Origin of the sequence: Methylophilus sp. VKM B-3414, from assembly GCF_032248435.1 — a bacterium.
Classification (GTDB): Bacteria; Pseudomonadota; Gammaproteobacteria; order Burkholderiales; family Methylophilaceae; genus Methylophilus; species Methylophilus glucosoxydans.
In genome coordinates, this window is record NZ_JAVTLI010000013.1 from 288,358 (window position 1) to 346,028 (window position 57,671).

41 protein-coding genes, 1 tRNA gene and 1 pseudogene (2 of these 43 only partly in view) are annotated in these 57,671 nt (G+C 50.3%); 12 read left to right on the forward strand and 31 right to left on the reverse strand.

Going from position 1 to position 57,671, the window contains the following annotated elements; all coding sequences use genetic code 11:
• From lapB to Q9292_RS14085, 3 genes are all read left to right on the forward strand, one after another.
• A protein-coding gene (gene lapB / locus Q9292_RS14075) for a lipopolysaccharide assembly protein LapB (protein WP_194746693.1) crosses the window boundary here: on the forward strand, positions 1-359 show its end. The gene continues 874 nt to the left of window position 1, outside the view; 359 of the gene's 1,233 nt are visible here — the last part of the coding sequence; its start codon lies off the left edge, out of view; the stop codon is at positions 357-359.
• A gap of 51 nt (positions 360-410) precedes the next feature.
• A complete protein-coding gene (gene pyrF, locus Q9292_RS14080; protein WP_194746692.1) occupies positions 411-1,106 on the forward strand; it encodes an orotidine-5'-phosphate decarboxylase in 696 nt (231 codons plus the stop codon).
• 110 nt (positions 1,107-1,216) lie between these two features.
• Positions 1,217-1,528 (forward strand): ComEA family DNA-binding protein, encoded by a 312-nt coding sequence (locus Q9292_RS14085; protein ID WP_194746691.1) that lies wholly within the window; start codon positions 1,217-1,219, stop codon positions 1,526-1,528.
• Positions 1,529-1,574: 46 nt separating this feature from the next.
• Here the strand turns inward: Q9292_RS14085 and Q9292_RS14090 are convergent.
• Positions 1,575-1,664 (reverse strand) — tRNA-Ser (locus Q9292_RS14090).
• Positions 1,665-1,987: 323 nt separating this feature from the next.
• Here Q9292_RS14090 and Q9292_RS14095 point away from each other — a divergent pair.
• Both Q9292_RS14095 and Q9292_RS14100 read left to right on the forward strand, forming a co-directional pair.
• Positions 1,988-3,508: an aldehyde dehydrogenase family protein gene (locus Q9292_RS14095; protein WP_313989203.1), complete on the forward strand. Its 1,521-nt coding sequence runs from the start codon at positions 1,988-1,990 to the stop codon at positions 3,506-3,508.
• A 101-nt stretch (positions 3,509-3,609) separates the two neighbouring features.
• Positions 3,610-3,987, forward strand: coding sequence for a DUF779 domain-containing protein (locus Q9292_RS14100; RefSeq protein ID WP_194746686.1), 378 nt, complete (start codon positions 3,610-3,612; stop codon positions 3,985-3,987).
• Between the two features lie 79 nt (positions 3,988-4,066).
• Here the strand turns inward: Q9292_RS14100 and cheZ are convergent, their stop codons facing one another.
• The 23 genes and pseudogenes from cheZ to flhD all read right to left on the reverse strand — a co-directional run bounded on the left by cheZ (position 4,067) and on the right by flhD (position 36,981).
• On the reverse strand, positions 4,067-4,747 hold the full coding sequence (cheZ, locus tag Q9292_RS14105) for a protein phosphatase CheZ (protein WP_194746685.1): 681 nt from the start codon (positions 4,745-4,747) through the stop codon (positions 4,067-4,069).
• A gap of 2 nt (positions 4,748-4,749) precedes the next feature.
• On the reverse strand, positions 4,750-5,148 hold the full coding sequence (gene cheY, locus Q9292_RS14110) for a chemotaxis response regulator CheY (protein ID WP_194746684.1): 399 nt from the start codon (positions 5,146-5,148) through the stop codon (positions 4,750-4,752).
• Between the two features lie 112 nt (positions 5,149-5,260).
• Positions 5,261-6,331 (reverse strand): chemotaxis response regulator protein-glutamate methylesterase, encoded by a 1,071-nt coding sequence (locus Q9292_RS14115; protein WP_275355195.1) that lies wholly within the window; start codon positions 6,329-6,331, stop codon positions 5,261-5,263.
• Positions 6,332-6,357: 26 nt separating this feature from the next.
• Positions 6,358-6,966, reverse strand: coding sequence for a chemoreceptor glutamine deamidase CheD (gene cheD, locus Q9292_RS14120; protein WP_124551641.1), 609 nt, complete (start codon positions 6,964-6,966; stop codon positions 6,358-6,360).
• Entirely contained in the window at positions 6,963-7,862 is a 900-nt protein-coding gene (locus tag Q9292_RS14125) for a CheR family methyltransferase (protein ID WP_194746682.1), read from the reverse strand. Before Q9292_RS14125 ends, cheD begins: the two co-directional genes overlap by 4 nt.
• 41 nt (positions 7,863-7,903) lie before the next feature.
• A complete protein-coding gene (gene fae, locus Q9292_RS14130) occupies positions 7,904-8,611 on the reverse strand; it encodes a formaldehyde-activating enzyme (protein WP_313989212.1) in 708 nt (235 codons plus the stop codon).
• 56 nt (positions 8,612-8,667) lie between these two features.
• Positions 8,668-10,263 (reverse strand): annotated as a pseudogene (locus Q9292_RS14135) (methyl-accepting chemotaxis protein); the annotation flags it as partial.
• 816 nt (positions 10,264-11,079) lie between these two features.
• Positions 11,080-14,259 (reverse strand): methyl-accepting chemotaxis protein, encoded by a 3,180-nt coding sequence (locus Q9292_RS14140; RefSeq protein WP_313989219.1) that lies wholly within the window; start codon positions 14,257-14,259, stop codon positions 11,080-11,082.
• Between the two features lie 319 nt (positions 14,260-14,578).
• Positions 14,579-17,293, reverse strand: a complete 2,715-nt coding sequence (locus tag Q9292_RS14145; RefSeq protein ID WP_313989221.1) for a methyl-accepting chemotaxis protein — start codon at positions 17,291-17,293, stop codon at positions 14,579-14,581.
• Between the two features lie 298 nt (positions 17,294-17,591).
• Complete coding sequence (locus Q9292_RS14150; RefSeq protein WP_313989223.1) at positions 17,592-20,294, reverse strand: methyl-accepting chemotaxis protein; 2,703 nt, start codon at positions 20,292-20,294, stop codon at positions 17,592-17,594.
• Between the two features lie 209 nt (positions 20,295-20,503).
• Positions 20,504-20,728, reverse strand: a complete 225-nt coding sequence (locus tag Q9292_RS14155) for a hypothetical protein (protein ID WP_313989226.1) — start codon at positions 20,726-20,728, stop codon at positions 20,504-20,506.
• Between the two features lie 118 nt (positions 20,729-20,846).
• Complete coding sequence (locus Q9292_RS14160; protein WP_313989229.1) at positions 20,847-23,492, reverse strand: methyl-accepting chemotaxis protein; 2,646 nt, start codon at positions 23,490-23,492, stop codon at positions 20,847-20,849.
• A 216-nt stretch (positions 23,493-23,708) separates the two neighbouring features.
• The gene (locus Q9292_RS14165; RefSeq protein ID WP_313989231.1) at positions 23,709-26,213 is read right to left on the reverse strand and encodes a PAS domain S-box protein; all 2,505 of its coding nucleotides are present in this window, start codon (positions 26,211-26,213) and stop codon (positions 23,709-23,711) included.
• Positions 26,214-26,387: 174 nt separating this feature from the next.
• Entirely contained in the window at positions 26,388-28,997 is a 2,610-nt protein-coding gene (locus Q9292_RS14170) for a methyl-accepting chemotaxis protein (RefSeq protein WP_313989234.1), read from the reverse strand.
• A 90-nt stretch (positions 28,998-29,087) separates the two neighbouring features.
• Positions 29,088-29,603, reverse strand: coding sequence for a chemotaxis protein CheW (locus Q9292_RS14175; RefSeq protein ID WP_194747587.1), 516 nt, complete (start codon positions 29,601-29,603; stop codon positions 29,088-29,090).
• A gap of 12 nt (positions 29,604-29,615) precedes the next feature.
• The gene (gene cheA / locus Q9292_RS14180; RefSeq protein ID WP_313989237.1) at positions 29,616-32,024 is read right to left on the reverse strand and encodes a chemotaxis protein CheA; all 2,409 of its coding nucleotides are present in this window, start codon (positions 32,022-32,024) and stop codon (positions 29,616-29,618) included.
• A gap of 30 nt (positions 32,025-32,054) precedes the next feature.
• Positions 32,055-32,423: a response regulator gene (locus Q9292_RS14185; protein WP_018985223.1), complete on the reverse strand. Its 369-nt coding sequence runs from the start codon at positions 32,421-32,423 to the stop codon at positions 32,055-32,057.
• Positions 32,424-32,467: 44 nt separating this feature from the next.
• Positions 32,468-33,010, reverse strand: a complete 543-nt coding sequence (locus tag Q9292_RS14190; RefSeq protein WP_194747591.1) for a chemotaxis protein — start codon at positions 33,008-33,010, stop codon at positions 32,468-32,470.
• A 95-nt stretch (positions 33,011-33,105) separates the two neighbouring features.
• The gene (gene motB / locus Q9292_RS14195; RefSeq protein ID WP_313989241.1) at positions 33,106-34,050 is read right to left on the reverse strand and encodes a flagellar motor protein MotB; all 945 of its coding nucleotides are present in this window, start codon (positions 34,048-34,050) and stop codon (positions 33,106-33,108) included.
• Positions 34,051-34,109: 59 nt separating this feature from the next.
• A complete protein-coding gene (gene motA / locus Q9292_RS14200; protein WP_194747595.1) occupies positions 34,110-34,967 on the reverse strand; it encodes a flagellar motor stator protein MotA in 858 nt (285 codons plus the stop codon).
• A 182-nt stretch (positions 34,968-35,149) separates the two neighbouring features.
• The gene (locus Q9292_RS14205; RefSeq protein ID WP_275355219.1) at positions 35,150-35,998 is read right to left on the reverse strand and encodes a class I SAM-dependent methyltransferase; all 849 of its coding nucleotides are present in this window, start codon (positions 35,996-35,998) and stop codon (positions 35,150-35,152) included.
• Positions 35,999-36,044: 46 nt separating this feature from the next.
• Complete coding sequence (gene flhC / locus Q9292_RS14210; RefSeq protein WP_194747597.1) at positions 36,045-36,611, reverse strand: flagellar transcriptional regulator FlhC; 567 nt, start codon at positions 36,609-36,611, stop codon at positions 36,045-36,047.
• Positions 36,612-36,660: 49 nt separating this feature from the next.
• Entirely contained in the window at positions 36,661-36,981 is a 321-nt protein-coding gene (gene flhD / locus Q9292_RS14215) for a flagellar transcriptional regulator FlhD (RefSeq protein WP_194747599.1), read from the reverse strand.
• Positions 36,982-37,590: 609 nt separating this feature from the next.
• Here flhD and flhB point away from each other — a divergent pair.
• The 7 genes from flhB to Q9292_RS14250 are packed head-to-tail and all read left to right on the forward strand — an operon-like array spanning position 37,591 to position 45,446.
• Positions 37,591-38,763, forward strand: coding sequence for a flagellar biosynthesis protein FlhB (gene flhB / locus Q9292_RS14220; protein ID WP_313989305.1), 1,173 nt, complete (start codon positions 37,591-37,593; stop codon positions 38,761-38,763).
• A 21-nt stretch (positions 38,764-38,784) separates the two neighbouring features.
• Positions 38,785-40,872 carry a flagellar biosynthesis protein FlhA gene (gene flhA, locus Q9292_RS14225; protein ID WP_313989247.1) on the forward strand — a complete coding sequence of 696 codons (2,088 nt, stop codon included), beginning with the start codon at positions 38,785-38,787 and terminating at the stop codon, positions 40,870-40,872.
• 1 nt (position 40,873) lies between these two features.
• Complete coding sequence (gene flhF / locus Q9292_RS14230; RefSeq protein ID WP_313989249.1) at positions 40,874-42,223, forward strand: flagellar biosynthesis protein FlhF; 1,350 nt, start codon at positions 40,874-40,876, stop codon at positions 42,221-42,223.
• Complete coding sequence (locus tag Q9292_RS14235; RefSeq protein WP_194747603.1) at positions 42,216-43,007, forward strand: MinD/ParA family protein; 792 nt, start codon at positions 42,216-42,218, stop codon at positions 43,005-43,007. The genes flhF and Q9292_RS14235 overlap by 8 nt, the downstream gene beginning before the upstream one ends.
• A gap of 17 nt (positions 43,008-43,024) precedes the next feature.
• Positions 43,025-43,759, forward strand: coding sequence for an RNA polymerase sigma factor FliA (locus Q9292_RS14240; RefSeq protein WP_275355227.1), 735 nt, complete (start codon positions 43,025-43,027; stop codon positions 43,757-43,759).
• Positions 43,759-44,511, forward strand: coding sequence for a flagellar motor protein (locus Q9292_RS14245; RefSeq protein ID WP_194747605.1), 753 nt, complete (start codon positions 43,759-43,761; stop codon positions 44,509-44,511). The genes Q9292_RS14240 and Q9292_RS14245 overlap by 1 nt, the downstream gene beginning before the upstream one ends.
• Positions 44,511-45,446 (forward strand): flagellar motor protein MotB, encoded by a 936-nt coding sequence (locus Q9292_RS14250; protein ID WP_275356374.1) that lies wholly within the window; start codon positions 44,511-44,513, stop codon positions 45,444-45,446. The genes Q9292_RS14245 and Q9292_RS14250 overlap by 1 nt, the downstream gene beginning before the upstream one ends.
• Before the next feature lie 59 nt (positions 45,447-45,505).
• On the opposite strand, the gene Q9292_RS14255 is transcribed toward Q9292_RS14250, so the two are convergent.
• The 7 genes from Q9292_RS14255 to smc all read right to left on the reverse strand — a co-directional run.
• Entirely contained in the window at positions 45,506-47,767 is a 2,262-nt protein-coding gene (locus Q9292_RS14255) for a GGDEF domain-containing protein (RefSeq protein ID WP_313989253.1), read from the reverse strand.
• A gap of 332 nt (positions 47,768-48,099) precedes the next feature.
• On the reverse strand, positions 48,100-48,714 hold the full coding sequence (locus tag Q9292_RS14260; protein ID WP_313989256.1) for a protein-methionine-sulfoxide reductase heme-binding subunit MsrQ: 615 nt from the start codon (positions 48,712-48,714) through the stop codon (positions 48,100-48,102).
• Position 48,715: 1 nt separating this feature from the next.
• Positions 48,716-49,663: a protein-methionine-sulfoxide reductase catalytic subunit MsrP gene (msrP, locus tag Q9292_RS14265; RefSeq protein ID WP_313989259.1), complete on the reverse strand. Its 948-nt coding sequence runs from the start codon at positions 49,661-49,663 to the stop codon at positions 48,716-48,718.
• 176 nt (positions 49,664-49,839) lie between these two features.
• The gene (locus Q9292_RS14270; RefSeq protein ID WP_313989262.1) at positions 49,840-50,661 is read right to left on the reverse strand and encodes a tetratricopeptide repeat protein; all 822 of its coding nucleotides are present in this window, start codon (positions 50,659-50,661) and stop codon (positions 49,840-49,842) included.
• Positions 50,662-50,720: 59 nt separating this feature from the next.
• A complete protein-coding gene (ligA, locus tag Q9292_RS14275) occupies positions 50,721-52,805 on the reverse strand; it encodes an NAD-dependent DNA ligase LigA (protein ID WP_313989309.1) in 2,085 nt (694 codons plus the stop codon).
• Between the two features lie 2 nt (positions 52,806-52,807).
• Entirely contained in the window at positions 52,808-54,241 is a 1,434-nt protein-coding gene (locus Q9292_RS14280) for a cell division protein ZipA C-terminal FtsZ-binding domain-containing protein (RefSeq protein WP_313989264.1), read from the reverse strand.
• Positions 54,242-54,293: 52 nt separating this feature from the next.
• Positions 54,294-57,671 carry the 3' portion of a chromosome segregation protein SMC gene (gene smc, locus Q9292_RS14285; RefSeq protein ID WP_313989267.1) on the reverse strand. The gene runs 132 nt beyond the window's last position, so only the last 3,378 of its 3,510 coding nucleotides appear in the window; its start codon lies off the right edge, out of view; it ends in the stop codon at positions 54,294-54,296.

A 57,671-nucleotide genomic window follows, 5' to 3' on the forward strand; every position in this document is an offset into this window, starting at 1 on the left:
AGTTGTATCAACTCAGTAGCATTATGTCGGTGTTGTATGAGGCCACCCTGCAGGCTGAAGGTGCGGATAAAGCGGCAAAACTTGCCCGTAACGAGTTGATCCGCAAACCCAGCCTCAAATCGCTGGATCAATTGCTCCAAGCGCGCGCCATGCTCCAGGATGAACAACATGATTTACAGTTGATGCAGCAAACCGTTCGCAATGCCATTGGTGACCGTGCCGCCTATTATTGCGACCAATGTGGTTTCCGGGCCAAACAATATCATTGGCAATGCCCAGCCTGTAATGCCTGGGAGTCGCTGCCGCCCGAACCCACTGAAGCGACCATTCGAGATATCAAGTTACTTAAACGAAAATAAAACCGTTTGGCGCCCTTCCCCAACCCGTTTCATTCCTAAGACAATTCCTTTATGACCGACAGTAAAATTGTTGTTGCCCTGGATTATGCAGATGCCAAATCGGCAATCGCGCTAGTAGATCGGCTTGACCCAAGCCTGTGTAAACTCAAGGTGGGTAAGGAACTGTTTACCGCCGCCGGGCCTCAGCTTGTCGAACAACTGGTTGCGCGGCAATACGATGTGTTCCTCGATCTCAAATTTCACGATATCCCGAATACTGTGGCAAAAGCCTGTCAGGCCGCCGCAAATTTAGGCGTATGGATGGTCAATGTTCACGCCAGTGGTGGGCAACCCATGATGCAGGCTGCACGTGAAGGCTTGGATAAAGCCTTTGGTGATCAAGCGCCGCTGCTAATCGCTGTCACGGTATTAACCAGTATGGATGCGCCAACGTTGCATAGTTTGGGGATCCAGCGCGCCCTGCCTGAACAGGTACTCGCATTGGCCACACTGACACAACAATCTGGCTTAGATGGTGTAGTTTGTTCAGCACAAGAGGCCAGCATGCTCAGAAAAGCATTGGGGCCTGACTTTTGTCTGGTCACCCCGGGTATTCGCCCCAAGGACTCTGCAAAGGACGATCAAACCAGAATTGTGACGCCTGCAGATGCCATCGCATTAGGCGCCAGCTACTTGGTGATAGGCAGGCCAATTACACAAGCAGATGACCCGATTGTTGCATTAAATACAATTATTAAAAATATTTAACATTTTTAAATTAATTTAAGGGCGTTAGCCGTCCGATCATGAACGGGCTCAGTAGAATTAAAAACAGGCGCAATGCCTGTTTTTTTATACTTAACGATTCTGGAGGTCATATGATGAAAACGCTTATGGGTTACCTGATGTATTTCCTTTTATTGCCAGCCGCTTATGCGGTGGTTGATATCAATACGGCCAGCCAGGCTGAACTTGAAAGCCTGAATGGTATCGGTCCAGCCAAGGCGCAAGCCATCATTGAATATCGAAAAAAGAGTGGTGGCTTTAAGTCAGTAGAAGAGCTAGATCAAGTGCCAGGCATAGGCCAGGCAACCTTGGCAAACCTGAAGAAAGATGTGAGCGTCGGCGCCAAGAAAGCAACTGCGGCTGAGGCTAATAAAACCGAAAAAGTAGCAGAGAAAAAGAAATAACGGTCTACATTAAACAAAAAGCACCCTATTGGGTGCTTTTTTTATTTGGCGGAGAGAGAGGGATTCGAACCCTCGATAGAGTTGCCCCTATGCCACCTTTCCAGGGTGGTGACTTAAACCGCTCATCCATCTCTCCGAAAGAAGGCGGGATTATACCCATAAAAGTTAAAGACGCCAAATCATTTTATGGTGCAATCACTGGCGACTTTCACACTGCATATGGCCTGTTTTAGGGCTAGCAAGATGTCAGGTCTGCTATCTTATAAAACAGTATAAAGTTGGCTAAAAAGCTTGCTTTTGTTATTTTTAAGGTTTAATGTTTAGCACACAAACACACGGCTAAGCCTTATAAAATAAGGTGTTAACGTATGTTTATCGCGATATCTAGTTGCGATTTGATGTAGGCGGTTTGGAGAGCAGTTCTGCTACGATATTAATAGAAAAAACACAGGAGTTACTATGAGTTTGGATCTTCTCAAGGCGATGGGCGTTAAAGTGCCCTATAAAGCCAAGTATGATAACTTTATCGGTGGAAAATGGGTTACACCGGTCAAAGGTGAATATTTTGATGTCATCTCGCCTATTACTGGCAAGCCCTACACTCAAGCTGCACGTTCTAGCGCCGAGGATGTTGAATTGGCATTGGATGCAGCGCATGCAGCAGCCGATAAATGGGGCAAGACTTCTGTCGTTGATCGCTCCAACTTGTTGCTGAAAATTGCTGATCGCATCGAGCAAAACCTTGAGTTGATCGCGACTGCCGAAACCGTCGATAACGGTAAGCCTATCCGCGAAACCATGAATGCCGATATTCCATTGGCAGCAGACCATTTCCGCTATTTTGCCGGGGCATTGCGTGCGCAAGAAGGCAGCATTAGTGAACTGGATGAACATACCGTTGCCTACCACTTTCACGAGCCACTAGGCGTGGTCGGCCAGATTATTCCGTGGAACTTCCCTATTCTGATGGCCGCCTGGAAACTGGCGCCAGCTGTGGCCGCGGGTAACGTGGTGGTGATGAAGCCTGCAGAGTTCACACCGATTAGCCTGCTGATCCTGATGGAAGTGATTGCTGATTTGATTCCACCTGGCGTCATCAACATCGTCAACGGCTTTGGCCGTGAAGTAGGTGCCCCACTCTCTACCAGCAAGCGTATCGCGAAAATCGCCTTTACTGGTTCGACAGCCACCGGCCGTTATATTGCCCAGGCTGCAGCCAGCAACCTGATTCCAGCAACCCTCGAACTGGGTGGAAAATCGCCTAACATCTTCTTTGAAGATATCATGTCTGCCGATGATGATTTCCTGGATAAAGCCGTAGAAGGCTTGGTGCTGTTTGCATTTAACCAGGGTGAAGTCTGTACCTGCCCTTCCCGTGCGTTAATCCAGGAATCCATTTACGACAAGTTTATGGAGCGTGTATTGCCACGTGTTGCCGCCATCAAACAAGGTAACCCACTTGACCCCAACACCATGATTGGTGCGCAGGCATCCCAAGACCAAGTAAACAAAATCCTCTCCTACATGGATATTGGTCGTCAGGAAGGTGCGCAGTTATTGTGCGGAGGTGAGCGTAATGTACTCAGCGGTGATCTGGCTGAAGGCTATTACATCAAGCCGACCTTGTTCAAAGGTCATAATAAAATGCGCATCTTCCAGGAAGAAATTTTTGGACCTGTGCTGGCAGTGACCACCTTTAAAGATGAAGCTGAAGCACTGAGCATTGCCAACGACACCATTTTCGGCCTGGGTTCAGGCGTCTGGTCGCGTGACGGCAGCCGCGCTTACCGTATGGGCCGTGGCATCAAGGCTGGCCGCGTTTGGACTAACTGCTACCACGCTTATCCTGCGCATGCCGCATTCGGTGGCTACAAAGAGTCCGGCATTGGCCGTGAAACGCATAAAATGATGCTGGACCACTACCAGCAAACCAAAAACCTGCTGGTCAGCTACAGCCCGAAAAAACTGGGATTCTTCTAAATCTTGGCGGGAATGCTAAAACAGACATTTGTTTGATCTAAAGGAGCGAATTTTTCGCTCCTTTTTTTATCTATCTATCACACTATAAACAGGGGAAGAGCATGACTGAACGTGTTTCTGCAACGCCAGCGGCCATCGCGCTCATTGAGCAATTAACCGCCCAGCATGGCCCAATTGTATTTTTTCAATCAGGCGGATGTTGTGAAGGCAGTGGCCCGATGTGCCTACCAGCCGCCGAATACATCGCCAGTCCGATGGATGTCAAACTGGGAACCTTGCCCGGTGGTGCTATTTTTTACATGAGTGACAGTCATTTCAGTTTTATGCACAGTACGCACACCATCCTCGATGCGATGCCGGGCTCGAGTGGCTCATTTTCACTCGATTGTGGCAGTGGCATGGCCTTTATCACGCGAGGCCGCTTATATTCGGATGAGGAACTCGCTGCGCTAAAACCCGAAGAGCGCGTCGGGCTTTAATAAGTAGAAGTCTGCCTGATCAATAAAAAAGGCATCCTAAGATGCCTTTGCTAGGACGACACTGGATAAACGCTGAGAATTAAAAGCCCAGGCTTTCCAGCAGATCATCCACCTGTTCCTGATTGGCGACCACATCCACTGTGTTATGTGGATCAATTTGTGGACCATTCATCAAGGAGTCTTCGTCTTTTTTGGCCGCAGGAGAAAAATCTACCAACACTTGCACCAATTGTCTCTCCAGGTCTTGTGCCAGTGAGGTCACTTTTTTGATCACCTGGCCGGTTAGATCCTGAAAGTCCTGCGCCATCATGATATCCATCAGTAACGATTTGGTAGTCGATGTGTGTTGACTGACCAGTGACATATATTCCAGTGTTTCATGGACAACAGCATCGTATTCCGATTTGAGCGAAGCACGCTGCATGACCTCTTCCCAGCGTTGCTTCAACACTGCAGCCCGATCAGATAACTCTGACTGTAAAGGCGTGGCCAGATCAGTGGCGTTCAGCACACGCTCAGCCGCCTGTTCAGTCATTTTTGCCACATAACTTAACCGGTCTCTGGCATCAGGAATTTCCTGCGCGACTTGTTCCAGCACCTTGTCATAGCCCAGTGCACTCAGATTATCGTGCAAGGAGCGGGTCATGTGTCCAATCCGGCTGATCATTTCCTCTTGCTGATTGGGACTCATCGTGGAAATCAGGTTAGAGGCAAGATCCATCGCCGCATGATCCTGATTCGGATTGATCGCTTCGGTCATGGTTACACCTCGCCTTTTTCCAATTTTTCAAAGATTTTGGATAACTTCTCTTCAAGTGTGGCCGCAGTGAAAGGCTTCACCACATAGCCACTCGCTTTGGCCTGGGCCGCAGCAATAATGTTTTCTTTTTTTGCCTCGGCAGTGACCATCAATACAGGCAATTTGGATAATTTGCTGTCTGCACGGATATTCTGCAACATGGTCAAACCGTCCATGTTGGGCATATTCCAGTCGGAAACCACGAATTCAAAGTCACCATTGCGCAACTTGTTGAGGGCATCTGCACCATCTTCTGCTTCTTCAACATTGTTATAACCAAGTTCTTTGAGCAGGTTGCGCACAATTCTACGCATCGTAGAAAAATCATCCACTACCAGAAATTTAGTATTTGGGTTGCCCATTTGTTACTCCGCTATCATTTAATTACTAATCCCGTAGCCTGTATTATGGAACGAACCATGGTCAATGCTAATCAGGATAAAGCTGGGATTTACCGGTTTATTCCTCACAGTACTATACGCGAATGGCGCGTTCACTGTTAGTTGCAAGATGTTGTAACACCAGACGCGGCAAGTCTTTTAAATGCCCGACTTCGTGAACACCACCATGCGCAACCGCTTCGCGTGGCATACCATACACCACACAGCTTTCTTCGTTTTGGGCAAAATTGAAAGAGCCGGCATTCTTCATGCGCAACATGCCCGCGGCGCCATCTTTGCCCATGCCCGTTAAAATGATCCCGACGGCGTTTTTACCGGCGTTTGTAGCCGCTGAATCAAACAATACATCGACTGATGGCTTATGTCTATTCACCGGCTCGGCGTCAGATAAACGGGTGACATAGTTGGCGCCACTTCTGGCGAGCAGTAAATGCTGATCCCCAGGCGCGATATAGGCATGGCCAGGCAATACGCGCTCACCATCTTCGGCTTCCTTGACGGCAATTTTGCACAGACTATCCAGACGACTAGCAAAGGACTTGGTGAAGCCTGCAGGCATATGTTGGGTAATTAAAATGCCGGGGCAATCAGAAGGCATCTGCATTAAAAAGGACTTGATCGCTTCGGTGCCGCCAGTAGAGGCGCCAATAATCAGCAGTTTTTCACTACTGATGAGCGGATTGCGGATGGGACTTTGTTGCATCTGCGTATTAGACGCTTTGGCAATACTTTGCAAGGTGCTGATTTTTGCCCTGGCAGCAACACGGATCTTGTCAGTAATCTCGGCGGCATACTGCTGCATGCCCTGGGTAATGCCCATTTTGGGTTTGGTAACAAAGTCGGTGGCACCCAGTTCCAGTGCACGCAAAGTGATTTCAGAGCCTTTTTCTGTCAGCGTGGATACCATAAGCACGGGCATCGGACGCAAACGCATCAGTTTTTCTAAAAAATCCAGACCGTCCATGCGTGGCATTTCTACATCCAGCGTGAGTACATCCGGATTCAACTGCTTGATCATCTCGCGCGCGACCAGCGGATCCGGTGCGGTTCCAACCACTTCCAGATCCTTGGTGTCGTTAATGATTTCGCTCAACAAACTGCGTATCAATGCCGAGTCGTCAATCACCAGCACTTTTGTTTTCATGGCATAACCCCTTGTTTTAATTATTATTAGAACAAATCGATATCTCCACCCACATCGTTGGTTTGCAGCTTGCTGGAGTAAGCTTGCTCGCGCTTGACCAAGGTGTAGTTGTTCAATTGTTTCAGCTTTTTAACCAGTACTTTACCGGTTTTGGGAAAGAAATAAACCTTGCGGGGATAAATATCCAGCAAATCTTCGCCGGTGACTTTAATCCCTTCTTCTTTCAGATATTTTTTGACAAACGCAGCATTACGATCACCCACGTTATTGGTGGTAAAGCTGCGCAAGACGTTGCCGCCCCCAAAAATTTTAGCTTCGAGGTTTTCGCGCTTGGCGCCGTTACGCAACAGCTGGTTGATCAAGACTTCCATGGCATAAGTGCCATAGCGCATGGACTCAGAGATCGGGCTGTCCTTGTCTGCACTGCCCCCCTCTGGCAACATGAAATGGTTCATGCCACCAATGCCGGTACGGCTGTCACGGATACAGGCAGAAACACAGGACCCAAGCACGGTGACAATCAACATGTCCTTGTCTGTGTAGTAATACTCCCCTGGTGAAATTTTGGCAGCATTGCAATTAAATGTTCTGTCAAAATACAGGGTGTTAGAAATTTCTTCTTGCATGACACTCATAGCGATTTCCGATGCGTAAAGAGGCTGGAACGTGCCGCGCCACTGGTTTTTAATTTATAGACGGTTTTTCCCAACAGTTGCAGGTGGTCGGACACATACAAAAAGTTTTCTGAATGGCCCGCCAATAACAAACTGTCTTCATGCATGAGGTTGACAAATTTTTCAATGATTTTGCCTTGTGTCGGCTTGTCAAAATAGATCATGACATTGCGGCAGAAAATCACATCAAAGCCATCATGAAATGGCCATTGTGCATCCAGTAAATTCAATTGGTGAAAATGAATCAGGTCACGGGCGGCTTTTTTGACACGGACCAGGCCGTCATGCTTGCCTGTGCCACGTTCAAAAAATTTGCGTACACGACCGTCATCCATTTTCTTGACCCGGTCTAGCGGGTACACGCCTGCACTCGCCGTCGCCAGCACATTGGTATCAATGTCTGTGGCAACAATTTCTACAGGCGGTTTCAAGCTATTAAACGCTTCGCAAGCGGTGATCGCAATCGAATAAGGCTCTTCGCCTGTCGATGCCGCAGAACACCAGATACGTAGCGGTTTTCCTCGCCGGTTGGCTGACAGCTTCACCAGATGTTCGGCCAAAATCGGAAAATGATGTTCTTCCCGAAAAAACGAGGTCAAATTAGTGGTTAGCGCATTGGTAAATGCCTGCCACTCATCCGCATTGTTCTGCTGCTCGAGCGTGTCCAGATAGTGTTTGAAACTATTCATGTCCAGCGCGCGCAAACGCCTACCGATTCGGCTGTAGACCATATCGGTCTTTGCATCGGATAATGAAATGCCTGCATGGCGATAAATCAGACTTTTAATTCTGACGAAATCATCGCGCGTAAACAAAAACTCGCGATCTTCTTGCTCTTGTTTTTTTAATGCACTCACTTCGTTATCCTATGCAAATCCGCGGGCATACACTGCCAGAATTAAGCGCGTGTCGTGTTGATACGCTCTCTCATTTGTGAAATGGCCAAATCAACTTGCTGATTATCTTTAACTTGGGTTTCATAGCTGCTTTTTGCATGCTTGCTGCGCTCTTGCATTTGAGAAATTGCTAAGGCAGCAGCTTTGTCTTCAGCACGACGGTTTTGTGCTTCCGGGGTTTGTGCAGCAAATGGATGCAACGCTTCCTTGTACTGCTTCACAACGTCAGCAGCTTTAGGCTCACGCGCAACGGCGGCTTTAATCGCCATTTTTGTTGCACGGTAGTTCCAGTCCTGGATACGGTCATCCATGTCAGCTTTGCTGTCGATGAATACACCAACACAGATAAATACATCATCTGCCTCTTCCAGCGGGATCGTGCCGTCAGCGACGCAATCCATTACAGCCATCGCTACACCACGTTGTGCCGGGCCAAACATTTGTGTTGCCTGACGTCCATCTTTAATGGTCACCTTGTTAAACATTACGGTGTTTGGTTTTACCATCATGTTTGGCGCTGCAATCGCCAACAAACCGTTTACGCCTTGTTTTTGGTCGGTGAGCGTACGACAAAATGCGTCTTCTGCAGCGCTACCGCGTGGACCCATAATCAAGTCAATGTGGGCCACATTTTTCAAATCCAAACCACCTTCTGGACGCTCTTCGATGACTAAACCTTCGCCAATCAATACTCGATCAATCACTGCCATTTTTAACTCCTGATATAAAAAGTACTACTTTATTAAAGGGCGTTCGCTACCCTGCCCTAACCGTTGCTGACCTGACGATAATCATCGTCCCAGTCTGCATTTCCTGCGCGATGGCTGGACGCTTTTGCCTGTCCATCCACAATAAATACCCCTACTGCGCTAGCCAACTCATTGGCGTGATCCATCAGGGACTCTGCAGCCGCAGCAGCCTCTTCAACCAAAGCTGTGTTTTGCTGCGTCACATCATCCATGCGGATCACCGCATCGTTGACCATGGCGATGCCGGCACTTTGCTCATTCGATGCCGATGCAATTTCACCAATAATCACACTGACCCGTTTCACGGAATCCACGATTTCATGCATTGTGTTTCCAGCTTCCTGCACCTGACGGCTACCTTCTGCTGTTTTGTTCACGGAGTCAGTAATCAATTCTTTAATTTCACGTGCAGCCACGGATGAGCGTTGCGCCAGGCTACCCACTTCGGCCGCCACCACTGCAAAACCCCGACCTTGCTCACCGGCCCGGGCCGCTTCTACCGCTGCATTTAGCGCCAGAATGTTGGTCTGGAAGGCAATGCCATCAATCACGGAAATAATGTCTTCAATCTTGCGGGCACTCTCATTGATATCACTCATGGTGGCCACCACCGCACCGACGACCTCGCCACCTTTGACGGCAACTTGTGAGGCCTGTGCAGCTAAATTATTCGCCTGCTTGGCGTTTTCGGCATTCTGCTTCACTGTCGATGCGAGCTCGTCCATGCTGGAAGCTGTTTTTTCCAGGTTGGCCGCTTGGTCCTCAGTACGGCGACTCAAGTCGGCATTACCCTGGGCAATTTCCTTGGCAGCAATATTGATAGATTCCGCTGCGGTCTTCACCGTCAACACTGGCTCTACAATCATGTCCAGCGTATTGTTCATGCCTTGCACAATCTTGCGATAATCGCCTGGGTGTCTGTCTGCATTGGCGCGGACGGTCACACGCCCCTCTTTTGCCGCTTCAGCAAGCATTTGGGCGTCGGCATTCAAGGCTTTCAGGTTGCTGCGCACTTGCTCTATGGTTTGATTGATTTTTGCCTTGAGGCCTGGAAACTGCTCCAGCGGTGCATCAAAATTACCATCACCAAACGCTTGTACGCAGGCCATGGCTTTTTGATTCAACTCGATATGTCCAGCCACGATATTGTTGATACTTTCAGCCAATAATGAGAACTGGCCTTTGAACATGTCTGCACGCAGGGTCATATCAATATTGCCTTTTTCGTGCTCGGCATTGACCCAGTTTACAGAGTCTACAATCCCTTTCAGGTTGCCGCGGATACGATCTACGCTCTTGTTCATGGCGGCTTTCTTGCCTGGCATGGCTTCCAGTTGCGCCGTCAGGTCACCCCGGCCAATACTGTCCATGACTGCAATAAAGCGCTCGGTTTCGGTCACATAGCCATGAATCATGCGATTCACAACGTCAGCCACCACTTTAAAATCACCCTGTAATTGACCGCTATTCAAACGCGCATCCGTTTCACCTTCGGCATGGTTTTTAGCCATTGCTGTCAGATCCTGAATCAATGCCTGTACGTTAGATTTGAGGCCATCGAAGCCTTGATTGAAGGCATGCAAATGTTCTGGCAAGCGTTCAAGCTGCGTATTCAGCTCACCACGACCCAGCGCCTCAACGGCGCGGCCGGCTTTTTCCATACTGGCCACATGCATGTTTAACAGATGGTTCACGCTTGCGGCAGACTGGCTCAGCTCCCCTGCAAACGCAGTCACATCCAGTTGCGCGTTAAGGTTGCCTTTGGCATGCTCGGCTTCTATCAGCGCCAATTGCTGTTTGAAGTTTGCAAAACCGGCTTTTGACTGATTGATTGCATCTGCCACCGAGGCTGTGGCTGCGCTTGTCTGCACAGCAAAGTCACCCTGCGCCAGAGATTGTGCGGCTTGCAGTGTTTGCAAGGGCTCGCCACCTACCACGTGCTTCACTGAAGCGGTCAGACCGCATGCCATGAATATGGCCAACAGCGTTAATCCCGCATGAAGCATGAAACCCATACCTGAACCGGTATTTAAAACCAGTGGTGCCAACAGACTGCATACCAGCACGCCCAGTATCATCGTCAGTTGTAATGAAAGCTTAGTACGAGAAAGTCTTCCCGCAAGCGCACCCCATTGATCAGCGAACATGCGTTTCACTCCTTTTTTCCAGATCCAGATAATTTATTATTTGGTCTATTTATCGACCTATGTCAGCGATTATTCAGCATGCAAGCCACTTTTGAATTGCATGTAAAAAGGGGAAATTTGGTTCTTTTGCGGTAATTGCCCCCCTAAAGAAATTCTTATCGTCGTAATTACTTACCTGGCAGGGTGGTTTTGATCATGGGGATTATTCGAGCCATTTAGCCTTTGCAGCAGCAAACAGGGGGATTTAAGCCCTATGTGCTGCTACAGAAAGCAATTTGGCGCTTAAAAACTTTCCCAGCTATGATCGTGCGTGCCCGTTTTGAGCAACTTGCCCGGATCACCAGCGCCACGGCTTGGGCTGACTTTATGTTTATGCATGGCAGTCAGGTTGACTGCATGTTTTTTCTCAGACACGCGGTGCGTGTTTGCGTGCGCACTGGAAAACCCGCCAGCGGCCACGCCCTCCAGTTTAAACTGACTAATGGCATCGGCTAATTGATTGGCCTGATCGACCAGCGATTCTGCCGCAGCAGCAGCCTCTTCAACCAGTGCAGCGTTCTGCTGGGTGGTTTCATCCATGCTGGTCACTGCCTGGTTGACCTGGTCAATGCCCGTTGACTGCTCGGTAGATGCGGCTGAAATCTCACTGATGATATCGGCCACACGCTGGACTGAGGAAACCACTTCTTCCATGGTGTTACCAGCATTCTCAACCAGTTTGGTGCCTTCGGTGGTCTTGTTCACAGAGTCAGTGATCAATTCCTTGATCTCTTTTGCTGCACTGGCTGAGCGTTGCGCCAGATTACGTACTTCACCCGCGACCACCGCAAAGCCTCTGCCCTGCTCACCTGCACGCGCTGCTTCTACCGCTGCGTTCAAGGCCAGGATGTTGGTCTGGAAGGCAATGCCGTCGATCACCGAAATAATGTCTTCGATCTTCTTGGCACTTTCGTTGATCGCACTCATGGTGGCAACCACTTCGTTCACCACCTGGCCACCTTTGACGGCAACGCCTGAGGCGGTCAGCGCCAGCTGGTTGGCCTGTTTGGCGTTATCAGCGTTCTGTTTCACGGTCGAAGCCAGTTGTTCCATGCTGGCGGCAGTCTCTTCCAGGCTGGAGGCTTGCTGCTCGGTACGCGCAGACAGGTCTGAGTTACCGCTGGAGATTTCATTGGCGGCCGTGGTGATGGTTTCCACTGCTTCGGTCACTGCAATGATCGGTTCTACGATCATGTCCAGCGTGTTGTTCACGCCTGCAATGATCTTGCGGAAGTCGCCATTGTGTTTGTCGACATCAGCACGCACGGTGATGCGTCCTTCTTTTGCGGCTTCGGCCAGTTGATTGGCGTCGTTGACGAGCAGGTTGACCGCTTCAATACAAGTATTGAGGTTGTTCTTGAGCTCGTTGAAGTCGCCATTGTAATGGTCGGTAATGCGCTCAGGGATGTCGCCTTTGGAAATGCGGTCTACGTAATTCGCAGCCACATTCAATGGTCCAATCACGGAATCCAGGGTGTTGTTGACGCCTTCAACAATCTTGCGGAAGTCGCCATTGTGTTTGCTGGCATCGGCACGGGTGGTGAGTCTGCCATCGACCGCGGCTTGTGACAGCATGTCGGCATCGCTAATCAGCGCATTGACGGCGTCTATACACTGGTTGAGATTGTCTTTAATCGTGTTGAAGTCACCATTGTAGTGGTCGGTAATCTTGGCCGGGATATTGCCCTTGGAGATATCGGACACATATTGGGCGGCCACGTTGAGAGGATCGATCACCGCATCCAGCGTCTCGTTCACGCCCTGGACAATCTTGCGGAAGTCACCTTGGTGCTTGCTGGCATCCGCACGGGTGGATAAACGGCCTTCTACCGCTGCGTGCACCAATTCTTCAGTGTCATACACCATACTATTAATGGTCTCTATACACTGGTTCAGGTTGTTTTTAATGGCGTTAAAATCGCCTTTATAGTCAGCCGTAATCTTTTCTGGAATTTCACCTTTGGCGATCTGTTCCACATAGCTCGCAGCCACACCCAAAGGCGTTACAACTGCATCCAGTGTCTCGTTTATCCCCTCAACCACTTTGCGGAAATCGCCTTGATGCGGCTGAATGTCTGCCCGTGTAGAGAGATTGCCTTGTACCGCAGATTGTGCCAGGCCATGGGTATCATGAATGAGTAACTTAATCGACTTGACCATGCTTTGCATGGCCGTCATTAACTGGCCGGTTTCATCCTGGCTATGCACCTCAATCACGACATCTGTTCTACCCAGTGATAAGTCCTGTGCAACCTGGGCGGCTTCACGTATGGGTTTTGCAATTTTTGCGGCTGAAAACCAGATGACCGCAATCCCGGTTGCCGTCACCATCAAGCCTAACAATAACTGCCATAAAGCGGCTTGATTCGCACCGCTAGACAATCGTTGATCAAGCGCTTGCGCTTCTGCCAGCACGACGGCGGTTGGTACTTTAATCAGGACAGACCAAGGTTTGCCGGTGCGGCCCAACATAATCGGGGCGAGCGCCATCATTTGACCGGCTTGCTCATCAATGGCTGCCATATCCCGACCAGACTGAATTTCTTGGAGATACTTTGCGCTGCTGTCGCCCACAATTTTGCCAAAGGGCTGGCCAATCAAGCCTGGATTACGGCTATCGGCCACGATAAGCCCCATATTACTGACGATAACCACTTCGCCCTTGCCGTCAAACAGATTCTTGCTGGCACCTTCAGCGGTTTTTTGCACAAAGTCCAGATTGTAGTCAGTCCCGGCGACCCCATAAAACTTGCCGTTCTTGATAATGGGCACCGACAGCGTGGTCAGCCATACAGATTTGCCCTGCACAATATAAGGAAATGGGTCCAATACACTTTCGGTATGGTTTGTTTTGGGGCCAAGATACCAGCCGCCTTTCATGACGCCATTGGGGTGCTTGTCCAGCGTGTCATACTCCACCAGTGGTTGCACCGCAATCCGTCCGCTTTCATCACGGTTCCAATAAGGCGTAAAACGGCCGGTGAGGCTATTGTTGCCATCTCTGCCGGTTTTAAAGGCGTCATCTTTACCATCAAGCGCATCCGGCTCCCAACAACTATAAGTGCCATTGAACTCTGGGTTTTGTTTCAGCACATTGAGCAAGATGGCATTAATCTGGTCACGCCCCAGTGCCACCGAACCCTCTTTACTCAACACAAAAGTATTTGCCATCGTCCGTGCCGCATCCAGTGCGACATCAAACTTGGCCTGGATTTTTCCTGCTTCAGAGCCAGCCAGATTCTTCAAGCTGTTTTTGGTGCCTTCGTTGACTAACAACGATACGTTTTCAGACACCAGTTGCTGATTGTTTTTAGCTGAGAGATAAGAGGATCCGACGAGAATGCTGCCGCTAACCAGAATGGACAGCCCTGCCATCAGGACGATTTTGCCCTGAATAGATTGAAAGCGCTGAGACAACTGCATATTGACTTCCTTTGCATAAAAATAAATAGGGGGCGTGCATTGCTGACGCACTGCTCTTCCGAGTTATTTCTAGCTTGAAGTCAATCGATGACCGTAAAGCCAATTTTTATATGAATAATAAAATCCGTTTATAAGATTTTTTATTCACTATTTATGTAATCATTATCCCGCTAAAGATAAAGATCCAAATTGAATGTAAAACGTATTTTTATGGTTCTGTTTAAAGTCATTCAGGCATGAGGTTGTACAAACCCTGCCCAATGAAGTGCAGACACAAAAAAACGGCTGCCGAAGCAGCCGTTTCTGAAGATGACTTAGGTCAAAACTCTTCCCAATCCGAATTATCCGTGCCGGTTTTGGCAGTGACCCTGGTGGGACTCGCCGTCGCTTGAGCACGCTGGGGTTTATCCACATAGCCGGAGGGGGCTGGAACCGGTCGTCCCGAGCCATGCTGGGGCATGGTTCGCGGTGTTGAAGAAACACTCCCTTTGGCTTGAGACTTAGGTGAGGCGGTAAAGCCTGATCCCGCGCCCCTCTCAAGCTTGAACTGGCCGACCACATCCGCCAGCTGATTGGCCTGATCGACCAGGGATTCAGCCGCAGCGGCCGCTTCTTCAACCAGGGCTGCATTCTGTTGCGTGGTTTCATCCATGCTGGTCACTGCCTGGTTCACCTGATCAATGCCGGTGGTTTGCTCAATAGAGGCAGCAGAGATTTCACTGATAATGTCAGCCACGCGCTGCACAGAGGAGACCACCTCGTCCATCGTGCTACCGGCATTTTCAACCAGCTTGGTGCCTTCAGTGGTTTTATTTACAGAGTCTGCAATCAGTTCTTTAATCTCTTTCGCAGCACTGGCTGAACGCTGGGCCAGGTTACGCACTTCACCTGCGACCACGGCGAAGCCTCTACCCTGTTCCCCTGCTCGCGCGGCTTCTACCGCTGCGTTCAAGGCCAGGATGTTGGTCTGGAAGGCAATGCCGTCAATGACAGAGATGATATCCTCGATCTTCTTGGCACTTTCGTTAATCGCACTCATGGTAGCAACCACTTCATTCACCACCTGTCCACCTTTAACCGCGACACCAGACGCTGTCAGTGCCAGCTGGTTGGCTTGTTTGGCGTTGTCGGCATTCTGTTTAACCGTGGATGCCAACTCCTCCATACTTGCCGCCGTTTGCTCTAGGCTGGAAGCCTGTTGCTCGGTACGGGCTGAAAGATCAGCGTTACCGCTGGAAATTTCATTAGCGGCAGTGGTGATGGTTTCCACGGCTTCTGTCACAGCAATGATCGGCTCTACAATCATGTCCAGGGTGTGGTTCACGCCTTCAACAATTTTGCGGAAATCGCCTTTATGCTGGGAAGCGTCAGCCCGCACTGAAATGCGGCCTTCGCCTGCAGCTTCTGTTAAGCCGTTGATGTCACCAATCAACCCTTTCAGGTTTGCGCGAACTTGCTCAACCGTGTCGTTGATCTCGCCCTTTTTACCTGGCCAGCGCTGAAGCGGAATGTCGAAGTTACCTTCACCAAAGCCCTTCACGACCTGCATGGATTGCTGGTTCATTTCCAACAAGCCAGTCACCATATTGTTGACAGACTTGGCCAGCGTACTGAAATCGCCTTTAAACATATCGTCGCGTAGCAAAGCATCAATTTCACCTTGCTCATGCGCATTACTGACCCAGTTAACCGAATCAATCAAGCCTTTGAGGTTGCCGCCAATCTTCTTGACGCTCTTGTTGATAAACGCTTTTTCTCCAGGGAACTCCTTGATGGTGGCGGAGAAATTACCTTCACCAAACTGCAAAATACAATCAGTCACCGTTTTATTTTCTTCGATATATTCCTGCACCATGCCGTTCACCCCTTCAGCCAAGGCGCTGAAGTGGCCATTATATTTGGCAGGGTCAATAAAATAGCTGATATTGCCCTGACGATGGGCAGCAGACATCTGGTTTAAATCGGAAATGATATTGGTCAAATTGGCTCTGACTTGCTCAATATCGCGGTTGATCTCGGCTTTTTTCCCTTTGAATGTCTCAAGCGGAATGCCAAAGTCGCCATTGCCAAAGCCGTTGATCACAGCCATCACCTTGCGGGTCGAGGCATGTTGGTCATCCAGCATTTGATTGACCCCTTCGGCCATGTCTTTAAACATTCCTTGGTGTTGTGCACTGTGGATACGGCGATCAATCTCACCATTGGCTTGCGCATGCGCGACATCCTTCATTTCGCTGATGACTTTTAGCACATGTTGTCGCATGCGTTGTAGCTGGTAGGCAACACTGCCTTGGTCATGTTCAGCCAGCGGTACGGCAAAATCAGAATCTCCTTCGCCAATTTTTTTGGCAAACTCAGTGAGTTCCAACGGATCTGCACCTAACCGGTTAAGCAGGGATTTAGAGATTGAAATAGCCATCCATCCAGCGATAAGAATGGCAATCCCCAGTGCAATTTGCATCAGTATGGAAAACCCGGAAGCGACAGACTTGGCTTGCGCTGAAGCCGTTTTGTTTAATGCCTCCTGATAATCAATAAACTGGTTAATGGTTTTGAGCCACTCTACAAACAAGGGCTTGGCTTCACTCATTAACAGACTTTTCGCTTGCTCCTCATCACCTTCATGGCGTAATGCAATCACACGCTCAATCACCGGTAATGTTTTGGCTTCGATAGACTTGATGTGCGTGAGAATTTCTTTTTCATCTGCCGTAACAGCCGCATCCTCTTTAAAAATAGCATCCAGCTTGGCCGCACTCTCTTCATAAGCAACCGCCAATCGGCGGATATCACTGATGGACTTGTCCACTTCAGCACTGGATGCCTCCAGGGTCACATCACGTAAACTAATCGCCCGGTCATGCACGCTGCCGCGAAAGTTAATGGCATAGCGCTGCTTAACGCTGTTCACATCATTGATTTCGGTTAGCGTATCGTCGATTTCACGCACACGGTCAATCCCAATAACAGTTAATCCTGCCATCAGCAGAATCATGCTACCAAACCCGACCATCAGGCTTTTCTTTACTCTCATGTTTCCGAACATTTATCCATCCTCAGTATTTGCTTACGCCTATGCCAAATGCTTGTTTAAGATTACAAAAGTCAAAGACATGACTGTCTTCTGACGTGTCTTGCCAACACAAACACTTTTTTCCTTAATACTTTGCTATCTTGCAATTAGTCATCCATCAAGCATCGATTAAAGAAAGGCTTAAAACCTATCCTTTTAATGTCTTTGAAGGGATGTCCTTAAAATGCAAATAGCTCCCAAACCGAGCGCATAAAAAAAGCCGGCTGTTAAACAGCCGGCTTTTTATTTAGACGAATGGTTAGAACTCTTCCCAATCCGAATCGTCAGTGCCTGTTTTGGCGGACGGCCTTGACGTGCTCGGCGGAGATTTTGAAAACTGCGGTTTATCGACATAGCCTGAAGGGGCTGGCACAGCTCGGCCCGAACGCGAATCTGCACTTGGTCTTGGCGCTGAATATCCGCCACTACCAGAAGAGGATTTGAGCGTTGCAGTGAACCCTGTGTTGACTTTACCTTCCAGCTTGAACTGGCTAATCACATCAGCCAGCTGGTTGGCCTGATCGACCAGGGATTCAGCCGCAGCAGCGGCCTCTTCAACCAGTGCAGCGTTCTGCTGGGTGGTTTCATCCATGCTGGTCACTGCCTGGTTCACCTGGTCAATGCCGGTGGTCTGCTCGGTAGATGCGGCTGAGATTTCACTAATGATATCGGCCACACGCTGGACTGAGGAAACCACTTCTTCCATGGTGTTACCGGCATTCTCAACCAGTTTGGTGCCTTCGGTGGTCTTGTTCACAGAGTCGGTGATCAATTCCTTGATCTCTTTTGCCGCACTGGCTGAGCGTTGCGCCAGATTACGTACTTCACCCGCGACCACCGCAAAGCCTCTGCCCTGTTCCCCTGCTCGCGCGGCTTCTACCGCAGCGTTCAAGGCCAGGATGTTGGTCTGGAAGGCAATGCCGTCGATCACCGAAATAATGTCTTCGATCTTCTTGGCACTTTCGTTGATCGCACTCATGGTGGCAACCACTTCATTAACAACCTGGCCACCTTTGACGGCAACGCCTGAGGCGGTCAGCGCCAGCTGGTTGGCCTGTTTGGCGTTGTCAGCGTTCTGTTTCACGGTCGAAGCCAGTTGTTCCATGCTGGCGGCAGTTTCTTCCAGGCTGGAGGCTTGCTGCTCGGTACGCGCAGACAGGTCTGAGTTACCGCTGGAGATTTCATTGGCGGCCGTGGTGATGGTTTCCACTGCTTCGGTCACTGCAATGATCGGTTCTACGATCATGTCCAGCGTGTTGTTCACGCCTGCAATGATCTTGCGGAAGTCGCCATTGTGTTTGTCGACATCAGCACGCACGGTGATGCGTCCTTCTTTTGCGGCTTCGGCCAGTTGATTGGCGTCGTTGACGAGCAGGTTGACCGCTTCAATACAAGTATTGAGGTTGTTCTTGAGCTCGTTGAAGTCGCCATTGTAATGGTCGGTAATGCGCTCAGGGATGTCGCCTTTGGAAATGCGGTCTACGTAATTCGCAGCCACATTCAATGGTCCAATCACGGAATCCAGGGTGTTGTTGACGCCTTCGACGATCTTGCGGAAGTCGCCATTATGTTTGCTGGCATCGGCACGGGTGGTGAGTCTGCCATCGACCGCGGCTTGTGACAGCATGTCGGCATCGTTAATCAGCGCATTGACGGCGTCTATACACTGGTTGAGGTTGTCTTTAATGGTGTTGAAGTCACCATTGTAGTGGTCGGTAATCTTGGCCGGGATATTGCCCTTGGAGATATCGGACACATATTGGGCCGCCACGTTGAGAGGATCGATCACCGCATCCAGCGTCTCGTTCACGCCCTGGACAATCTTGCGGAACTCGCCCTGGTGCTGGCTCGCATCCGCACGGGTGGACAAACGCCCTTCTACGGCAGCATGCACCAGCTCGTCAGTATCATTGACCAGACGCTTGATATTGGTACGCACTTGCTCAATGGCTTCGTTCACAAAGGCTTTCTTGCCTGGGAATTGCTCCAACGGCATATCCAGATTGCCATCGCCAAACGCTTTCACCACTTCAATCGCACTGCGGTTCATGGCAATATGCCCAGCCACCATTTTATTGATCCCGGCGGCCATTTCTGCGTAGCCGCCTTTAAAGCGGTTTTGATCAACAGTGCAATCAATATCGCCTTCATCATGCTGCTGGCTGACATAGTTCAATGACTGTACCAGGCCATCCAAGGTACGTTGCAGTACACGGATAGAATAAGCAACACTGGTTTTGTCATCTTCAGGCAACACAATCTTCTGTGTCAGATTGCCCTCTACAAAGTTGCGTGCAATGACAGTTAAATCGGCAGGCTCCATACCCAATTGCTTAAACAGGCTGCGTTTGATATAAAAACCAATCGAAACCACGACAGCCAAGGAGAGGCCGGCAATCGCAATCAGCATCAACAATGCATTTTGCTTAACCTTCACCGCTGCAGCAGCGCCTTGTTTAGCAATCTCATTGTTGTAGGCACGATGTTCACGAATCGCTTTCTGAACATGCTCAATCACCGCCTGATTAGCCAGCAACACATCCCTGGCCTCTGTTTTCTTGTTAGAGAGCGAAAGCGTCAGCGCGCTGCTACCTAGCTCATCATAAGACTTGATCGCCTCATAGTCTTTTTGCAGTAACTGCTTGTCTTTATCATCGCTGATCAGACTGTCGTATTTTTTAAGTGCAGCCATCAGATCACCATGCACCTCAGCAACCTGCTTTTCAATCTGCTGCATTTTGACATTGTCTGTATTCAGCATATGCTGCCAGATCAAGCTATTTAATAGCTCAAACTCAGCGAGCGTGTCATCCAATGCCTCAATGCTGGGTGCCGCATTTTCATTGGCAACGTTGGTGTATTTAAATACACGATCAGTCTGAAAGTAGCTGAGCGTCGCTAGCGTAAATAGCCCCAGCGCTGCAACTGCAATCAGAATATACATTCTCTTCGCAATGGTCATAATTAAAACTCCAAATCCAGATTTTTATTCGCCTTTATCAGACTCTCGTTTATTTTGTAATACTCCAAACATATTTCATGCGCTAATAAACAAGCTTTTTACAGGTCTTTTCCTACTCAAGTTTTCATGTATTTTGCCGGGGCTACCGCTTGGCGATACGCATAAAAAATCCCCCTTTGCAGAGGGGGATTTTCAAAGCAAGAAATGCATTACTTCTTGGTTTTTTCAGCTTCAGCAACATCTACCTTTTTCTTCGATGCTGATGATTCAGCCACTGCGTCACCTTTCATGTGCGCTGCAGTCAATTCCGGGCTGCCCTCTTCGTAGCATACACGACCCATCATAGACACTTTGCACACTTCAGCCGCAAACAGCGGTGTTGCCAATGTTGATAATGCAATAATACTTAACGTTGTTTTCAAATGTTTTTTCATAAAGTCTCCATCAAATTATTAACCATGGTTTAGGTGGCTTTTCACTACCACTTATTGTTAATAACGACAGACCTTATGATTTCTTTAGTGTTGTTACAAAACAATTACAACTTTATTTTTAGCCATGCGTGCCGGTTCTGCGCATGACTTGATGCCCCGCTGTAGAACGGCCACTATCCACTTTAAAATGGCTGATCGCTTGAGCCAAATGATTGGCTTGATCCACCAAGGATTCAGCCGCCGCCGCCGCTTGTTCTACAAGCGCTGCGTTTTGCTGTGTGGTTTCATCCATACTGGTCACCGCTTCGTTAACCTGATCAATCCCCGTGGTCTGCTCAATAGAAGCTGCGGAAATTTCACTGATAATATCGGCGACCCGCTGTACAGAACTGACGACCTCCTGCATGGTGGTCCCTGCATGCTCTACTTGACGAGTACCTTCCGCCGTTTTATTAACAGAGTCCGTAATCAGCTCCTTGATTTCACGCGCCGCGGTCGAAGAGCGTTGTGCCAAATTGCGCACCTCACCGGCCACCACGGCAAACCCTCTACCCTGCTCACCTGCGCGGGCGGCCTCAACCGCCGCATTTAACGCCAGGATGTTGGTCTGGAAAGCAATGCCATCAATAACCGAGATGATGTCCTCAATCTTCTTGGCGCTTTCATTAATCGCGCTCATGGTTGCGACGACTTCATCTACCACTTCGCCCCCTTTGGCTGCAACACTAGAGGCTGACAGCGCCATCTGATTGGCCTGTTTGGCATTCTCGGCATTTTGTTTAACCGTAGAAGCAAGTTCTTCCATACTGGCCGCAGTTTCTTCGAGGCTGGAGGCTTGCTGTTCGGTACGGGCAGACAGATCAGAGTTACCGCTGGAGATTTCATTGGCTGCGGTCGTGATGGTTTCCACCGCCTCAGTCACCGCACTAATCGGCCCAACAATCAGATCCAGCGTATTGTTGATACCATCGATAATATTACGGTAATCGCCAGGGTGCCGCGCCGCATCCGCACGGACACTGATGCGACCATCTCTGGCGGCCTCGGCTAACATGCTAGTGTCTGTATTTAAGGCTTTCAAATTGGCACGCACCTGCTCGATGGTGTCATTGATAAAGGCTTTCTTGCCTGGGAATCTTTCCAGTGGAGTATCAAAGTTGCCTTCGCCCAGTCCCTGCATGCAGGCCATGGCTTTTTTCTTGACCGCAATGTGGCCGCCCACCATTTGGTTGATGCCACCAGCCATGGTGCGATAAGCGCCATCAAATTTAGTGACATCGATCTCAACATCAATGTCACCTGCATCGTGCTCGGCACTCATGTGGTTCATTTCAGCAATGAGGGTATTCAAGGCATCGATACACTGGTTCAGGTTGTTTTTTAAGGTATTAAAGTCACCCTGATAAGTATCCGTAATTTTTGCCGGGATATGCCCTTTAGAAATGTCTTCAACATATTTGGCGGCGACATTGAGCGGATTAATCAAGGCATCCAGAATCTGGTTAATACCTTTACCGATTTCAAGCACAAAGCCTTCAGGCAGTTTTCCCAGATCTACACGTTGTCTCAGGTTGCCCGCAGAAGCTTCACGCACCAAGCGGAAGACTTCTTGCTGACCAATGTCTTCAGCGGTTTTATCATCCCACTGCGTCATACGGCCCAGATATTCGCCCTTGGCGGTATACACTGAAACAATGGTCGCTTGAATTTTTTTGCCATAAGCAGCAAATTCAATCACCCGAGGTATCTTGGAAACTTCGGCAAATGCCGCGCGGTAAGCCTCAGGTAAATAACTGGAAATCGCATTCCCAAACATCTTTTCCAAGGTAAATCCTGGCTGTTCTTTGGCAATCTCTTCTACCAGTTGTTGCCAAAGGCTACGGGCCGCAGCATTCATATATTGCAATTGATGTTGACTGTCGCTGTAGGAAAAGGCGGTGGCACTTTGATCCAGCGCGGTTTGCAGACGACCCGCCTCTTCAGCCATTTTCCTAGAATCGTTGACATCAAAGCCCACCTTGATTTGCATGGACTTCAGTGTCTTCATCAAACTGCCAAATTCGTCGTTGCCACGCGTATCAATCTTGAGATTCAACTCGCCACCAGCCAAGCCTTCAATCGCATGTGCCATCACAGCCATCGACTTTTTCAGTTTTAGCGAGAAAATGCCGCCAGCCACCAATGCAGCCGCGATCCCCATCCCCATACCTACCCATGCGCCAGGATCATGACGATAAAAGCCCACTGAAGAAACAACAGCCACCGGGGTCAGCATAGCTGCTGACAGCTTGTAGAAAATCGGCAGGTCATGTACTTTTGCGGCCAGTTTTTCACCCCAGCCAGGTTGCGGGAGGTTGCCGTCACGCATCTGTTGATACAGTTTTTCAGCCTGCTCAATCTGTGCGCGGCTCACTTTATTGCGAACAGACATATACCCTATCACCTTAGCGCCTTCACGGATGGGGGCCACATTTGCTTCTACCCAGTAGTGGTCACCATTTTTACAGCGATTTTTCACCATACCGTTCCAGGGCTTCCCTGCTTTCACCGTCCGCCACAAATCCTCAAACGCCGCTGCTGGCATGTCCGGGTGACGGATAATATTGTGATTTTTACCTATCAGCTCCGCCTCACTGAAGCCGCTGATTTCAATAAACTCACGATTGATATAGGTGATGGCCCCTTTTAAATCCGTCTTGGACACAATAGAGGCATCCTCTTTGAGTTCAATCTCTTTTTGTGTCACGGGCAAGTTGATTTTCATAATCTGATCTCTTTCGATATTTTGTATTTTCACTAGGACGAAATTACAATTTTTACTTCTGCCTGTGAGTTTATTAGATTACGACTGCAACATAGATACCGAAAAAGCATGTGATCGCGTGTTAAATAGCAGATTTGAAAAAAGAAAAAGCCGACTTTACAGTCGGCTTCAATCAGAGTTTGCTAGGTCCTAACAACTCTTCCTCCACTCAATGGATCAATTGTAAGTACCTGTTCGGGATAGAGGTCGTGTGGCTTTGTTTTGAGTTGCTTCATACAGATTGAAATCAGCCACCAGATCAGACAATTGGCTGGCTTGTTCAACTAAAGACTCGGCTGCGGCAGCCGCCTCTTCAACTAACGCTGCATTTTGCTGCGTCACATCGTCCATGCTGGTGATGGCTTGGTTAACACTATCAATCCCTGAGGTCTGTTCAATCGAGGCTTCAGAAATTTCACTGATAATATCGCTGACGCGCTTGACTGACTGCACAATCTCCACCATGGTTTGACCGGCACCTTCGACCAGTTGTGCACCTTCCGTGGTTTTATTGACAGAGTCAGCAATCAGATCCTTGATTTCTCTGGCAGCACTTGCAGAGCGTTGTGCCAGATTACGCACCTCTCCAGCCACAACAGCAAACCCTTTACCTTGTTCGCCAGCACGCGCAGCCTCAACCGCCGCATTCAATGCCAGAATATTTGTTTGGAAGGCAATCCCATCAATCACTGAAATGATATCTTCAATCTTACGCGCGCTTTGACTGATCGCAGTCATGGTATCCACGACCTGATTCACTACTTCCCCACCACGCTCAGCCACTTTGGAAGCCGCCTCTGCCATTCGGTTGGCCTGCAATGCATTCTCAGCATTTTGCTTCACCGTTGCAGCCAGTTGGCTCATACTGGAGGAGGTTTCCTGCAAGCTGTGCGCTTGTCTTTCTGTGCGCGTAGATAAATCAACATTGCCCGTTGAAATTTCATTGGCTGCACTATTGATCGTGGTGGTGGCCTCTTTGACTTGCAACAGAATTTCAGACACACGGTCCATCAAGCGATTGATACCGTTGGACAAACTAAGTATCTGATCCGTTTTACCATGCAAGTCTATGCGTGCGGTCATGTCTCCGTGCTGTGCCGCTTCCAGTAATTGCTCAGTAGATAGCACGGCCTCCATCAAGCCTGTTTCAGCACGTTTCTGCTGAGTAATATCTGTTGCAAACTTCACTACCTTGATGGGTTTGCCATGCTCATCCAGCACAGGGTTATAACTCGCTTGGAGCCAAATTTCCTGGCCGTGTTTATCTATCCGCTTAAACACACCCTGCATGAATTCGCCGCGACCAAGGCGATGCCAAAACTTTTTATACTCCATTGAATGACGCTCTTCCAGTGGCATAAACATACTGTGATGTTTGCCAATCAGTTCCGCCGCTTGATAACCCACGACTTGCATGAAATTTGCGTTCACTTTAGTAATATGACCATCCAGCGAAAACTCTATCGTTCCTAATGAGCGTTGGATAGCGGTCATTTGCCCTTGGTTATCGATATCACGCAGGCGCTGCTCAGTCACATCAATCGCATACTTGACAATTTTGTAGGGCTTGCCATTCAAGTCTAAAATCGGATTGTAGCTGGCTTGCAACCATAGTGGGTTGCCATTCGCCGCGACACGTTGATAAACACCCGCTTGTGTGTTTCCTTGAGCCAGCTTTTGCCAAAATTGCGCATACTCAGCGGATTGTTTAACGTCGCTTGGAACAAACACTTTATGATGCTTGCCCACAACAGCGCTTTTCTGATAACCAACAGTATTTAAGAAGTTATCATTGGCATCCAGAATATTGCCTTGCAGGTCAAACTCAATCACAGCCATGATTTGCCGAATGGCGGACAACTGGCTGGCCAAGTCTAAGTCTCGCGCCTTTTGCTGTGTGATATCAGTAGCAAATTTAATGATCTTCAACGGCTTGCCGTCACTGTCTAAAATAGGATTATAGGTCGCCTGTAACCAGACCTCTTGTCCATTTTTCGCAATGCGTTTGTAGATCCCCGATTTAAACTCACCTCTGGCAAGATCTTGCCAAAATCTGATGTAGTCCGAGGAGCTGGCTTCTGAGTGTGGCATGAAAATTCGATGATGTTTACCAACCACTTCAGCAGCATCGTAACCGGTCACCCGCGCAAAGTTCTGATTCAATGCCAGAATCGTACCATCCAGCGAAAATTCAATGACTCCAAGCACCCGGTTTAAGGCATCAATTTGGCCTTGGCTCTCAAGCTCACGTGCCTTAAGCGCGGTGATGAGACTAAAATAGTTGACGATTTTAACCACTTGCCCGTCTTGGTTTTTTAACGGGATAAAGCTGCCTTCAATCCAATCTTCGCGGTTTCCTTTGCTTAAGCGTTTAAATTGGCCCGTCTGAGCCTCTCCTTTGCAAAGCTTTTGCCAAAACTGCTTATGCTCTGGCGCATCAAGGTTTCCCAATGGCAGGAACATGCGATGATGCTGACCGAGCACTTCGTCACGCGTATAACCGGTTAAGTCTAAAAATGTTTGATTGGCATCAAGCACGTTCCCATCTAGGTCGTACTCGATCATCGCCACGACGCGATGGAGGGCCTCCATCCTGTTCAAGCGTTCTAGATCCAAATCACTGAGTTGAGAATGATGAGATCCAGTCATCCATTGCTTGAGTATGCCTAGCCAGGTTCTCATTGTATTTCTACCTTCAAAATGGCAAAGCCCTGCAACAGGACTTTGAAATCACAACTTTTTACCACAGAGGATAACCGCTCAATAAGGAGGCCCACAATTTCAGGCCTTCAATTATTTTTTCTATCATTGCAGGACATCTGATCATGTTGCACCTCCTTGTATTGAGCGCTCACATTAAAACTCTTCCCACTCTTGGTCATCCGTACCGGTTTTTGCGGCTTTGACTGGCGCATGATTGACCGCAGCTACCGTCGGTTTGGCTTTGCTTACCGCAGGTGCGGCCGCCACTTTGCTTGTCATCGTCGGGCGGCTGACAGCACTGCTCTGGCTCACGCCACGTAATTTAAATCGATTCACGGTATCCATCAGCGTCGCAGCCTGCTCTACCAGCGATTCTGCTGCCGCAGCGGCTTCTTCAACCAAGGCAGCATTCTGCTGTGTGACTTCATCCATGTGATTGACCGCGTCATTCACCTGGTTAATGCCTGAGCTTTGCTCTGCAGACGCCGCGGTGATTTCACTCATGATGTCGGTCACACGTTGTACGGAAGTGACCACCTCATGCATGGTTACACCGGCACTTTCCACCAGTTTGGTGCCTTCAGTGGTTTTGCTGACAGAGTCAGTAATCAGTTCCTTGATCTCTTTGGCAGCACTGGCGGAGCGTTGAGCCAGGTTACGTACCTCACCAGCGACCACGGCAAAGCCTCTACCCTGCTCACCTGCACGGGCAGCCTCAACTGCGGCGTTCAATGCCAAAATGTTGGTCTGGAAGGCAATGCCATCAATGACAGAAATAATGTCCTCAATTTTGCGCGCACTTTCGTTGATCGCGCTCATGGTGGTCACTACATTGCCAACGACATCGCCACCACGAAGCGCCACTTGTGAAGCCGCTTCAGCCATTTGGTTGGCCTGGCGGGCATTTTCGGCGTTCTGTCTAACGGTTGATGCCAGTTCTTCCATGCTGGAAGCTGTCTCTTCAAGGTTAGAAGCTTGTTGTTCAGTTCGGCTGGACAGATCATTATTGCCACTGGAAATTTCATGGGCTGCCGTATTAATCGTTTCGCCCGCTTCACGCACACGTAACAAAATATCGCTAAACGTATCCAGAAGCTGGTTAATGGCTTCCATCGTTTTGACGGCAGAACCTTTTGCACGATTCGCATCCAGTCTGGTAGACAAATCACCATCCACGGCATTTTCAACCACAGATTTCATTTCGTTTTCAAGACGTTTTTCCTCGGTCAAATTAACCCATTCCACCACGCTGCCAATACGTTCGCCTTGCTCATCAATGAGAGGATTTGCAGTCAGTCTGAAAAACATCTGGCCAATCGGTAATTCAGCGATATGCTGGCCCTTCAGGCTTGCCAGTAAATTGCGTTGATGCGCAGGTCTTTTGTGGAACAGATCAAAGTTCTGCCCAATCAACTTGTCTGGGTCAAAAGATGGGAAGATGGCTCTGAACGTATCAGCAGCCTCGCGCATTAAGCTCAAGGTTGTTGGATTCATATAGGTAATGACACCATCGTTATCCGCAACCATCAAGTTGTTAGAGGAAGACTCCAACGCTTGCTTGATCATCGAAGCTTCTCTGGACTTTTCTTTTTGCTGTTTGTCTGCCAGCACTGCTTTGGTGATGTCAGTAGCATATTTAACTACTTTCATCGGCTTACCATCTAACCCTAAAATGGGGTTATAAGATGCCTGCACCCATATATCCTTACCATTTTTAGTATAGCGATGATAAACCCCTTCATCGTACTGACCGCTACTTAACTTTTCCCAGAAAACTTTATACTCAGGGCTATTCTTGTAACGCTCACTAACAAAAATGCTATGGTTCTTACCAACCACCTCAGCCAGTGAGTACTCTGTAAGTTTTAGGAAGTTGTCATTGGCATGCAAAATATTGCCTTGGAGGTCAAATTCAATGACTCCCTGTACCTTGTTAATCGCAGCCACCTTACCCTGAAAGTCAATTTCTCGCTGCTTTTCTTCAGTAATACAGTACGAATAGACTTTGACCTTGGCTAATTGGCCGCTCGCATCTGGGATAGGCACATAGCTGGAACTAAACCAGTACTCTTTGCCAGACTTTGCCACTCGGCAGATTTCCAGTTTTGCATTCTGCCCCTTGTTCAACTTTTCCCACATTTGCTTGTACTGATCGCTTTGTGCGGTAGAAGCCTTGAGCAACATGGACACATGCTTGCCGATCACCTCTTCACGGCGAAACTCAAGCGGGGTCAGAAAAACATCATTACATTCGAGAATATGTCCTTGCAAGTCACATTCCATGACACCAAAACATTGGTTGAGTGCGTGCTCTTCCTCTTGCAGGATGATGTTGCGCAGCTTGTCTGCTGTAATGTCTGTCAGGTAAGCAACCACTTTGCGCAGCTGGTTGCCTTGCATCACTGGGGCGTAATACCCTTGAAACCAGACATCCTTGCCCTCTTTGTTGATCAGTTTAAAGCTACCCACTTGCGATTTGCCACTGCCTAAGGCACTCCAGAATTGTTCATATTCTGGTTTTTCTGTATCAACACCAGCCAACAGGGCGCGATGATGCTTGCCGACCAGCTCATTGGCTGCGTATTTTAAAGAGTGGCACAGATTCTCGTTCACATGGCTGATTTCACCCTTGTCATTTAACTCAACAATGGCACGTGCCTTGTTGATTTCTGACTTCAGGGCACTAAATTCAGCCACCTGATTCAACACATTCTGATAGCCCCTTGTGTTTGCTGCCAATTTGTTGATGATTGTAGAAAACATGGTTGTTACCCCTTGCAAAAGATCTCTATGAAACGAGTTGCAATTTTTATAATAATTATTGTGTCAATGCTTTAATTGCATTCTCTCTATTTAATGTACGGCAGCATCCATCAGTTGCATTTCGTCACTGGTCATGAGTTTCTCAATATCCACCAGGATCAGCATTTCCTGCTCAATAGTGGCCAGGCCCACAATGTATTTGGTGTCGATACGGGTGACCAGCGTGGGGACCTCGCGCAAATGCTCATCGCGCAATTCGCGGACATCAGACACACCATCGACCACGATGCCAACGATGCGGCCATTCAGATTCAGAATGATGACGACAGTAAACTCGTCATACTCCACTTTGCCCAGATTGAACTTGATACGTAAATCGACAATCGGCACAATTTTGCCGCGCAGATTGATCACGCCCTTGATAAACGATGGCAGATTGGCAATTTGCGTCACGGCATCGTAGCCACGAATTTCTTGCACCTTGAGGATTTCAATCCCATATTGCTCGCTGCCAAGCACAAAGGTCAGGTACTCGCCGGCCGCCGTTTTCAGGCTGCCGCCAGTGTTATTGGCCGATGTATTTGCTAATTCTGTTGTTGTGCTCATTGCATATACTCCTTATGCATTGATATGTGTTTGTGAAGTCGAATAGTTCTGGTTGGAAAATGCCAATCCACCAGTCACATAATTGGTTGTCTGACCCATCTGAATAATGGCTGGCACATCCAGAATCAATGCCACCGAGCCATCGCCCATAATGGTGGCGCCAGAAACACCGGGAATCCGCTTGAAGTTGGTTTCCAGGCTTTTGATCACCACTTGTTGCTGACCAACCAGACGGTCTACAAACAGGGCAGATTTCTTACCATCGGCTTCCAGAATCAGCAAGACACCATCAGTCGGATTGGTGATCTGGGTAGGATGGTTAAACAAGGCATGCAAGGCGATAATCGGCAGATACTCTCCACGGACATGCACCATCAGCCCCTCGCCTGTGACCGTTTTCAGGTCTTCTGCACGAGGTTGCAAGGTTTCGACAATCAGGTTCAATGGCACCACATACACACTCTTATCCAGCGACACCGACATGCCATCGAGGATGGCCAGCGTCAGTGGCAAGGAAATCGAGATGGTCGTGCCATAGCCCAGCGCAGAGCGGATTTCAATATTGCCGCCCATGGCGGTGATATTCCGTTTCACCACATCCATGCCGACCCCGCGGCCAGACACATCGGTCACCACCTCAGCGGTAGAAAAGCCCGGGGCAAAAATCAAACTATAAACGTCAGCGTCAGACATACTTTCACTGACTGGCAAGCCGTTAGACATGGCTTTAGCCAGAATCTTGTCGCGGTTGAGGCCGCCACCATCATCGGTGACTTCAATCACGATGCTGCCGCCCTTGTGTGCCGCAGACAGGGTCAACGTGCCATTCTCGGCTTTGCCTAGCTGTTTACGCACTTCCGGTTTTTCAATACCATGGTCTACACTGTTACGCACCAAATGGGTCAGTGGATCCACAATCCGCTCAATCAGGCTCTTGTCGAGCTCTGTCGTGGCACCGCTAGTGACAAAGTCCACTTTTTTGCCCAACTTGCCTGCCAGGTCACGCACCATACGAGGGAAGCGTGAGAATACAAAGTCCATCGGCATCATACGGATAGACATCACGGACTCTTGCAGGTCACGTGTGTTACGAGTCAGTTGGCTGACACTATTAATCAGTGCTTCGTTATCCACAGGGTCCAGTGCATTGACACGCTGTTCAATCATGGCCTGGGTAATCACCAGCTCGCCAACCAGATTAATTAACTGGTCAACTTTTTCAATCCCGACACGGATGGAGCTGCTTTCTGCATTTTGCGCTGCCGCCGGTTTATCGGACTCACGGCGTTGTTGTGACCTGCGGTCCTCTTTCACTTCTTTAGGTGCCGCTTCAGCCACTTGTGCAGGCGCCGGTGTTGCCGCAGCTTGCGCTGCGACGGCAGTATCGTCACCGATCAATTGTGCTTTGGGGGCATCTGGGTGTGGCTTGAATGGGGCAAAGAAGCCGTAACCATCCTCCTGACGCTCCTCATTATTAGTGCCAAACAGGCCATAGCCCATTTCTTCAGCCACCTGAACTTTGCCATTACCAGTCACTTCTGCAGCGACCGGCTGAACCGGGGCGGCCTCCGCTGTTGCTTCAGGCTTGATAATCGGATCATCATCGAAGAAGCCATAGCCCAGATCTTCCTCAACGGGTGTGGCAACCGCGACGGCAGGCGCAGGCTCTGGTGCGGCGGCGGCTTCTGACGCTTTGGCGGTCTCGCTCGCAACCTGAATCACCAGTGCGTCAGGGTCTACAATAAAGGAGCAAATCGAAACAATGTCGTCTGCGCTAGAATCGGTTTTAACCAGCAGTGCATGTGAGCCTGGCGCACGTTGATACACGGCCACCTCACCTAACAAGGCTAACTCGTCTTTCAAGTTTGCCAAGTCGCGCTCGGTAACTACCGGCAAGCCGACGTCATATAAGGTGATGCCTTTGGCTTTTTCATCTTCACTGACAGACAAGGCTGGCTTTTCAGCACCGACGACCAACACTTCCGGCTCTGGTGTCGCAGCTGCAATGACAGGGTCTTCGGGAATGGCGCTTTTGCCTTCAGACAAGGACTTCAGCATCATGGAGACATCGCCGACTTGCTCAGCATCTACTGCTGAACCATGTCTATGCCCATCCAGTTGCATCTTGATCACGTCTTTGGCGGCCAAAAAGGCGTCCACATGCTCTGTGGTCAATGCCATTTCCTGCTTGCGAATCTTATCAAGCAGGTTTTCCAGAACATGGGTAATCTCTGCCATGTCCATAAAGCCAAACGTTGCCGCGCCCCCTTTGATTGAGTGCGCAGCACGGAAAATCGCGTTTAACTGCTCGATATCAGGTGACTCTACGTCAATATCAAGCAACAGGCGCTCTGCTTCGGCCAATAACTCTTCAGCCTCGTCAAAGAACACCTCATAAAACTGGCTCATATCCACTGTCATTGTTTACTCCAGTCCCTTAACCTTGTGCCCTTAGGCACCAATTACTTTTTGTACAACTTCAATCAGACGTTTTGGATCAAATGGTTTGACCAACCAGCCATTTGCACCAGCCGCTTTGCCTTTTGCCTTCATTTCGTCTGATGACTCAGTGGTCAGCATCAAAATAGGCACCTTCTGGTAAGAAGCCAATGTACGCAGGTTGGTGATCAGCGTCAGCCCATCCATCACGGGCATGTTCTGATCCGTCAAAACCAGGTCAACGGTTTTCTCTTTTGCTTTGTTCAAGCCATCCTGACCATCGACCGCCTGTACCACATCATAGCCAGCCGCTTTCAGGCTAAAAGCCACCATTTGACGCAATGATCCGGAGTCGTCTACTGTTAAAATTGTTTTCGCCATGTTTGATTCGCCTTTTTCACTAATTTTGTAAAACGCCGCTGTGACTAAAATAAATCGATATCACCGGTTGCCAAGTCCTGCTGGTTCACTGACTTGCGTAAATTGCCGGTCAAATGCTGGCTACCCTGATCAAAATTCTGGTTCAATTGCTGAATGAAGCTTCTGATTTCCTCATGCTCGTCATCCGCTGCCATCGGAAACTGATGGCTGGATAACTCATGTAACAGCACTTTTAAGCCGTTCACCCGATTAATCGTCCGTTGCAGCAATTGATTGGTCATGTCCTGAAACTGCATGCCAGTCACCACTTTATTCACTTCCTGACCAATATTGTCCTGAAACACCTGCAACTGCTGCATTTCTTCAGGCTGCAACTTGCCGGCCTCTACCAATAACTGGAGGGCAGACTGTTGCTCCATTAACTGGGCATACACATTCATAAAGCTGGCACTGAGCTTTTCAATCGCCTCATTGAGCAAAAAGCTGGTTTGCTGTAAATCGGTTTCGATTTCGAGCAAATGCCAATCACCATGGTGCGAAACTGCAGCCAGTAACTCTCTTAGTTCTTCTATGGGCAATGTTTTCATAGTGGTCCTATCTTGCCTGATTCCCCTGATTTTCAATCAAGAAATAAGCATCATAAAAATGACTTATTTCTTGCGCTTTTACCGTTCCCTGTTTTTTACTCCGCAGGTGTAGCGGCGGTTTTCTGCAATGCATCGACTTGCGAATGGTCTTTTTCACTGACAGAAATTTTTTCGTTATCCTTGAGTAAATCCTCTTCTGCTTCCTTGTTCATCACGATCAAACTGATCCGGCGGTTAATCGGATTGAACGGATTTTCCTTGTCCATCATGATGGCCGAGCCCATGCCAACCACACGCAATAACTTGGTCTCATCCATGCCGCCGGCAATCAGTTCTCGCCTTGAAGCATTGGCACGGTCGGCTGAGAGCTCCCAGTTACTGTAGCCCTGATCACCGCTGGCATAAGGCGTGGCATCGGTATGCCCAGACAGGCTGATTTTGTTATCCACGCCATTGAGTGTTTTACCAATCTCTCGCAAAATTTTCTTGGCGTAAGGTTGCAAATCTGCGCGCGCGTTTTCAAACATCGGGCGATTCTGTTCGTCGATAATTTGTACGCGCAGGCCTTCCGCTGTCATATCCAGTTTTAATTGGGATTTGAATTGCTTGAGCTCAGGGTTTTCATCAATCGCCTGTTCAATCTTGGCCTTGATTTCTTCCAGCTTGGCTTTTTCTGCCTTCTTGAGGACTTCTTTTAACTCTTCTTCCTTAATCGTTTTGTTACGACCAGGGTCGCCATCGACCGGCTTCACCTGACCTTGCTTAAGTGTCACATCCTTGCCGCCGGTATTTTTCAAGGCGGAATCACTGGCACCCACGCCCGGGCCCATGAGCACGACTTTGAGCGGGGTTTTAAAGTATTCAGAAATGCCTTCACGTTGTGCTTTAGAGGTGGAGCCGAGCAGCCACATCAGCAAAAAGAACGCCATCATCGCCGTCACAAAGTCGGCGTAAGCGATTTTCCAGGCACCCCCGTGATGACCGCCGCCGCCTTTCTTGATTTTTTTAACGATAATGGGGGCAATATGTTCTTCTGCCATTTTCGTGGTCCTCTAGGGTTGGTCCTGTGCTTTATTTGGATTGATCTTGTTTGCCAGGCTTATTTTTTAGCTTGCTTGACGTAATCTTCAAGCTCAGAGAAACTTGGACGCTCAGTGGAGTACAAGACCTTGCGGCCGAACTCAACAGCAATTGCAGGCGCATACCCATTTAGGCTGGCAAGAAGCGTCACCTTGATGGTTTGAAAGACCTTGGAGCTTTCTTCCAGCTTGGCTTCCAGCACCCCAGCCAGCGGGCCAACAAAGCCATACGCCAGCAAAATACCGAGGAAGGTACCCACCAGAGCGTGGCCAATCAGCACACCCAGTTCGGTGGGCGGCAAATGCAAACTTTCCATGGTGTGTACCACCCCCATCACCGCAGCTACAATACCAAAAGCTGGCAAGGCGTCACCGAGTTTTGCAATACAATGCGCTGCCACATGGCCTTCCTGATGGTGGGTTTCAATTTCGTTATCCATCAGGTTTTCAACCTGGAAGGCATCCATGTTGCCGGACACCATCAAACGCAAGTAATCACAAATAAACTCGACCACATGATGGTCATGCTGAATTTTGGGATATTTGCCAAACAAGGCACTGGATTCAGGATCTTCAACATCCTTCTCGATCGACATCAGCCCTTCTTTACGAATTTTGGTCAGAATCTCGAACAGCAAAGCCAGCAAATCCATATACATGGCTTTGTTGACATGGGAGCCTTTGAAGGCATTTGGTAAGTCTTTAAGTGTGGCTTTCAATGATTTGGCATCATTGCCGACAACAAATGCACCTACAGCCCCCCCGAAAATCATCACGACTTCCAATGGCTGCCATAGGCCACCCAAGTGCCCCCCGGCCGCTGCGTACCCGCCAAAAATCGCCCCTAAAATAACGACATACCCGACAATGACTAACATGCCTACACTCCACAATGGTTTTACCAATGTTAAAAGCATAGCAACAGGCCAAGGAATTCAATTATCCAAATAAAAGGGCTTTAGCCCCTTATTAAATATGGTTAATTCTGGTTAGATTTCATGCCAGCAACGACAGGCTTAAGCGCCTGCGATAGCGGATGCAAGAAAGGGATAAAGGCTGTCTACAGGCTGTAGACGTACAAGGCAGGGGCGTTTTTTTGCGGATAGATGATTCGTTGCGCCGTCATGTCTGGCACCGGAAACTCGGAGCTGACAAACAGCGTGCCAGCCGGCATCTCAGCCCTCACCTTTTGCCAAACATCGGGCATCACAGCAGGCGACAAATAAGCAAAGATGACATCAAATTTTGCAAAGTCCAGTTCGCGGTAGTCACCGAGCGTAAATCTGGCACTGGTGCCAGAAAACAAGGCTCTGACCGCACTGACCGCCCATGGCAGCGGCGCAATTTCGATACCTGAAACCTCGTCATGCACACGCTGGCTCGCCAAAAACAGGGCGAGATCCCCAATCCCGCTGCCAATATCCAGCACTTTGAGCGGAGCATCATCGCCATGCTGCTCCAGCACGTGATGCAGCGCGCGCCAGGTGGCAGGGAAAGAAGGATAAAATGGGACCCGGGTGTTGTGTACAGACCAGTACAGGGTCAAGGTAATGATAAATCCAGCCAGGTAAACCGTGGCAGGCAAGTTAATATGCTGCATGCCAAGGACAGCGACTGGAAAAATCGCATGAATCCAGCGCCACCAGACTGGCATCTGCGCGGCTTTGGCCAGCAGGCTGACCAAACAAATATGCAGGAGCAGCCAAATCCAGACATGCTCTAGCGAAATGCCAAGATGGCTTAATTCAAATGCGAATACACTGTTGATCACGCCTGGCGCGAGGCCCGCGATCAACAGTATACTCAGGGTCTGGATCAGTAATGCCTGGCACCACAACCGTTTTGGTAGCAGGCGCTGTAGCCAGGGTTTGGGCAACAGCGTCTCTACCGAAAGTTTGGCCGATGGCATGCTGAATCCTTTCACTCACAGAGTGTCGTGACACTGATCCGGCTGATCAGGCAGTCATGGAAACCAGTTTGTAGCTCAACTCTTTTGCCTTTTTGGTTTTGCCGGCACGTGAAGGCACATGGCACAAGTTGCAGACATAGTTCTGGTTCAAATCATAGCTATTGACGATGTATTGACCACCACAGCAATGACAGACTTTAGTTGTCAGCATCTTGCTTTCAATAAAACGTACCAGTGTCCAGGCGCGTGTCAGTGACAACACAGGCTCTTCTTTGGCGTCGGCATCAGGATGCTGTACTTGTTGCATATACAATGTATAGGCTTTGATGATGGCCTGGATGCCGTCTACCCCTGCGTAATCAACCATAAAGCGATAAATGTTGTAGAAAATCGAGGAGTGAATGTTTGGTTGCCAGGTCAAGAACCAATCGGTAGAGAATGGCAACATGCCTTTTGGAGGAGAAACGCCTTTCATCTCTTTGTACAGCTTGATCAAACGCTCACGTGACAATGTGGTTTGTGATTCGAGCAACTGCAGGCGGGCGCCCAGTTCGATCATTTGCATGGCCAGTTGAATTTGTTCTGCTTCGTTAACTACACTCTTCTTTTGCATGATATCCTCTTTTCTCTTTCTAATCGCCGTGTGGTGACAACTACGCTGCTTATACTGTGGAATCTGCGGCCTGGGCTGACATTAATACCGCAGTATGCAGATGGGCTTGGGCAGGGTCTTTGGCATAGCTGGTCAACATTCCCAGGATTTCGCTATCATCAAAGCGGAAGCGGGTCAGCAGCATGTTGGTGTTACAGAGTTTCAGGAGTTGCAGATTGGTCAAGTTTTCGAGCAGATCTGCAATTTCCTTGTTAATGCCAAGGCGGAAGATGGCAGTGGCTTTGTCAGCACGGATCAGTTGTTGCGCCAACATCAGGTAGTTCAGATTGGCATCCTTGATTTCAGCGAGTAAATCGTTTTGCATGTTCATGATCTTTTCTCCGTTTTTTTGCGTAAATTTAAGTCCGCCTGAGCGTTAGGCGTACTTTGCGCGCAATCATGAACTGCAACAATCAGGGTTTGTCGGTTTATTTTGTAAGACAGACGAAAACAGCCGTGTAGGAGTTTGTCTTACAAACCCCTACACGGCATTATTCACTAACAATAATATCAATCACTTATCGCTCAAACCTAAAGTTGAGCTACAAGTTCGTTATGTGCAGTCTGTCAGCATTTTTTGATTTCCAATTCAAAAATTAATTCAAGTTTTCTTGTTGTATTCCGTAAACAATGACTTTTATTCGTTTTCAAGCCGTCTTCATGGTGGCCAGATACTTTTTCAGATATTCCGGTTAACGTCCCTACTTGATAAAACTTTAGGGTGCACAATCAAAAAAAATCCAAAAATTTGATAAGTCACTGTTTATTAATCAAAAATATTTTTAGCTTTTACACCCCTTAACAACAGGCAGGCAGCAACTGTGAGAAAGCGGTCAATTCGCCCTTTTATTCCCAACTTAGAAATACATTTATCTAGCCAATAATCACTCACAAGACACACGACATGGCGTGGTGTGCAAACCCGGAACGAGTGAAAGACATGGCAGCTGAAGACAGCGATATGGAAAAGACCGAAGACGCGTCCCCCAAGCGATTGGAGAAGGCACGCGAAGACGGCGATGTTCCCAGGTCGCGCGAATTGGCCTCTTGTGCGGTTTTGTTTACCAGCGGCATTGCAATCATGATGATGAGCAAGCCGATGGGTGAGGCCATGAAGGATGTATTGCGTCAGGGCCTGAGTCTGGACAGGGCCATGGCGTTTGAGCCGCAGCTGTTGATTGTGCATATGATCAAAGTGGTGGAACAGGCGATGTGGGCCTTTTTGCCACTGGCAGTCATTGTGGTTGCCGTAGCGATTGCTTCACCGATCTTGGTCGGTGGCTGGGTGATGTCGCAGAAATCGCTGGTGCCCAACTTTGGCAAACTCAACCCGATGAAAGGCTTGTCCAATCTGTTCTCCAAGAACTCGCTGGTGGAGTTGGTGAAGTCGATTGCAAAAACCATCCTGGTTGGTTCTGTCGGCTACACGCTGGTGAAAAAGGATTTGCAACCGATGTTGGGCTTGTCCAACATGCCGCTGGAATCCGGGATTAGCACTGTCAGCGAATTTATGGTGACCGGCTTTTTAACATTGGCTTCTGCGCTGGTCCTGATCGCCGTGATTGATGTGCCCTACCAGCTGTATCAATACGCGCAAAAACACAAAATGACCAAACAGGAACTCAAGGACGAATCCAAGGAGTCCGAAGGCAGCCCTGAAATTAAAGGCCGTATCCGTCAGCAGCAGCGTGAAATGGCGCGCAGAAGAATGATGAGTAATGTGCCCAAGGCAGACGTGGTGATTACTAACCCGACCCACTATGCCGTGGCGATCAGCTATAAAGAAGGTGAAAATGCAGCGCCTGTCGTCGTTGCCAAGGGCGTCGATGTACTTGCGCAAAAAATCAAGGAAATTGCTGCAGAACATAATGTGATGACGCTGGAATCCCCCAAACTGGCACGGGCCTTGTATGCCCATGCCGAGCTGGAGCGCGAGATTCCACAAACCTTGTATGCCGCGGTAGCGCAAATTTTGGCTTATGTGTTTCAACTGCGCGTGTTCAAGCAGCATGGCGGCGTCCGTCCGGTCATCCCTACTGATGTACCGGTCCCGGACGCACTGGATCCACATGCACTGGTCGCAGCGCCTGCCACGGCAACAGATATTGAATAAGCAAGACTGAGGAGTATTTAAATGAATAACTGGCAACAAATAATGGGGAAAATGGACGGCCGCAGCATCGCCGCCCCGCTCATTATTGTTTTGCTGCTGGCCATGATGATCTTGCCGTTACCGGCCATCATGCTCGATGTGTTTTTCACTTTTAATATTGCCTTGTCCATCCTGGTCTTGATGATCGGTCTGCAAACCACCAAGCCGCTGGACTTTATCGCCTTCCCTACCGTACTGCTGATGACCACCATGTTGCGCTTGTCGCTCAACGTGGCTTCGACCCGTATCGTGCTGACCGAGGGCCATGCCGGCCCTGATGCCGCCGGTAAAGTGATCGAGGCCTTTGGTCACTTTCTGATTGGCGGGAACTATGCGGTCGGTATCGTGGTGTTCGTCATCCTCACCATTATTAACTTTACCGTGATCACCAAAGGTGCGGGCCGGATTGCAGAAGTGGGTGCACGGTTTACCCTGGATGCGATGCCAGGCAAGCAGATGGCGATTGACGCGGACCTGAACGCGGGTCTGATTGGCGAAGATGAAGCCCGCCGCCGCCGTAAAGAAGTCGGCCAGGAATCCGAATTCTATGGCGCGATGGATGGTGCAAGCAAGTATGTGCGCGGGGATGCGATCGCCGGGATCCTGATCATTATTATCAACATTGTCGGCGGGTTGATTGTCGGCATGGTGCAACATGACCTGAGCTTTGGCGATGCAGTGAAAAACTACACCTTGCTCGCCATTGGTGATGGCCTGGTCGCGCAAATCCCTTCGCTGGTGATTTCCATTGCGGCCGGTGTGGTGGTTTCACGTGTGGCCAACAATGAAGATATCGGCGGCCAGCTGATTAGCCAACTGTTTGAAAATCCACGTGTGCTGACCATCACCGCCGGGATTATTGGCGGTATCGGCCTGATTCCAGGCATGCCTCACCTGGCCTTTATCGGGTTGGGGGGCTTGTTGGGTGGTATTGCTTATTCAGTCAAACAAAAACAGGAAAAAGCCAAACAGCAGACGGTGATTGAACCACAACCAGATGATAAATTGGCCCCGGCCAGCGAGGCGGAAGAAGCCACCTGGAACGATGTGCTGCCAGTAGATACCATCGGCCTCGAAGTTGGCTACCGTTTGATCCCACTGGTGGATAAAGGTCAAGGCGGTGAATTGCTCAAGCGTATCAAGGGCATTCGCAAGAAATTTGCCCAGGAGATTGGTTTCCTGGCACCGACGGTCCATATTCGCGACAACCTGACGCTTAAACCGAACGCCTACCGCATCACCATGAAAGGTGTGGAAATGGCGACCGGGGAATCTAACTATCATCAAATGCTGGCGATTGATCCAGGAGCGGTGACCGGTGAGCTTGAAGGCACCCGCACCACCGATCCAGCCTTTGGCTTGCCCGCAGTGTGGATTGATCCCGAGCAGAAAGAATTCGCACAAAGTCTGGGCTATACCGTGGTAGATCCAGGCACCGTGATTGCCACTCATTTAAACCACATCATTTCACTCAATGCCGGTGAGCTGTTGGGCCGCCAGGAAGTCCAACAGTTGCTGGATCACATGAGCAAAGAATCCAGCAAGCTGATTGAGGAAATTGTGCCCAAGATCATCAGCTTGTCCACCTTGCAAAAGGTCTTGCAAAACCTGCTCAATGAGGGCGTGCATATCCGTGACATGCGCACAATTCTGGAAACGCTGGCAGACCATGCCCAGTATTCGCAAGATGCCAATGACTTGACCGCCATGGTCCGTATCAAGCTAGGGCGTGCAATTGTGCAGGACCTGTTCCCCTACAGCAACGAAATCACCGCCATGACCTTAGATGGCCAATTGGAAAAACTGTTGTTGCAAGCATTACAAAACAACCAGTCCAGCCAGGGCGTGATCGAGCCTGGCATTGCCGAAAGACTGTCACAAGAGACCGAAATGGCCGCCAGACAGCAAGAGCAGATGGGCTTGACACCAGTCCTGCTGGTGGCTGGGCCCCTCCGCCAGGCTTTATCCAGATTTTTAAGAAGGACCGTCCCGCACCTCAGAGTGTTATCCCACGATGAGTTGCCAGACAACAAATCGATTCGTGTCACCAGTTTAATCGGAGCGCAGTAATATGAACATCAGAAGATTTTTTGGCAAAAACGCACGTGAAGCCCTGGCTCAGGTCAAGCAGGCCCTGGGGGAAGATGCCATTATTGTTGCGAATCGCAGTGTCAACGGTGGGACCGAGATCATGGCCATGCTGGAGTCGGATGTCGATGCCAGTGCGAGCCAGGCAAATGCTGAGCAAGGCAGCGAGCAAACCCGCAGCCTGCTTGATTTTGTTCATGCCAAAGAGCAACCCCGGCAAGCAACTCCAGTACCGGCACCGCGCGCCGTTCAGCCGCCGGCAGCAACGGTATCTGAAGAGGCCAATGTCAACGAATCGGCCATCATGGACATGCTCAAGCAGCACAGTGAACAACAAGAGCATGCGTACCAGCTGGCAACACAAACGCTGGAAGAAAAAATGCAAGGCATGATGGTGGAAATGCGCCAGATGCGCAGCCACTTTGAAACCCAGATGAGTGCCATGACCTGGCAGCATCATTTACAACATAGCCCGGCCAAATCAAAAGTGCTGGGCACCCTGCTCGCTGCCAACTTCAGTGCGTCTCTTTCGCGCCAGATTGCCGAAAAAATGCCGCAACACATTGATGTGAATAAGGCGCCAATGTGGGCCAAAGAAGTGATCAGCCGCAATTTGCATACGCTGGACGACGAAGATGCTTTGCTGGATCGTGGCGGCATCTATGCCTTGGTCGGCCCGACCGGGGTAGGCAAAACCACCACTACGGCCAAATTGGCGGCCCGCTATGTAATGAAACATGGCACCCAGAACCTGGGCTTGATCACCACTGACAGCTACCGGATTGGCGGTTACGAGCAATTACGGATTTACGGCAAGATTCTGGGCGTGATGGTACATGCGGTCAAAGATGAAGAAGACTTAAAAATAGCCTTAAACGAACTCAAGAACAAACATATGATTCTGGTGGATACCGTCGGCGTCAGCCAGCGTGACCAGGCGGTGACTGAGCAACTTTCCATGCTGAGCCGTGCCGACAGCCCGATACAGAAACTGTTGTGCCTGAATGCGACCTCAACCGGCGATACCTTGACTGATGTGATGCGTAGCTACAAAAAGCATGATATCGCTGGCTGTATCGTCACCAAACTCGACGAAGCGGCTGCGATTGGCAATGTACTGGACGTGTTGATTCGCGAGCGCATGCGCCTGTTTTACACCACCAGTGGTCAGCGTGTGCCTGAGGATATCGAGGTTGCAGACAAGCAAGCCCTGGTCGAGCGCGTGTTGACGCCGCACCAGGCCAGCCTGCCCTACCAGTATCTGGATGAAGAATTGCCGCTGGTGATCTCCAGCATGATGCAAACCGCCAGCCAGGAGCAGCCACATGTTTAATTACCGTGACCAGGCGGACGGCTTGCGCCGTATCATGGCCAAAACCTCTGCCCGCATTATCAGTGTGATTGGGGCCAATGGCCAGCCAGCCAGCCAGTGGATGCGTCAACTGGCGACCAGCATGCTGACGCCAGAACAGCGTTTGTTGCTGGTGCACGCGCACCGCCAACCCGCGATGACACATTCCCTGCAAGGCATCGCCGTGCAACGTCAGGCCATCCAGCGGGGCATTTTCAAACACCCGCAAGGCTATGACCTGACCTGTTTGGGCGAAAATGACCTGTTAACCTCGCCTTTATCTCACGATTTAAAAACGCAACTCAACGGTATAGTGGAGCAACTTGCGTACGATTACGACACTGTGATGATTGAAGCACAACTGGATAGCCAAGACTACAGCCTGCTGCTGCCGGTAATTGCCGCGCATGAGCTGGTGATCCAAATGGATAGAAGCGAAGCCGCCATTAAGTCGGCATATGCGACCATCAAGCACATCAGCCAGCAGCATGGGCAGATTCCGTTGGGTGTCGTCGTGACAGACGCTAACCATGATCAAGGCAATCAGTACTTTATGCGCCTGAACCAGGTGTGCAAACAATTTTTGGGCATCACGCTGGAGTTCATCGGGGCCATGCCTGCTGAAACCGCCAAGGCAGTCACTGCCAACCCTGGGCGCGCGACTGCAGAAGTGAGCAAACAGCTTTCCAGCACACTGGCGTTTAAAACCGTCGCCCATCGTCTCGAACAACAACGGATTTCCATGCCATCCATGGCTGTTGCCTAAAGTCAAAAAGGAAAAACATGTATACCGCTAAAGGCACGACTCAAAATACCGATCAGATGCTCAAAATGCATAGCGGCCTGGTCAAGAAAATGGCGTATCAAATGAAGGCCAAGCTGCCCTCCTGCGTCGAGCTGGATGACCTGGTGCAAGCGGGCATGATCGGCCTGATGGACGCGATACAGCGTTACGAAGATACGCATGGGGCACAATTTGAAACTTACGCCTCTCAGCGCGTACGCGGCGCCATGCTGGATGAATTGCGCGGTGCCGACTGGCTGCCGCGCGGTATCCGCAAAAACATGCGCGATATCGAGTTGGCTGTGCAGCAACTGGAACAAAAACTGGGTCGCCCGCCTACCGAATCCGAAATCGCCAAGCACATGAATTTTAGCCTGGAAGATTACTACGAGGTCTTGAGCGACTGCCAGGGTCACCAGCTGATTTATTACGAAGATTTTCAGGACGATGACGGTGGCGAGCACTTTCTGGATCGTTATGTGGACGATGATAGCAGCGACCCGGTGAAAGCCCTGCTCGAAAGCGACTTCCGTGAAGCCTTGATAGCCTCTATCGACAACTTGCCTGAGCGCGAAAAGATATTGATGGGCTTGTATTACGAGCAAGAGCTTAACCTCAAGGAGATTGGCGCCATCATGAATGTGTCCGAATCACGCGTTTGCCAGCTGCATAGCCAGGCGGTCGCCCGCTTGCGTGCCGCCATGCGTGAAAAAGCCTGGACCGGAGTCGCCTGATGGATTGGGGTAGCCTGGCCGGACTGCTGATTGCACTCGGCGGCCTGGTTCTGGGCCAAGTCATAGAAGGGGGCCACCTCAACTCCCTGATGCAACCTGCTGCCTTTGCCGTGGTTATTCTCGGCACGACTGGCGCCGTCTTGCTGCAAACCGAACTCAAAGTGTTTATCAAAGGCCTGCGCATGTTGAAGCTGGCCTTTGTCCACCCACAAGATGACCGCAAAAAACTCGCCGTTAAAATCAATCAATGGAGCCAGCAGGCGCGCAAAGAAAGCGTATTGTCGCTGGAAAGTTACATCAAGCGTGAGCAGGATCCTTTCGTACGCAAGGGCTTGCAATTGCTGGTGGACGGCACCCCGCCTGATCGCATCCGCGAAGTCTGTGCCATTGATATGTATTACTACGAAATGCAACAGCGCGACGCTGTCAAAATCTGGTCAGCGGCAGGCGGCTATGCGCCCACCGTAGGTATTCTGGGCGCGGTGCTCGGCCTGATTCATGTCATGGAGAATCTGTCTGACCCAAGCAAGATCGGTAGCGGCATCGCAGTGGCCTTTGTTGCCACCATTTATGGTGTAGCGCTCGCCAACCTGGTGTTTTTACCCATCTCCAACAAACTCAAAGGCCATGTCCAGCATGAAATGTCCAGGCGCGAAATGCTGCTCAATGCCTGGGTCTCCATCGCACGGGGCGACAATCCAAAATTGGTCAGTGAGCGGCTGGAATCTTATCTGCATTTGAGACAATCGTGATGTACAGACGCCACAAGCTCGAAGATGAAGAGGAAAGCCACGAACGGTGGCTCATTTCTTATGCAGACTTCATTACCCTGCTGTTTGCTTTTTTCGTCGTCATGTATGCCACCTCCAACATTAACCTGAATAAATACCGCGCCCTCTCCAGCTCGGTCGTCAATGCGTTTCAGGGGCAACCGGGGGCTGTCGGCCAGCCGCAGAATATGCCACAGGGCTTACAAACGCCTGGATTGCCAGTTCCTGGCGCGCAGAATCAAAACGGGCAAGTCCCAAGTGCGGTGATGAAGCCTTTGCCGCTCAGCTATCTATATCAGGAAAAAAAACAGCGTGATCAGGAGAAAATACGCGCCATGGCTCAACAACTGGCCAACACGCTGGCGCAATGGATAGAGCAAAAACAGATCATGGTTTACCAGTCAGACTTGGGGGTGGAAATGGATATTTCTACCCATCTGCTGTTCCAGAACAATCAGGCGGCATATACACCACAGGCCAACCAGGTACTGCACATCATCAGCGCACAACTAAAAAATGAATACCGCACCCTCCAGGTTGAAGGGCATAGTGACAAGCACACCTTCAGTGGCATGGTTGACGCAGAAAGCAAGCGTTGGACATTGACGGCCACGCAGGCAGCACGCGTCGCGGCAACACTGGCCGCCGATGGCATCGCCGCCAAACGGCTTTCAGCCCTTGGCCTGGCAGAAACGCGGCCGGTCTCCAGCAGTGACAATAACCTGGCGCAATCGCTCAACAGCCGTATCACCCTGCGCATCCTCACCGCAGAGGCAGGTGAGCAACTCACCACCAATCTGGCGAACCGCCAGGAAGTCTCGCCAGCCGAGCCAGAAGCAACCGCAGAGATTCCACCGATGGCAACGCCAGCTACCTTGCCATCAGCAATGACAAACAAGCGCAACAGTCAGCCTTGACCTTGGCTGTGCGGCCGTAAAAGTTATTTTTTAAACCATCGCCTTTTAGGGCATCATTTCTAAACCAACGCTTGTTGCAACCAATCATTAAATGCGTCTATTGGCATGGGTTTACCAAACAGGTAACCCTGGTAGCGGCGGCAACCATTGTTTAGCAACAGTTCCAGTTGTTCTGGGGTTTCAACCCCTTCGGCAATCACGCCGAGGTACATGCTCTGCGCCATGGCAATAATGGTACGCACAATGGTGCGGTCATGACTATCGGTCACAATATCATTTACAAATGAGCGGTCTATCTTGAGTTGATACAGTGGCAATTTTTTAAGATATTGCAACGAAGAATAGCCGGTGCCAAAGTCGTCTAGGGAGAACTGGATGCCTGACTGGCTGAGCTCTGTCATGATGCGTACCGCATCGTCCACATTTTCCAAAAGCAGGCTTTCGGTTAACTCCAGACGCAAGGCATTGGGGTTGATTTGATGCCGCTGTAAACAGGCTTTGACCATGGCGGTGAAATTGGCCTGTCGGAACTGACGCGCGCTGATATTCACCGACAAACTGAGTTCACGTGTTTTTTGTGCCCGTTGCCAAACGGCAATTTGTGCACATGCCTGGTCGAGTACCCACATGCCGATTTCAACAATCAGGCCACTGCTCTCGGCCACCGCGATAAATTGCAGCGGTGAAGTGAGGCCTTGCGTGGGGTGTTGCCAACGCAGCAAGACCTCTGCGCCAAACGGCCGGCCGGTGTGGTCCACTTGCACCTGATAATAAACCCGCAACTGTTGCTGGACGATGGCTTCGCGCAGCTCGGCTTCCAGGCGCGCTTGCGTCGCAATCTCGGTCTGCATGCCAGGCTCATACAGACAGGCATGGTTGCGGCCAGACTGCTTCGCTTTGTGCAAAGCGATGTCCGCGGCTTTCACATAGTCCGTTTCATCCATGTCTGTCCCGCTAAAACTGCACAAACCCATGCTGGCGGTCACCGGCAGCTTGAGTCCTGCCACGTTAAACGGCCGTTGCAGGGTCTTGTGCAATTTGCGCTGCAAGGCCCAGACCTGTTGTACCGCCTTGTCTTTTTGGGTGGACAGCCCGGAAAGCAGAATTAGAAACTCATCGCCGCCCATACAGGCAATAAAATGCGGTTGTGCCGCCTTTTGCAGGCGCTGCGCCACTTGCTGCAACAGCGTATTGCCTGCATTGTGGCCATGGGCTTCATTCACCCATTTGAAATGGTCGAGGTCTATATAAATGAGACCGCCATGTTGCTCTGCGGCGGATTGATGACGCAAGGCATGCAATACTTCATACATTTTTTTGCGGTTAGGCAAGCCGCTCACCGGCTCAAGATAGGCCAGGATTTGCATCGACTGCTGTGACAAATGGCGATCCACGACGATACTGACCAGTCTGGCCGCCTGCCCGATCAGGGATTGCTCAGCGGCTGTAGGAACTTGTACCTGACGCGAATACAAGGCAAAGGCCCCGAGCACTTCCCCCGCAGCATTGAGAATAGGCTCTGCCCATCCGCCCTGCACCCCCGAAGCCAATGCTGCCGTTCGGTGGTACTGCCAGTAAGGATGGGTCATGACATTTTCAACCACTACGCGCTGGCGCGTGGCGATCGCGGTGGCTAGAGAGCCGTTACCGGCCTCCAGCTTGAGTTGTTGCAAGGTTTGCAGTAGCGGGGATGGCAAACTGGGCGCGATCACGGTTTGTACACGTTGCCCCAGATCCTGCGTCAACACGATGGCACAAAAGGTCTCGGGATGCAGCGCTTCGATCTCGCCAGCGATCCAGGCCAGGATGTGTTCGGTATCCTGTTCTTTAAGAATCAGTTCCAGCATAGAAAACTTGAAGCGATCATAGTCTCGCACTCGTTGTTTTTCTTGCTGGTAAAGCAAGGCAGCTTGATGCGTCTGACTCACATCCCGCACCAGCAGCAAACAACGTGGCTCGTTTTGCCCATGCAAAAAATAATGCACTCGACACTCTAGCCACAGCAATCCTTGCTGGTCGCAGGCAATCTGTATGCATTGTTGGGTGGTCTGATCAGTGGCGGGCGTTAACAGGGCTTTTATCAACGCATGACTTTCGGCGGGTAAGACTTGCCAAAGGCCGTTGCTATTCAAGACTTGATGCGCTGGTGTAGACGCAGCCGACCCTTGCGCTAACACAGACAAACAATCACCGGCGGCATTGGTCTCAACCGCCAGATAATACTGGGCCGGATCAAGCAAATCAGACCACTGCTCAAGAAGCACACACAGTGCAGGATTGGCCAATATTGAAGCACTTGGCTCAGAGATTACTAAAGACATCGCAAACTTTCACAACTGCAGTGCACAATCTCTGTCCCTCCAACGCAGGTAAATACGCTGGTCATGAGATGGCACACCCCCGAAGAATATTTTTAGAATAGCACTACCAACTGGATGGCTGCGCATTATATTTACAATAATGTGTCCAAAAAGCAGTGCGCTGTCAAGCACAGATACCTTAACACTTGTCTGGCTGCAAGCAAGTTCGCGGGTAGAAACAGTGCGCGACCATCCCCCACCCCGGCTTTACTTTGGGGTAAATCCGGCAAGTGGGCTTCAACCAAAGCGAGATGGCTTTGCATCATAAAAAATCAAAGAAAAATCGCCCAACTCTATTTCCTGCTAAAGACAGGCAAACGCAAGAGCATGATCAAGCCAAACACACCGCTGTAAATGATCGGTTCAGTCAGGTCTTTTTTGACCAGCCACCAGAAATGCAGCAAGGCCAAGACCGCAATCACATACACCAGTTGATGCAATCTTTTCCAGCGCTGTTTAAGGGCATGCATGGCTGCCTGATTAGAAGTAGCCGCCAACGGCACAGTCAATAATAAAGCCAATGCCCCAACCAGCACATAGGGATGCTTGACGATATCTTTGACCATGTCCGACCAGTCGAACTGATAATCCAGCCAGACATAACTGGTCACATGCAAACTGGCATAGGCAAACATCCATAACCCTAACAGGCGCCGCACGGCGATCAACCAGCCTAGCCGGGTGAGAGATTTAAGCGGTGTCACACTCAGTGACAGTAACAAAAATACCAGTGCCCACGTGCCGGTCGAACGCTCAATAAACTCAACCGGATTCGCCCCCAAGTCATTGGTAACCCCCAGATAGACCAGGCGCAGTATCGGCAGTAATGCGCCTAGCCAAACCAGCATCTTCACCCCCTTGATGCGGTCTTTCACTGAAAGAGAAGGCCATGTGAATAAAGGACTCATCTTAGAAATTTTTCTTCAAGTCCATGCCTGCATACAAGCTGGCGACTTCTTCATAACCATTAAACAGCTTGGTTTTCACGCGCCCGGCAAACAGTCCTGCGCCGATACGCTTCTCTGAGGACTGCGTCCAGCGTGGATGATCGACTTGCGGGTTTACGTTGGCGTAAAACCCGTATTCACGCGGACTCGCGCGCATCCAGGTTGTCGTTGGCATTTGCTCAACAAAGCGAATGGTAGAAATGGCTTTGGCCCCTTTAAACCCATACTTCCATGGCACCACCAGACGCACTGGTGCACCGTTCTGATTTGGCAAGACCTTGCCATACAGTCCCACCGCCAGAATCGTCAGTGGTTGCATGGCCTCATCCATACGCAACCCCTCCACATAAGGCCAGTCCAGTATTGGCATGCGCGCGCCAGGCATATGCCGTGGGTCGTTATACGACACAAATTCAATATACTTTGCATTGCCGGTCGGTTGCGCCCAGTCAATCAGCGCCTTAAGCGGCAACCCTATCCATGGGATGACCATAGACCAGCCCTCGACACAGCGCATACGATAAATCCGCTCTTCCAGCGGTGCCAGCTTCATCAGTTGCTCAATGCCTATGGTTTTCGCTTGCTTGACCGCACCTTCTATCTTGATGGTCCATGGCGTCGGCTTGAACAGCACCGCCTCTCGCGCCGGGTCTTCTTTGCCGGTGCCAAACTCATAATAATTATTGTAATTGGTCACATCCTGCAAAGCGGTCAGCGTATCCTCCTTGCCATAGGCGGTTTTTTGAAACTCCAGCGTTTGCGCTGCCTGTGCCGTGGTCGGCAACCATAAACTGGCAGCGGCGACACCAGCAGCCTTGATCAAAGTCCGGCGTTGTTCAAACAGCGCTTGCGGCGTGATTTCTGAGGGTAAGATTCCGCTGGGGTTGCTGCGGTGAGGGTCAAATTGCATGATGTTTCCTGTGTGGTGACAATTGTATGTTTGTCGCGTATGACAGGAAAACCTTACAGGGGATTCCAAATAAAAATAAATCTTTAACTGCCAGGGACGTTTGACAGGGCTAAATGCGTCACTTGAGGCTATGCATAGGCCTCAAGCGCAAATCATCCAGTTTGATTGGGAATGCTTTACTTTGCCTGTGTCAACAATGCGTCCAGTTCAGCATCTTTTAATTTGGCGGCAATGGTACGGGCTTGCTGCAGTAACTGTTGCGCAGCCGCGTGATCCCCTTGTGCCTTTTTTGAAGCGGCCCATTGAATGGCGGTCTTGGCTTCATAAAATTCGCCGCCATTTTCATGCGCATACTCCATCAAGCGCTGGTAGGTTTTGTCTGCCCCGACAAAGTCTTTTTTATCGGTAAACAATTGCCCCAAAGTCAGGCTGGCTTCAGCATATTGGTCAGGGGTGCCTGATTTGCGCAGCATCAGGACACCTTTGAGCTGATATTCAATCGCTTTTTCAGCCTGTTTTAACTGCTGATAGCTCATGGCTTCGTGGATATAGCTATCCGCGCGCTCATCGTCGTTCAAAGAGAGCTTTTCGCCGGCTTCAAATGATTTGAGCGCGTTAGCATACTGCTCCATTTCAAAATAGGCTTCGCCGATCAGGTTGTGGGCAACGCGGGCATAGCGGCGCATGTTTTGCTGCTCGCTAAATTTCAATGCTTGCTGATAACTCTCCAGCGCCGCGGCATGCACTTTGGCTTCCAGCTGCGCATTGCCCAACAGCATATGCGCCGCAATCAGATCCAGCCCTTCCGGCTTGAGGCTTAGTGCCTGTTTAAAGCTCTGCTGGGCGGCGGTGTTATCCCCTAAACCCGATTGCGCGCGGCCTTTGCAAAGCCAAAACTCAGCTTGTTTAGCATGCTGCTCCGCAAGTTTGACGGCTTCAGCGTATTGATGTTTTTGGACGGCAGTATCGCAGGCATCTAATGCAGCATCCTTAGCCATTGATTCATTGATAATCAATAGATTAACAGCCAAAATTAAAGTTAATTTTAAGTTCATATTCAGAATAAACTCGATTGTTTTGAGAGAGGTTCGATTGAATCAGAGGGCGTTTCCGTCGTCGTGTCATCTTCAGAAGCGGCCTGTAACATGGCGAGCAATGCGTCTTCATCCAGAATGGCGATATTCAGTTGCTGCGCCTTTTCAAGTTTGCTGCCCGCCTCTTCTCCGGCCACCACATAACTGGTTTTGGCCGAGACACTGCCGCTGACCTTACCGCCCGCGGCTTCAATCAACGCTTGGGCTTGGTCACGCTTGAGCGTAGGCAATGTGCCAGTCAGCACAAAGGTTTTGCCAGCAAACGGGGTCAAAGCGGCCTTTTTTTCAATGTCGGCCCAATGCACGCCTAAATCGCGCATGGCGGCTATCACTTCGCGGTTATGCGGTTCCTGAAAGAACTGATATGCAGCTTCCGCCACAATCGGCCCGACATCCTTGACTTGCGTCAGTGCGGCTACATCGGCCTGCATCAAGGCATCAAGATTACCAAAATGTTGTGCCAGGTCTTTTGCAGTGGCCTCACCCACATTGCGAATCCCTAATGCAAAAATAAATCTGGGCAAGGTCGTTTGCTTGCTTTTTTCAATGGCTACCAGCACATTTTGTGCAGATTTTTCTGCCATGCGTTCAAGGTCGCTGAGCATGGGCAGTGTCAAACGGTAAATATCATCCAGATGATGGACGAGTTCGCGTGCAACCAGCTGGTCTACCAGCTTCTCACCCAGGCCCTCAATATCCATGGCACGGCGAGAAGCAAAGTGTGTAATGGCCTGTTTACGCTGTGCCGGGCAGATCAATCCGCCAGTGCAACGTGCCACTGCTTCATCCTGCGGACGGACCACATGCGAGCCACATTCCGGGCAGACGGCAGGCATCACAAAGCGGCGCGTATCTGCCGGGCGTAATTCTGTTTTAACCGAAACAACCTCTGGGATCACATCCCCTGCCCGCCTGACAATCACGGTGTCGCCGATCTGGATATCCTTGCGCCTTAATTCATCCTCGTTATGCAAGGTGGCATTCGTGACCGTCACGCCGCCTACAAATACGGGTTTCAATCTGGCAACAGGCGTAATCGCACCAGTACGGCCCACCTGCACAGAAATATCTTCAACAATGGTTGTCGCCTCTTCGGCCGGAAACTTGTGTGCCACCGCCCAGCGCGGCGCACGCGAGACAAAGCCAAGGCTGGCCTGCAAGGCAAAGTCATTCACTTTGTAGACCACGCCATCGATGTCAAACGGTAACTGGTGCCGTTTTTCGCCAATCTCGGCATAGTATTCCCGCAACCCCTGAGCGCCTATTTTCACCGCGCGCAAATCACTGACAGGAAAACGCAAGTCAGCCAGGTATTGCATGGCTTCAGAATGAGTATGTAATTCCGGCACGCCTATGCTGGCGCCCAGACCATAGGCAAAGAAATGTAGAGGGCGTTTGGCGGTAATGTGAGGATCCAGCTGGCGCAAGCTACCTGCTGCGGCATTGCGCGGGTTGGCAAACAGTTTGCCATTAGCAGCGGCCTGTTGCTGATTGAGCTTCTCGAAGTCTCTTTTCAACATCAAGACCTCGCCGCGCACCTCAAGTAAGGCTGGTGGCTGCGCAATATTCAAGCGGCTGGGAATGGCGCGTATGGTTTTGAGGTTATGGGTGACGTTCTCCCCCGTATACCCATCGCCACGGGTCGCGCCCTGCACAAATAGCCCGTGCTCATAGGTCAGGGTAATAGCCAGGCCATCAAATTTTGGCTCGACGGCATAGGCCACCACGGCCTCCCCGGTACCTTCACGCACTCGACGGTCAAATGCATCTAGCTCGTCGTCTGCAAAGGCATTATTCAGGGAAAGCATGGCTTGCCGGTGTTGCACGCTTTCAAAAGCAGCCAGCGCCTGTCCCCCCACCCGCTGGCTGGGGGAATCCGCAGTAATCAGCGCTGGATATTGCTGCTCAATCTCGACCAGCTGGCGGTAGAGGCCATCATATTCACTATCGCTGACCAAGGGCGCGTCCAGCACATAATAGTGATAGTCATACTCGGCAATACGTTGCTTGAGCTGCTGCAATGCCAGCGCAGCCTCTTGCATGGACATCATCAGGAGAACAGGCGCTTGGCATGGCTACTCCCGGGGATAATCCCCTGCGTCGCCATTGCATTAGAGATATTTTTGAGTTGCTGGCGGATTTTATCCAGCTGTGGATCACCAATCGCTTTGCGGTTGACGTCAATCAGGGCGGCATTGAGGCTAGTCGCCAGATGACGTGCAATTTCGACCATCTGGTCAAACACCTGCAAACTGTCAGGCGTAGTAGGAATATCCAGCTGGAAAGTCACCCCAGTCATCACTGCGGATTTCAACATGTCTGCAGAAAATGGCTTGCCCTCGTAATTACGTACTGAAAACACTAATTGACCGTCAGCATTCAATAACTCGAAGCGGCCTTCGGCACTCAGCTGCATGCCGCAAGCTTCAGCCAAGCCACGCAGCTTGGTCGCATGAAACATGCCCTGGTTGGCTAACACATGAAATTCAACGGCTTTATCAACGTCTATACAGAAAGCATCTATCGCTTGTGCTTGTAATGCAGGCTCATATCCACCCTGCCATACCACAGTCAGGCCCAACGCCCTGGCCAATGTTTCCATGGACTTCTGAAAGCGCTTGAGCGTTTCCTGATCAACGGGACCGCCACGGTCTGCCAATTGCAAACTGCAAGCGACCTGACTGGCGGGCGTTTGTGTTTGCATGGCGGCAGCATCCAGAGCCAATACATCCTGCCACTCGCCCGTTGTTGCGCTCTGCGCCCAGAGGGTGGCATGTTGTGGGAACGTACGTACCTCAGCTTGCATATCTTCCAGCTCCACCAACATGACGCCTAGTGGCGCATCAATCAAGCCGATCCAATCCATAGAGGGGTGCACTTCAGCAGGCAAGTCCAGCAGTGTCGGGGACAAGGAAGCCGGTTCTGCCGATGGCATCTCTTCCAAGGTCTGGACTGGCGGTACTTCAAAAGCAAAAGTCGGTTGCTCTGCCACCACAGCCGGCTCTGGCACTGCGACTGGCGGTTGATAAGCCGACACCTGTGGGGTGACCGGTTCTGGCTTGGTGACATTGATCACTGGCTCATGAATCGGTTGAACAGGCGCTGTTTTAACTGGAGAAGTGGCAGGCGCTGGTTTTGGTTTAAGCTTGGCGGGTTCTGCGGCTTTTGCCGGGGGAGGATTGGAAAACTCCGGCTCAACTTTAACAGAAGGTTGAGCTGAAGGCCGCACGCCGGTTTGGCGTACACGGGGCTCAGACATCCAGCCCTCCACCTCCTCGGACACAGGGGCGGTATCCACGGCAGCTTTCTTGGCAGCCTCTTTGACCTTGGCGGCAGGCTCGCCATCCAGTAAATCGCTACGGGTATGACTAAAACGGTATTCAACGTCTCTACGATATTTTTTTTCCTGCCACCAGTTAAATACAACCACTGCCAGAACGATGCTGACCCCGAGCAACACCAATATCATCCACAAATCAGACATGTGACTTAACAATCCTTTATAACGCTTGCATTATGATACAACAAAACTGGCGCTAAGCCGCATGCATGCGGATGGCCTCTTCGATATCCACATCGACAATCCGTGACACGCCCGACTCTTGCATGGTGACCCCAATTAGCTGTTCAGACATCTCCATCGTGATTTTGTTGTGAGAAACAAACAAGAATTGGGTTTTTTCTGACATCACGCGCACCAGTTGGCAGAAACGCTCGGTGTTGCTGTCATCTAATGGGGCATCCACCTCATCCATCAGGCAAAACGGTGCCGGATTTAACCTGAACAGCGCAAACACCAGCGCCATGGCCGTCAGCGCTTTTTCGCCCCCGGACAATAACTGGATGGTCGTGTTTTTTTTGCCTGGCGGTTGCGCAAAGACTTGCACGCCGGTATCCAGAATTTCATCACCCAACAGCACCAGCTTGGCATTGCCGCCATTAAACAAGGTATTAAATAATTCGCCAAAGTGACGGTTGGCTTCATCAAAGGTTGCGCGCAGTTTTCCGCGGGTTTCGCGGTCTATTTTCTGGATCGCCTCTTCCAGCGTTTCGCTGGCGGTGAGCAGGTCTTGCAGTTGACTGTCCAGATACCCTTTACGCGCCTGCTCGCTGGCTAATTCTTCAATCGCAGCCAGGTTGACCGCGCCGAGTTGCTGGATCTGCTGTTGTAACCTTTGGGTCGTTTGCGCCAGTGTTTCGGCTTTGCTGTCTTGATTTAGCCCTTGTTGAAGCATGGCTTCATCCAGACCCATTTCAGACAAAGACTGCTGACATTGCTCGACTTGCAGCTGGCAGGCCTGCTGTTTAAGTCTTTGTTGCTCAACGGTGTCGCGCAAGGGATGCAATTGCTGCTCGATTTGCATGCGCTGACGCTCTTCTGTCTGCAAAACGGCTTCTTTCTGCGCCAGATCGTTACGCACATGCGCCAGCGCCTGCTCACAAGTGTGCTGCTTGTCCAAGGCCTGTGCCAAATGTACCTTCAAGGTTTCCATGGCACTGACGGCGAGCGTTTGCTCGGTTTCTTGCAGGCGTAATTGCAAATGCTCACGCTCTTGGCTGAGCTGACTCAAGCGGTGCTGCAAATCATTGACAGCATTTTGCAACAGGGTTTGCTCGAATACTTGTGACTGATGCGCTTTTTCAGCCTGCTGTACGCTGTCACGCGCATCAAAATAGGCTTGCTCTGCATGATGCTTGAGGGCCTGCGCTTCGCGCGCCGCCTGTTCCAGGCTGGCAAACTGCGCCTGATACTGCGCGATCCTGGCTTGCGCTTGCGAAAGCTCGTCATTGAGACTCTGCTGCCGTACCTGCAGCGCAGACAGGTCTTGTTGTAAGGCGGTTTGCCTGCGCGACGCGTTGTCATAGGCCTGCTGCAAGCTTGACTGTTGCATCTGCGCCTCATGCATGGCTGCGGTATATTGTTTGATCCGTGGATGTGCCTGCTGCTGTTGCAAGCGCAACTGTTGCAGCGCCTGTTCAATCAGTTGCACCTGCTGTTGGGTGTGATTAACCGCAGCTTGCGCGGCTTCCAAACCGGCCTGTAACTTGTCCAGTTGCTGCTGCCGCTCCAACACGCCTTGCATGGCATTCTGGCGGCCATGATAAACCACGCTATAGCGTTGATAGAGATCCCCTTGCTTGCTAAGCAGACTCACGCCTGCCGGGAGTTGCGATTGAAACTGGCCCACTTGGGCAACATCCTCAATCACGTAAATACCCATGAGCCAGTGCTGCAAGGCACCAGCCATTTCCGACTGCTTGAGCGTGAGCAAACTATATAAGCTGGGTAATCCTTGCCAATGGTCTGGCAAGCTATCGCTGGCCGTTCCATGCATGGCTATGGCTAAAGCGGCTTGCGGATGCGGTAATGTAGCCAACATCGGCAAAGATTCAGTGAGCAAGGCATTCAGTTTATAGCCCAGGACCGCTTCGAGTGCGGGTTGCCATGCGGCATCCACCTGTACCGCCTGCCACAAACGCGCCGCTGATTGCAAACCGCTTTGTTGCAACCAGGGCCCTAGTTGCTGGGCTTGCTTGAGGCTTTGCTGCAACTTTTGCAAAGACTGGATTTCAGCTTCAATCTGGTTCAGCTGGCGTTGAGCCTGCTGCCAGTCTTGCCTGGCTTGCAGCAACCATTGCTGTTGCTGCTGCTCATCTACCCGCCATTGTTGTAGCTGCTGTTCTTCTTGCTGCAACTGAGCTTGCTGTTGCGCCTGCTGCTGCTTATACCCCTCCAAGGCCTGCATATCTGGCAAGGCCCAGGCTGATAGCTCATCTTGTAACTGTTGCAAGCGCTGGCTGGATTCAGAAAGATTGCGTTGCAAAAACTGTACGTTATTCTGCTCCAGTTGCATCTGCTGGCGGCATTGCTGCACGGCTTGCTGTGCTTGACTGGCGGCTTGCTGTATGCCTTGCAACTGTAATGACTGTGCAGGCAAAGCCTGTTGCAAGGCTTGCAACTGCTGCGCTTGTGCGGTCAGCGCTTGTTGTGCGGAGGCGAGTGCCGTGGTTTTTTCGTCCAGTTGCTGTTGTAACTGCGCTTGCTGCTGGCTACCACGTTCAATCTGCCCCTGCAGCTGTTGCTGCTGTTGCAGCAGTCTTAAGCGGGCCTCTTCCGATTGCTTGACTTGTAAATCCAGATTGGAAACTTGCGCGTTGGCCTCGTAAAAGGCCGCCTGTGCCGTATGCAATTCGCCTGATGCGGCCTGATGCTGCTGTCGAGCCTGCTCCAAAACCAGCTCGCAACGCCTTAACGCCGCAACTTTCTCCTCCAGCGCATTCACTGCGTGCGCTACCGCTTGTGAAGCGGCCTCGTAAGCCAGCACAGCATCTCGCTTGCGCAACCACCACCATTGCGCCTCAGCCAGTTGGTACGCCGCTTGCAGTGACTGATATTTCTGCGTCACCACGGCTTGCGCCTCCAGCTTGAGAATCTGCTTGTTCATCTCGCGTGAAATATCTTCCACGCGCGCAAGATTCTCACGTGTATCACGCAGGCGTAGCTCTGTTTCACGCCTGCGCTCTTTATATTTGCTGATCCCTGCGGCTTCTTCGAGAAATACGCGCAGCTCTTCTGGCCGGGCTTCAACAATACGTGAAATCGTGTTTTGACCGATGATGGCGTAAGCACGCCCCCCAAGGCCGGTGCCCAAAAACAAATCTGCCACATCCCGACGGCGTACCGCAGTGTTATTAATATAGTAGCTTGAGCCCTTATCGCGCTCGATTACGCGCTTGACCGAGATTTCGGCATATTGATTCCACTCGCCACTGGCACCACCCAAGCTGTTATCAAAAATGAGCTCGACACTGGCCCGCGAAATAGGTTTGCGATGCGAAGATCCGTTAAAAATCACTGCATCCATGGCATCGGCGCGCATTTCCTTGGCGGAGGATTCGCCCAGCACCCAGCG

What these genes read in the sequence shown, in the direction of transcription:
- Q9292_RS14185 (WP_018985223.1), bottom strand. Translation starts at nt 32,423, where the DNA reads ATGGCGAAAACAATTTTAACAGTAGACGACTCCGGATCATTGCGTCAA.
- flhA (WP_313989247.1), top strand. Translation starts at nt 38,785, where the DNA reads ATGAATAACTGGCAACAAATAATGGGGAAAATGGACGGCCGCAGCATC.
- pyrF (WP_194746692.1), top strand. Translation starts at nt 411, where the DNA reads ATGACCGACAGTAAAATTGTTGTTGCCCTGGATTATGCAGATGCCAAA.
- flhD (WP_194747599.1), bottom strand. Translation starts at nt 36,981, where the DNA reads ATGAACATGCAAAACGATTTACTCGCTGAAATCAAGGATGCCAATCTG.
- Q9292_RS14095 (WP_313989203.1), top strand. Translation starts at nt 1,988, where the DNA reads ATGAGTTTGGATCTTCTCAAGGCGATGGGCGTTAAAGTGCCCTATAAA.
- msrP (WP_313989259.1), bottom strand. Translation starts at nt 49,663, where the DNA reads ATGCAATTTGACCCTCACCGCAGCAACCCCAGCGGAATCTTACCCTCA.
- Q9292_RS14270 (WP_313989262.1), bottom strand. Translation starts at nt 50,661, where the DNA reads ATGGCTAAGGATGCTGCATTAGATGCCTGCGATACTGCCGTCCAAAAA.
- Q9292_RS14190 (WP_194747591.1), bottom strand. Translation starts at nt 33,010, where the DNA reads ATGAAAACATTGCCCATAGAAGAACTAAGAGAGTTACTGGCTGCAGTT.
- Q9292_RS14260 (WP_313989256.1), bottom strand. Translation starts at nt 48,714, where the DNA reads ATGAGTCCTTTATTCACATGGCCTTCTCTTTCAGTGAAAGACCGCATC.
- cheY (WP_194746684.1), bottom strand. Translation starts at nt 5,148, where the DNA reads ATGGGCAACCCAAATACTAAATTTCTGGTAGTGGATGATTTTTCTACG.
- Q9292_RS14145 (WP_313989221.1), bottom strand. Translation starts at nt 17,293, where the DNA reads ATGAGAGTAAAGAAAAGCCTGATGGTCGGGTTTGGTAGCATGATTCTG.
- Q9292_RS14170 (WP_313989234.1), bottom strand. Translation starts at nt 28,997, where the DNA reads ATGTTTTCTACAATCATCAACAAATTGGCAGCAAACACAAGGGGCTAT.
- Q9292_RS14140 (WP_313989219.1), bottom strand. Translation starts at nt 14,259, where the DNA reads ATGCAGTTGTCTCAGCGCTTTCAATCTATTCAGGGCAAAATCGTCCTG.
- Q9292_RS14100 (WP_194746686.1), top strand. Translation starts at nt 3,610, where the DNA reads ATGACTGAACGTGTTTCTGCAACGCCAGCGGCCATCGCGCTCATTGAG.
- Q9292_RS14245 (WP_194747605.1), top strand. Translation starts at nt 43,759, where the DNA reads ATGGATTGGGGTAGCCTGGCCGGACTGCTGATTGCACTCGGCGGCCTG.
- Q9292_RS14250 (WP_275356374.1), top strand. Translation starts at nt 44,511, where the DNA reads ATGTACAGACGCCACAAGCTCGAAGATGAAGAGGAAAGCCACGAACGG.
- motB (WP_313989241.1), bottom strand. Translation starts at nt 34,050, where the DNA reads ATGGCAGAAGAACATATTGCCCCCATTATCGTTAAAAAAATCAAGAAA.
- flhF (WP_313989249.1), top strand. Translation starts at nt 40,874, where the DNA reads ATGAACATCAGAAGATTTTTTGGCAAAAACGCACGTGAAGCCCTGGCT.
- motA (WP_194747595.1), bottom strand. Translation starts at nt 34,967, where the DNA reads ATGTTAGTCATTGTCGGGTATGTCGTTATTTTAGGGGCGATTTTTGGC.
- Q9292_RS14175 (WP_194747587.1), bottom strand. Translation starts at nt 29,603, where the DNA reads ATGAGCACAACAACAGAATTAGCAAATACATCGGCCAATAACACTGGC.
- Q9292_RS14165 (WP_313989231.1), bottom strand. Translation starts at nt 26,213, where the DNA reads ATGAGAACCTGGCTAGGCATACTCAAGCAATGGATGACTGGATCTCAT.
- flhC (WP_194747597.1), bottom strand. Translation starts at nt 36,611, where the DNA reads ATGCAAAAGAAGAGTGTAGTTAACGAAGCAGAACAAATTCAACTGGCC.
- flhB (WP_313989305.1), top strand. Translation starts at nt 37,591, where the DNA reads ATGGCAGCTGAAGACAGCGATATGGAAAAGACCGAAGACGCGTCCCCC.
- Q9292_RS14115 (WP_275355195.1), bottom strand. Translation starts at nt 6,331, where the DNA reads ATGAAAACAAAAGTGCTGGTGATTGACGACTCGGCATTGATACGCAGT.
- Q9292_RS14240 (WP_275355227.1), top strand. Translation starts at nt 43,025, where the DNA reads ATGTATACCGCTAAAGGCACGACTCAAAATACCGATCAGATGCTCAAA.
- ligA (WP_313989309.1), bottom strand. Translation starts at nt 52,805, where the DNA reads ATGTCCATGCAAGAGGCTGCGCTGGCATTGCAGCAGCTCAAGCAACGT.
- Q9292_RS14155 (WP_313989226.1), bottom strand. Translation starts at nt 20,728, where the DNA reads ATGAAAAAACATTTGAAAACAACGTTAAGTATTATTGCATTATCAACA.
- cheD (WP_124551641.1), bottom strand. Translation starts at nt 6,966, where the DNA reads ATGAGTGTCATGCAAGAAGAAATTTCTAACACCCTGTATTTTGACAGA.
- cheZ (WP_194746685.1), bottom strand. Translation starts at nt 4,747, where the DNA reads ATGACCGAAGCGATCAATCCGAATCAGGATCATGCGGCGATGGATCTT.
- Q9292_RS14085 (WP_194746691.1), top strand. Translation starts at nt 1,217, where the DNA reads ATGATGAAAACGCTTATGGGTTACCTGATGTATTTCCTTTTATTGCCA.
- fae (WP_313989212.1), bottom strand. Translation starts at nt 8,611, where the DNA reads ATGGCAGTGATTGATCGAGTATTGATTGGCGAAGGTTTAGTCATCGAA.
- cheA (WP_313989237.1), bottom strand. Translation starts at nt 32,024, where the DNA reads ATGACAGTGGATATGAGCCAGTTTTATGAGGTGTTCTTTGACGAGGCT.
- Q9292_RS14235 (WP_194747603.1), top strand. Translation starts at nt 42,216, where the DNA reads ATGTTTAATTACCGTGACCAGGCGGACGGCTTGCGCCGTATCATGGCC.
- Q9292_RS14160 (WP_313989229.1), bottom strand. Translation starts at nt 23,492, where the DNA reads ATGAAAATCAACTTGCCCGTGACACAAAAAGAGATTGAACTCAAAGAG.
- Q9292_RS14280 (WP_313989264.1), bottom strand. Translation starts at nt 54,241, where the DNA reads ATGTCTGATTTGTGGATGATATTGGTGTTGCTCGGGGTCAGCATCGTT.
- Q9292_RS14205 (WP_275355219.1), bottom strand. Translation starts at nt 35,998, where the DNA reads ATGCCATCGGCCAAACTTTCGGTAGAGACGCTGTTGCCCAAACCCTGG.
- Q9292_RS14255 (WP_313989253.1), bottom strand. Translation starts at nt 47,767, where the DNA reads ATGTCTTTAGTAATCTCTGAGCCAAGTGCTTCAATATTGGCCAATCCT.
- Q9292_RS14150 (WP_313989223.1), bottom strand. Translation starts at nt 20,294, where the DNA reads ATGACCATTGCGAAGAGAATGTATATTCTGATTGCAGTTGCAGCGCTG.